Consider the following 57,034-nt stretch of genomic DNA (forward strand, 5'->3'; position numbering starts at 1 on the left):
GCGTCGGCGAGGGCGGGGTCGGGGACGGCGTGCGCGGGGGCGCCGGGGGGTCCGGGCTGGGCGGGGGCGCCGGGGGGCACCGGCTGGGCAGGGCCCGACGGGGGCGCGGGGTGAGCCGGGACGGCCTGCGCGGGCGCGCTGTGGGGCACCGGCTGGGGCGGGACGGCATGGGGGTGGTGAGGTGCGGGCTGGCCCGGCAGGGCGGCGGCCGCCGGGGTGCCGTGGGCCGGCGTGGCCGCCGGGTGCTGGACCGGCGGGGCGGGCGCCCAGGGACCGGGCTCACCGTACGGCGGAGTGCTGTAGGGGTCGGGGTCGTGGAGGGGACGCGGGCTCGCGTCCTGAGCCGGGGCGGGGGCCGGGGCGGGAGCGGCGGCCAGGGCGGGAGCGGGAGCAGCGTCCCGGGCCGGGGCGGGAGCGGCGGCCGGGGCCTCGACCGGGGCGGAGGTCTCGGCTGCTGGGGCCTGTGCGGCCCCGGCTCCCGCTCCGTGCTCGGCATGCCCGTCCGTGGAGCCGGCGGGGGCCTCCTGACCCGGCTCCATGCCCGCGCCGGCGTTCCGCTCCGGGGCATCCGGCGTCACCGCGCCCAGGGGACGGGGTCCGCCCTCCTGAGCCGGGGCCGAGGCGGCAGGGGCCGCCGGCGTGCTGCCCGGAGCCGCTTCCGCCTCCGCCTCCGGAGCGCGCGGCTGCGGTACCGGTGGCCGCTGAGGCTCCGCCAGTTCGAAGTCGCCGTCAGAAGTGGCCCGTGCGGGCGGGAGCGGGAAGTCGTCGTCCGGGGCCGGGGTGGCCGTCGGCCGTGCGGGGCCCGCCAGTTCGAAGTCGCCGTCGGCGGACTCCCCGGCAGGGGTCACCCCCGGAGGGGCCTCCTGCGGACGGGGGCGGTTCCACCACTTCGCCCGCGTGGGCTTCCCCTCGTTCATGCTCTGCTTCCTACTCAGTTCGGCCACCCGTCCGGCGGGCACGCGGACGCGCGGCCCACCCCGGATTCAACCAGGTTCGTGGGCCGCTGCGCAGAGGACCGGAGTCAGGGGCCGGAGTCAGGGACCGGTGGCCGGAGAGGCGGTCGGTGAGGAGGTCGTGGCGGGGACGGGTGCGGCGAGGAGGCCCGGGGTCGCGGTGGTCCCGGAGTCCTTGGACCAGGAGGACAGGCTGAGCGGCGGGGTGGCGCTCAGCGGACGTATCAGCGGGGACATGGCGGCGGCGCCCGCCACCACGGGTGCCGTCAGCGTCCGCACGTCCTCGGCCGCCGGCGCGGCCGGCACCCCGGGGAGCAGCGGAGCGGGGGTCTTCGTCGGGGCGACCGGCGTCTGGGGAGCCCCGGACGCCTGCCCCTGCGCGAGCAGCGGGCCGGCGCCCCGACGGCGCTGGTTCTCCGGAGCCGTACTGGCGCCGGTGCCCTGCGAGCGGGCCGGGGTCACATTGCTGCCGCCGGAGCCGCCGCGCGCGTCGGTGTCGGCCGGCACGCTGCCGGTGACGCCGCCGAGCGCGATGGCGGCGAGCGACACGGCGCCGGCCGCGACGAACGCGAACCGCATCCGGGAGGACGCGGAGCGGTCGGTGTCCTGACGCCCGGTCACCGGGTGGGTGCGGAAGCCCCGGTCGGCCCCGGCGAACGCGGCGTGCGCGCCCGAGGGGACGTAACCGAACTCGAAGGCGTCGTCGCGCTTCACGCCGAAGACGCCCGCGGTGCCGGGTCGTCCGGCCAGCCCGAAGCCACCCCCGCCGAGCGGCGATCCGCCGTCCGGGTCACCTCCCCCGGGGAGGCCCTGGAGCCGGGCCAGGAAGCTCTCGGAGGGCGGCGGGGGTGCCGCCTCCGCGAAGACGTTCTTCAGTCGGCGCTGTGCGTCGACCTCGGCCTTGCACCGGGCGCAGGTCGCCAGGTGGGCCAGGACGCGCTCACGCGTCTCATGACCGAGCTCTCCGTCCACGAGGGCGGAGAGTCGGTCGCCAAGGTGCTGCTCGGCGAAGAGCCGTTCGATGGGGTCGGGTCGAAGGCCGCTCACGCGCTCGCGCCCCCTCCCCCCAGAGCGGCCACGCGCGGCACGAAGGAGCGGCGTTCGGCACGCGCCTCCGGCGAGCGGTGGGCGAGGGCCTTGCGCAGCTGCGAGCGGCCGCGGTGGATCCGCGAGCGGACGGTGCCGAGCTTGACGCCTAGGGTGGCGGCGATCTCCTCGTAGGACAGGCCCTCGATGTCGCACAGGACGACCGCGGCGCGGAACTCCGGTGCGAGGGTGTCGAGGGCCTGCTGGACGTCCGCGTCGAAGTGGGCGTCGTTGAAGACCTGCTGGGGCGAGGGCTCCTTGCTGGGCAGCCGCTCGGCGGCGTCCTCGCCCAGCGCGTCGAACCGGATGCGCTGCTTGCGGCGGACCATGTCCAGGAACAGGTTCGTCGTGATGCGGTGCAGCCAGCCCTCGAAGGTGCCCGGCGTGTACGTCGACAGGGAGCGGAAGACACGGACGAAGACCTCCTGGGTGAGGTCCTCGGCGTCGTGCTGGTTGCCCGTGAGGCGGTAGGCGAGCCGGTACACACGGCCGCTGTGCGTGCTGACGATCTCCTCCCAGGTGGGCGGAGTCCACGCCTGCCCGTCCGCGTCGGTGGAGAAGGTCGCGGTCTGGGCGGAGTCGCCGGCGTGGCTGTGGTCAGCGGTGTCGTTCACGGATTTCGGCCTGCCCGCCGATCCGAGGAGGCGCCGCAGCACCCCTGCCCGATCCGCAGGCGCAGCCGCACCTCCCCTATCGGCTCTGGTGGTGTCCAGTGGAGCCCCTACCATAGCCACCTCGCCCGTTAGCTCCGGATAAGCGGTTTTACGAGAGTTTGAACTGGGCTGACACGGCTGGTGCGCCTGCGTCAGCACTTGCTCGCGACCCTGCTCGTCATCGTGATCCAACTGTGTCCCCCCGCTCGTCTTCCCACCCTTCCAAACGCGCGGTCCCATCTGCGGGTTCCCGAGCGCAACGGATACAGTCACGCCCAGGCAACCACGGGGACAGGAGAGGGTCATTACCGGCAACCGGCAGACGAGCTGGGCGTTCGCCGACGCCTACGTCGCCGAGGACGACGTCCTGCGCTGGGCCCGGGACCGGGCCCGCGAGGCGGGGCTGCGCTCGGTGTCGCCCGGCACGGGCGCCGCGCTGGGGTTGCTCGCCGCCACCGTGGACGCGAAGGCGGTCGCGGAGATCGGCACCGGCACCGGCGTGTCGGGCATCCACCTCCTGCACGGCATGCGCCCGGACGGCGTCCTGACCACGGTCGACTCGGAGCCGGAGCATCAGCAGTTCGCCCGTCAGGCCTTCCGCGCCGCGGGGTTCGCGAGCAACCGCGCCCGGTTCATCCCGGGCAGCGCGCTGGACGTCCTGCCGCGTCTCGCGGACGCCGGCTACGACCTGGTGTTCTGCGACGGCGACCGGCTGGAGTTCCTCGACTACCTCGCCGAATCGTTGCGTCTGCTGCGTCCGGGGGGCCTCGTGGCGTTCGAGGGCGTCTTCGCCAGCGGCCGTACCGTCGACTCGGGGCCCCAGCCCACCGAGGTGATACGCGTCCGTGAGCTGCTGCGGGCGGTGCGGGAGAGCCAGGAGCTCGTCCCGTCGCTGCTGCCGGTGGGCGACGGCCTGCTGTGCGCGGTCAAGCGCTGAGGGACGCTGCAGGGGCCGTACGCCCCGGGGAAAACAGCGACCCCGGCATCCGCGGAGTGCCGGGGTCACCGAAAGGGTAGGGTCGCGTCCGCGTCAGCCGACGACCTTCTTGAGGGCGTCGCCGAGCGCGTCGGCCTCGTCAGGGGTCAGCTCGACGACGAGCCGACCGCCGCCTTCGAGCGGAACGCGCATGACGATGCCCCGCCCCTCCTTGGTCACCTCGAGCGGGCCATCGCCCGTCCGCGGCTTCATGGCCGCCATGCTCGTTCCCCTTCCTGAAACCAGCTCATCGTCAAAGCCGACGGCCCCATGGAGGGCACGCGTCTCGGGAGTGAGACACGCGACACCGGCATCGAACACATTGCTTCCCAGCCATTATCCCGCATCGCAGGACCCGATGACCAACATCGGTCGGCATCGCTTGGGCAACGCGCGCGAGCAAAACCACTCAATTCGGCGATGTGGCTGCGATACTGCGCCACCCCGCACACTTCGAGCGCACGCGCCCGTGCGGGCATTCTTTGACGCAGGTCACACGTCCGGTCGCCGTGGCGGGCCGTGATCTCCGCCATGCTGTCCCTCAGACAGGGGCGTACCGACGAGTACGCCCGAGCCGCCACACCGGAGGGGACACACCATGGCCGACACCGTGCTCTACGAGGTGAGCGACGGGCTGGCGACGATCACGCTGAACCGCCCCGAAGCGATGAACGCGCTGAACATCGCCGCCAAGGTCGCCCTGCGGGACGCGGTCGAGGCCGCCGCCGGCGACGACGCCGTACGGGCCGTGCTGCTGACGGCGGCCGGGGAGCGGTCGTTCTGCGTCGGGCAGGACCTGAAGGAGCACATCGGGCTGCTGGCCTCCGACCGGGAGACCGGGTCGCGGCTGACCATGACCACGGTCAAGGAGCACTACAACCCGATCGTCCGGGCGCTGGCCGGGATGCGGAAGCCGGTCGTGGCCGCGGTGAACGGCGTCGCCGCCGGGGCGGGCCTCGGCTTCGCGCTGGCCGCGGACTACCGGGTGGTGGCGGAGACCGCCGCGTTCAACACGTCGTTCGCGGGGGTCGCGCTGACCGCCGACTCCGGGATCTCCTGGACGCTGCCGCGGGTCGTCGGCCCGAGCCGCGCCACCGACCTGTTGCTCTTCCCGCGCAACATCGGCGCGCAGGAGGCGTACGACCTCGGGATCGCGAACCGTCTGGTGCCGGCGGCGGAGCTGCGCGCGGAGGCGGAGCGCGTGGCGCGCTCGCTCGCCGAGGGCCCGACGGTGGCGTACGCGGCGATCAAGGAGGCCGTGGCGTTCGGGCTGGCGCACTCCCTGGAGGAGACCCTGGACAAGGAGGACGAGCTGCAGACCCGCGCGGGCTCCTCCGAGGACCACGCGATCGCCGTGCAGGCGTTCGTGAACAAGGAGAAGCCCCGCTACCTGGGCCGCTGAGCACCTGAGCCGCGGGGCGCCGGCCGGCCGTCAGGCGGCGCCCCGCGCCACGCATCCGTCGAGATGGTCGTCGACCAGGCCGCACGCCTGCATCAGGGCATACGCCGTCGTCGGGCCGACGAACCGCAGGCCGCGCTTCTTCAGGGCCTTGGACAGGGCCGTCGACTCCGGGGTGATCGCGGGGACGTCCGCCAGGGTCTTCGGGACCGGCCGTCCGGCCGGGTCGGGGGCGTGGGACCAGATCAGCGCGTCGAGCTCGCCCGGGGCCCAGCCCGCCAGCGCCTTCGCGTTGGCCACGGTCGCCGCGATCTTCAGGCGGTTGCGGATGATGCCCGGGTCGGCGAGGAGACGCTCCTCGTCGGCCTCGGTGAACTCGGCGACCCGGGCGATCTCGAACCCGGCGAAGGCCGCCCGGAAGCCCTCGCGGCGGCGCAGGATCGTGATCCAGGACAGGCCGGACTGGAACGCCTCCAGGCAGAGCCGTTCGTACAGGGCGTCGTCGCCGTGGACGGGGCGGCCCCACTCCTCGTCGTGGTAGGCCACGTAGTCCGGGGTCGAGAGGGCCCAGGGGCAGCGGAGGGCGCCGTCCGGGCCCGGGAGGGCGGTGCCGTCGCTCACCGCTGGTCCTCCTGGTCGGGCTTCTCCATGGACACCTGGTCGCGCGGCGCCCGCGCCCCGGCCAGCGCGGACTCCAGGTCGGCGATACGGGCGTCGCGCTCGGCGAGCTCGGCGCCGAGGCGGCTGAGGGCGTCGTCGACGTCGGCCATGCGGTAGCCGCGGGCGGCCAGCGGGAAGCGCAGGCCCTCGACGTCCGCGCGGCCGACCGGGCGGTCCGGCGGCAGCGGGTCGCGGAGCCTTTCGGGCGCGGCCTCCGGCAGCGGTCCGTCGCCCTCGCCGCCGCCCACCACGGCGAGCGTCACCGCTGCGACCACGACGGCCAGCGCGACGACCAGGAACAAGAACATGAGCATCGCTGTGGCCCCCACGGTCCGTGATGCGAGCGGTCGGGTGTGTCAGGGTCCGATCGTGCCATGCGACGCTGACGGTTAGGGTCGCAGGCGGCCCGAAGGCCGCACGCAGCGGGAATGTCGAGGGAAGGTCACAGGGGATGCTCAGGCTGGGCAGTCGTGAGTTCGGTGCGCACGAGCCGGTGATCATGGCGATCGTGAACCGGACCCCGGACTCCTTCTACGACCAGGGGGCGACGTTCCAGGACGAGCCGGCCCTCGCGCGCGTGGAGCAGGCCGTGGCCGAGGGCGCGGCCATCATCGACATCGGCGGCGTCAAGGCGGGCCCCGGCGAGGAGGTGTCCGCCGAGGAGGAGGCGCGGCGCACGGTCGGGTTCGTCGCGGAGGTGCGGCGGCGCTTCCCGGACGTGGTGATCAGCGTGGACACCTGGCGGGCCGACGTCGGCGCCGCGGTGTGCGAGGCGGGCGCCGATCTGCTGAACGACGCCTGGGGCGGTGTGGACCCCGGCCTGGCGGAGGTCGCGGCCCGCTACAAGGTGGGGCTGGTGTGCACGCACGCCGGGGGCTCCCGGCCCCGGACCCGGCCGCACCGGGTGACGTACGACGACGTCATGGCGGACATCCTGCGGGTGACCGTGGGCCTGGCGGAGCGGGCGCTCGCGCTGGGGGTCCCCCGCGAGTCGATCCTGATCGACCCGGGGCACGACTTCGGGAAGAACACCCGGCACAGCCTGGAGGCGACCCGGCGGCTCGGGGAGATGGTGGAGACGGGCTGGCCGGTGCTGGTCTCCCTGTCCAACAAGGACTTCGTCGGGGAGACCCTGGACCGGCCGGTGAAGGAGCGGGTGGTCGGCACGCTCGCGACGACCGCGGTGTCGGCGTGGCTGGGCGCCCAGGTCTACCGGGTGCACGAGGTGGCGGAGACCCGGCAGGTGCTGGACATGGTGGCGACGATCGCGGGGCACCGGCCGCCGGCCGTGGCGCGGCGGGGACTGGCCTGAGCCCCGCCACGCCGTCTCACAGGGGCCGGGTCAGCGGCCCGCCTCCTTGGACACCAGGGCCACCGCCTCGTCCACGTCGTCGGTGACGTGGAACAGCAGGAGGTCCTTCTCGGACGCCTTGCCCTGGGCCACCAGGGTGTGGGTCAGCCAGTCCACCAGACCGCCCCAGTAGTCGGTGCCGAACAGCACGATCGGGAACCGGGTGACCTTCTGGGTCTGGACGAGGGTGAGGGCCTCGAAGAGCTCGTCGAGGGTGCCGAGGCCGCCCGGGAGGACCACGAACCCCTGGGCGTACTTGACGAACATCATCTTGCGGACGAAGAAGTACCGGAAGTTCAGGCCGATGTCGACGTAGGGGTTGAGGCCCTGTTCGAAGGGCAGCTCGATGCCCAGGCCGACCGAGGTGCCGTCCGCTTCGAGGGCGCCCTTGTTGGCCGCCTCCATCGCGCCGGGGCCGCCGCCGGTGATGACGGCGAAGCCGGCCTCGACCAGGCCCCGGCCCAGCCGCACGCCGGCCTCGTACTCCGGGGAGTCCACCGGGGTGCGGGCGGAGCCGAAGACACTGATCGCGGGCGGCAGCTCCGCGAGCGTGCCGAAGCCCTCGATGAACTCCGACTGGATGCGCAGGACCCGCCAGGGGTCGGTGTGGACCCAGTCGGTGGGAGCGCGCTCGTCCAGCAGACGCTGATCGGTGGTGCCCGCCTGCACCTGGTGGCGCCGCCGCAGCACCGGCCCCAGCCGCTGCTCGTCGGGTGGCTGCTTTTTCCCCTCGGGGTTACCGGTAGCCATATGCGCTCCCTCCATGTGCCAGGACGTTCCGCCTCAGCGTAGATCGACGCGGGTTACCCGCGAGGGACGTCAGCATGTCCGCGCTGAGACGTTCCAAACCCGCCGGCGCCCCGATCGGCTCACGCGGTGAGCCAGGCCCGCAGCCGCTCCTCGCCCGCGAGGATCTTCGCCGTCTCGACCCGCTCGTCCCGCTTGTGGGCGAGATGCGGGTTGCCGGGGCCGTAGTTCACGGCGGGGACGCCGAGTGCGGAGAAACGGGAGACGTCCGTCCAGCCGTACTTGGGCCGCGCGATGCCGCCGACCGCCTCCATGAAGGCCGCGGCGGCCGGGTGGGACAGACCGGGCAGGGCACCGCCGCTGTGGTCGTCCACGACGAACTCCTCGACACCGCAGTCGGCGAACACCTCGCGGACGTGCGCGACGGCCTCCTCCTCGGTGCGGTCCGGGGCGTACCGGAAGTTCACGGTGACGACGCACTCGTCGGGGATGACGTTGCCCGCGACGCCGCCGGAGATGCCGACCGCGTTCAGGCCCTCCCGGTACTCCAGGCCGTCGATCACGGGGTAGCGCGGCTCGTACGAGGCGAGGCGGGCCAGGATCGGGGCGGCCGCGTGGATGGCGTTGGAGCCCATCCAGGAGCGCGCGGAGTGCGCCCGCTCGCCCGTGGTCTTGAGCAGGACGCGCAGGGTGCCCTGGCAGCCGCCCTCGACCTCGCCGTCCGAGGGCTCCAGCAGCACCGCGAAGTCGCCCTCGAGCCACTGCGGGCGGTTCTCGGCGATGTGCTTGAGGCCGTTGAGGTCGGCGGTGACCTCCTCGTTGTCGTAGAAGACGAACGTCAGGTCGCGGTTGGGTTCCGGGACGGTGGCCGCGATGCGCAGCTGGACGGCGACACCGGACTTCATGTCGCAGGTGCCGCAGCCCCACAGCACGCCGTCGTCGTCGAGGCGCGAGGGGACGTTGTCCGCGATCGGCACGGTGTCGATGTGCCCGGCGAGGATGACCCGCTCCGGCCGGCCGAGGTCGGTGCGGGCCAGGACGTTGTTGCCGTACCGCTCGACCGTCAGATGGGGCAGGGCGCGCAGCGCGTCCTCGATGGCGTCCGCGAGGGGCTTCTCGGAGCCGCTCTCGGAGGGGAAGTCGACCAGCCGGGCGGTGAGCAGGGCGGCGTCGAGGCTGAGGTCAAGGGAGGTGTCGGCCATGGGGCCGACCCTAACGCCCGGCCCCGCGTCCCCTCCCCCGTCCCGCTTTTCCCGCCACTCCCCTACCACTCAGTAGCCTCGGCTACCTTGTACGCGTGCCGAAGACGTCGCCCACCACACGCCGTGGCCGCCTCCTCCGCCGGGGGGCGGCCCTCCTGGTCCTGCTCGCCGTCGCGGGGTACCTCGCCGTGCAGTACGTCACCGGGGGCGCGCACACCCCGGGCTGCGCGGTCGTCTCCGGCTCGGGGGACGGCGCGCGGTACGAGTTCACGCCGGAGCAGGCGGTGAACGCGGCGACGATCGCCGCGGTGGGCACCGGGCGCGGGCTGCCGGAGCGGGCGGTGACGATCGCGCTCGCGACCGCGCTGCAGGAGTCGGCGCTGCGCAACATCGATCACGGCGACCGGGACTCCTTGGGCCTGTTCCAGCAGCGGCCGTCGCAGGGCTGGGGCACCCAGAAGCAGATCATGGACCCGACCTACGCGGCCGGCGCCTTCTACGAGCACCTGGTCAAGGTCCCCGACTACACCCGTCTCCCGCTGACGGAGGCCGCGCAGCGCGTCCAGCGCAGCGGTTTCCCGGAGGCGTACGCCAAGCACGAGCCGGACGCCGCCCTGCTGGCCGCCGCGCTCACCGGGCGCTCGGCGGCCACCCTGACCTGTGAGGGCCGTCCGGACACGACGCCCACCGAGGGCACGGACCGGGTCCGGGCGGCGCTGGTGCGGGACTTCGGGCGCGACGCGCTCCAGTCGGCCGCCGCCGAGGTGGGCACCGGCAAGGCGTCCCCGACGCCGTCCGCCGAGCCGGGCGCCGACGGGGATGGACGGACCGTCGTACTGCCGGTGACCGGGGACGGGCGGTCCGGGGACGGGCGGTCCGGGGACGGGCGCGAGGCCGGGGAGCGCGGCTGGCAGCTGGCGCACTGGGCGGTGGCCAACGCGTCCCGGCTGCACATCCAGCAGGTGGTGTACGCGGGGCGGGAGTGGACCGCGGGGAACACCGACAGCCGGTGGCGGACGAGCGGGGCCGCGGGCGCCCCGGAGAGCGGGACGGGCCGGGACGCGGTCCGGATCACGACGACGCGGTAGTACGCGCAGACGTTCAAGGGCTCACTCCGCCGGGTTACCGCGGGTGTCGCGGGACCGTGCGGCGGGCAGGCTTGCGCGCGGCGGGCCTCATGCGGTTAACGCCCTTGCGAACAAAGGGATGTAGGGGTTCCGCACAGATTTCGACGCGATGCGCTTTGCCCGGTTTTGTCCGCAGGCGATTATGCGACGCATTGCCAACTCTTTACATTGTCGCGCCGCAACCTTCCCGGCCTTCGAGCGGTAGTCACTGCGCCGAGCCCGGAGATCAACAGCCTGTCGGTCAACTGCCGGGCCTGGTCGGACACTTCATCTTTCTCATCCGACTTACCCGTCGAAGGAGCATCATGACCCTCCCCCTGACCCGCCGGATCGCCCGTGCCGCGCTGATCGTCGCTGCGGGAGCGGCTGCCGGGGTCGGTGCGGCCGGCTCCGCCAGCGCGGCCCCCGAACTGCCCGACGCGTCCAAGGTCGGCGGGCTCTCCGCGCTGGACAGCGCGAGCGTCGTCGACGGCGCCGCCCAGAACGCCACCGGGATCGCGAGCGGTGCCGTCGACTCCGCCGTCGACCAGGCGCTGCCGACGGCCACGAAGACCGGCGACAAGGTCACCAAGAAGGGCACCAAGGCCGCCAAGAAGGCCGGTGGCAAGGTGACGAAGACCGGCGGCAAGGTGACGAAGAAGGCCGCGCCGGCCGCCCAGCAGACCGCGGGCGGCGTGGCCGGGTCGGTCGGCACCGTCCTCGGCGACACCGCGGGGGCCGCCACGCAGGGCGGGCTGCCCGCCACCGGCTCGCTGCCGGTGCAGGGCCTCCCGATCGGCTGACACGGCCGCAGACGGACGAGAGCGGCGGGGTCCGGGACGCTTCCCGGACCCCGCCGCTCCTTCGTGTCTCAGGCCAGCCGCTGGACCGCGGCCCGCACCCGCTCGTCGGTGGCCGTGAACGCCACCCGCACATGCCGGGCGCCGGCCTCGCCGTAGAAGTCGCCCGGCGCCACCAGGACGCCGCGCTCGGCGAGGTGCGCCACCGTCGACCAGCAGGACTCGTCCCGCGTGGCCCACAGGTACAGGCTCGCCTCGCTGTGCTCGATCCGGAAGCCGTGGCCCTCCAGGGCTGTGCGCAGGGCCGCGCGGCGGGCCGCGTAGCGCTCGCGCTGGACACGGACGTGCTCGTCGTCGCCCAGGGCCGCGACCACGGCCGCCTGGGTCGGCGCCGACGTCATCATGCCGCCGTGCTTGCGGATCTCCAGGAGCGGGCCCAGCACGGCCGGGTCGCCGGCCAGGAAGGCGGCGCGGTACCCGGCGAGGTTCGAGCGCTTGGACAGCGAGTGCACGGCGACCAGACCGTCATACGAACCGCCGTTGACGTCCGGGTGCAGCACCGAGACCGGCTCGGCCTCCCAGCCCAGCTCCAGATAGCACTCGTCGGAGAACACCAGCACGCCGTGCTCGCGGGCCCAGGCGACGATCCGGGTCAGCTCCCCCTTCGACAGGACCCCGCCGGTCGGGTTGGACGGCGAGTTCAGCCAGAGCAGCTTCAGGCCCGTCGGGTCCAGCTCGGTCGGGTCGTCGTAGACCTCGTGGTCCGCGCGGGCCAGCCGCGCGCCCACCTCGTACGTCGGATAGGCCAGGCGCGGGTACGCCACCCGGTCGCCGGGGCCGAGGCCCAGCTGGGTGGGGAGCCAGGCGACCAGTTCCTTCGAGCCGACGATCGGCAGGACGTGCCGGTGCGTGACCTCGCGGGCGCCGAGCCGGCGCTCCACCCAGCCCGTGATCGCGTCCCGCAGCGCCGGGGTGCCCCACACCGTGGGATAGCCCGGGGAGTCCGCCGCGTCGATCAGCGCCTTCTGGACCAGCTCGGGGACCGGGTCGACCGGGGTGCCGACGGAGAGGTCGACGATGCCGTCCGGGTGCGCGGCGGCCGTCTTCTTGTACGGCTCCAGCTTGTCCCAGGGAAAGGTCGGAAGTCGGTCGGAGACTGCGGACACGGGATGTCGCTCACTTTCTGGTACGGCCGGACACGCCGAAGCCCCGGTCCCGTACGGCGGTCGAGGCCGTGCGGGACCGAGGCGGCACGCTGTGCGGGTCGCCGACGGGTGTTACCCGTTCTGCGGCGGCAGCGCGGCGATGAAGGGGTGGTCCCGCTCGATCAGACCGAGCTTGCTGGCGCCGCCGGGAGAGCCGAGCTCGTCGAAGAACTCGACGTTCGCCTTGTAGTAGTCCTTCCACTCCTCCGGAGTGTCGTCCTCGTAGAAGATGGCCTCGACCGGGCAGACCGGTTCACAGGCACCGCAGTCGACGCATTCGTCCGGGTGGATGTACAAGGACCGCTGGCCCTCGTAGATGCAGTCGACCGGGCACTCCTCGATGCACGCCTTGTCCTTGACGTCGACACAAGGCTGCGCGATGACGTAGGTCACGCTGTCGTTCCTCCTCGATTGGGCGCTGGCGGGCCTCCTCAGGCTCCGCCGCCTGGCGCGCGGGAGCGCGGCGTCGTCGATGCCCGCCCCTAGTATCTCCGTTCTTGGGCATGATCCGAACAGGAGGGGTGAACTGACCTGTGGAAATCTCTGCGACGGGGCGCCTTGAGGTCCGTATCACCGCTGCTGACGTGGGCAAACGGGTCTCCGTACGCCGCCTGGCCGATGCCGCTGGTTCGGGTGAGAAGTTCACCGACACGGTGGGCGTGCTCGCATCGTGGGACGACGGTGTGCTGCTGATCACACGGAAGAGTGGTGAGACCGTCCGCATTCCGGAAGCCTCGCTGGTCGCCGGCAAGGTGGTGCCCGCCGCTCCGGCCCGCCGCCGCGGTCCCGCCGCGACCTACGAGGAGCTCGCGCGTGTCGCCGCGCGCGCGTGGCGGCCCGTGGAGAGCGAACGGCTCGGCGGCTGGGAGCTGCGCGCCGCCGCCGGCTTCACCCGCCGCGCCAACTCCGTCCTGCCGCTGGGCGATCCCGGGCTGCCGCTGGACGCCGCCCTCGACGCGGTGCGCCGCTGGTACGCCGCCCGCGGCCTGCTCGCGTACGTCCAGACCGCGACCGGCGCCGAGGGCACGCAGGAGCTGCTGTGCGCGGAGCTGGAGGAGCGCGGCTGGGAGCGCGAGGTGACCGCCGAGCTGTGGATCGGGGCGCTGGCGCCGGTCGCCGACCGGCACGAGGGCTCCGGAGTGGTGCTGAGCCGGGAAGCGGACGAGGCTTGGCTTGCGCGGTATCAGCGCAAGGGAGTGAGCGACGTGGCCCTGAAGGTGCTGGGCAGCGGCCCCTTGGTGTGGTTCGCGAGCATCCCCGCGGAGGACGGCGGGGCGCCCGCCGCGATCGGGCGCTGCGTCGTGGACGGCCGGTGGGCCGGGTTCGCCGCCGTCGAGGTCGACCCGGCGCTGCGGCGGCGCGGGCTGGCCCGCCGGGTGATGGCCGCGCTGTCGGCGCGCGCCCTGGACGAGGGGGCGTCGGCGGCCTGGCTCCAGGTCGAGACGGACAACGTCGGCGCGCGCGGGCTGTACGCCGGGACGGGGTTCGCCGCGCATCACGCGTACCACCACTACCGCTCCGCGTGAGCGGCTGTACCGATCACCGTGGAAGGGCACGAGCCGGTTATGCGTCCCCTGTATCCCCCGACCCCCGAGCGCTCGGCCGAGCTGCGGCGGCGGTTCGCCGAGGAGGCGCGGTCCGAGCGGCCCGACCTGTCCGCCCTGTGCCTCTTGGTGGCCGCCGAGGCCGACGGGGCGCTGGACGAGGCGGGCATGGACGCCGCGCAGATGGAGCTGGACGAACTGGCGGGCCGGCTGCCGTACCGGCCGGGCGGGCCGCACGCGTGGGCGGTGGCACTGCGGGAGCTGCTGGGCGAGCGGTGCGGGTTCCGCGGCTGTGCGGCGGACTACGAGCGGCTGGAGTCGTCGCTGTTGCACCAGGTGCTGCTGCGGCGCAGGGGGCTGCCGATCCTGCTGTCGGTGGTGTGGATGGAGGTCGCCCGGCGGGCCGGGGCGCCGGTTTGCGGGGTCGCGCTGCCCGGGCACTTCGTGGTCGGGTTCGGCCCGCCCGGGGACCAGGTGCTGGCCGACCCGTTCGACGGCGGGCGGGTGCTGACCGGCTCCGACGCGGAGCTGCTGGTGGCGGGGGCCACGGGGGCGCCGCTGGAGCCGTCGATGCTGACGCCGGCCGATCCGCTGGAGGTCGTGCAGCGGATCCTCAACAACGTGCGCGCGTGGGCCGCCGCCCGGCCCGAGCGCACGGACGTGGCGCTGTGGGCGGTGGAGCTGGCCCTGCTGCTGCCGGCGCACCCGGCCCGGCTGCGGCTCGAGCGGGCGCAGCTCCTGGTCCGGCGCGGTGACTTCGTACGGGGGGCCGTGGAGCTGGAGGAGTACGCGGAGCTGATCGAGGTCGTCGACGAGGGGGCCGCGGAGCGGGTGCGGGCGGAGGCCCGGGCCGCGCGGGCCCTGCTGAACTGACGGGCCTGGTCTACAGCCAGCCCTTGTCCCGGGCGATGCGCACCGCCTCCGCCCTGTTGCGGGCCGCCAGTTTCTGGATCGCCGTCGACAGGTAGTTGCGGACCGTGCCCTGGGACAGGTGCAGGGCGGTCGCCAGCTCGGCGTTGGTCGAGCCGTCCTCCGCCGCGCGCAGCACCTCCCGTTCGCGGTCGGTCAGCGGGTTGGCGCCCTCCGCGAGGGCCGCCGCGGCGAGCGTCGGGTCGATGACCCGCTCCCCCGCCAGCACCTTCCTGATCGCCTCGGCCAGTTGGGCCGCCGGGGCGTCCTTGACGAGGAACGCGTCGGCGCCGGACTCCATCGCGCGGCGCAGATAGCCGGGGCGGCCGAAGGTCGTGAGGACGACCAGCTTCACGGCGGGCAGCTCCGTGTGCAGGACGGCCGCCGCCTCGATGCCGGTCGCGCCCGGCATCTCGATGTCGAGGAGGGCCACGTCCACGTCGGCCGCGCGGGCCGCCGCCAGCACCTCGTCGCCGCGGGCGACCTGGGCGACCACCTCGATGTCGTCCTCCAGGCCGAGCAGGGCGGCCAGGGCCTCGCGCACCATGGACTGGTCCTCGGCGAGGAGGACCTTGATCGTCGGGCTCATGCGCCGGATCCTACGTCCGCCGGGACGGCCGCCACCGGGGCCCGGGCGATCAGGAGGAAGCCGTTCCGCGCCCGGCCCGCCTCGAGCGTGCCGCCCGCCTGCGTCAGGCGTTCCGTCAGGCCGGTCAGGCCGTTGCCCGGGCCGCCGCCGGGGCCGCCTCGTGGGCCGCCTCGTGGGCCGCCGGAACCGTCGTCCTCGACGGCGAGTTCGAGGAGGAGGCCGTCCAGGGTCCGGCGGCGCAGGAGTTCCACCGTGCAGCGCCGGGCGCCGCTGTGCCGTACGACGTTCGTGACGGCTTCGCGCAGCGCCCAGGCCAGGGCTGTCTCGCTGTCCTCCGGGACGCCGTCGAGGTCCGGTTCGGCGGGGAGCTCGGCGGTGATCCCGGCAGCCGTCAACGCGACCCTGGCGCCCGCCAGTTCCTCCAGGAGCCGGGGTTTGCGGTAGCCCGCGACGGCTGCCCGTACGTCGACGAGTGCCTGACGGCTGACCTGCTCGATGTCGGCTACCTGCTGGGCCGCCTTCTCCGGGTGGCCGGGGAGCATCCGGCCCGCCAGTTCGCTCTTCAGCGTGATCAGGGACAGGGAGTGGCCCAGCAGGTCGTGCAGGTCGCGGGCGAGCCGCAGCCGTTCCTCGTTGGCGGCGAGCCGGGCGACCGTGGCACGGGCCTCCCGCAGTTCCGTCGTCGTGCGGATCAGCTCCCGTACGCCGGTCATGGAGAACCCGCCGAGCAGGGCCGGGAACAGCAGTCCGGTCAGGAAGGCCGTGCCGCCCGGCACCAGGAGCGCGGCGCCGGTGAGCAGGGCGGACACCGCCGGGATCATCCAGCGGGCGAGACGGAACGGCAGGGCCGCGCCCGAGGCGATCGCCACGTACACGTACAGCACGAGCCATTCGCGGCCCAGGGTCAGGGACAGCACCGTCGACTGGGCGGCCAGCACCGCCACCGAGCCGAGGACGACGCCGTTGCGCTCGCCGCGGCCGGCCCGGACGACGAGGGTGAAGTACCAGAAGACGAAGGCGGCCAGGCCGATCCAGCCGAGGACGACCACACCGTCGCTGTGGCCTCCGTGGAGCAGGTCGCGGACCGGCGCGCTCAGATAGGCGAGCCAGATGCCGACCCAGAGGAACTTGACGACCTGCTGTCTGCGGTTCTGCGGGCGTTGCCCCATGCCGACGCTGTTCACGCTCGCAGCGTGTCAGGCGGGTGGGATGCGGGGGTAGTGCCTGCGGGCCTGTGGGGCGGATGACAGATGTCATACGGCAGCCCAGCCCAGGGGGCACGCGGTCTGCGCCGGGTGCGCCCTGGGCTGGGCTGCCGCGTTGTCTGCTGGTTCGGGTTGGTGTCGATCAGTTCGGGGTGGTCTCGATCAGTTCGGGTTGGTGTCGATCGTGACCGTGCGCTCCGCCGGGGTCTTGCCGCGCAGTGCCTTGCGCAGGGCGGAGGCGACGTCCTGCGGCAGGACGTCCCGCTTGCCGCTGGCGCCGTTGATCTGCACCCCGTCGAACGTGGTGCCGTACGCCGCCTTGAGGGCCTTGAGGTCGTAGGTGTCGACGAGCTTGCCGTCGACGGCCTTCGCTCCGAGGATCTTCGGCAAGGACAGCGAGCCGAACTGGATGCTGTGCGCGGGGTCCGTCTGGATGGTGACCTTCTGGGCCATCGCCGGTTCGGCGAACGCCTTCATGAACCGGTCGACCTCGGCCTTGGCGATGGTCGGCTGCTGCGTGGTCGTCGCGACCCGCACCGCCGGGGAGCGTCCTGTCTCCACCTGGGTGCGGTACGCCGCCTCCACGGCGGACGTCGAGCGCGTGACGTCGATGCCGGCGCCCGGCTTGCCGTACACGGCGACCGCCTTGCCGGTCTTGAACGAGACCGTGCCCTCGGTCACCGAACCGGAGCCGCCGGAGGCGGCCCGCAGAGCGGCGTGCAGCTTCTCCTCGTCGGTGGGCATGACCGGCTCGACGACCCGCTGGTTGCCGAACAGGGAGCCGATGACGGAGACCGGGTTGTAGTCGCTGCTCGCGGCGTCGCTCACCGTCTGCTGCATGTCGAACTGGAGGCCGGCCTTGTCCGGGTCCAGCGGGACGGTCTTCCCGCCCACCGACAGCTGCAGCGGCTTGCCGATCCGGTCGTCGAACGCGTCGTTGAGCTTCTTCACGGCGTCGTCGCGCGTTCCGCCGCCGATGTCCACGCCGAGCACCGTGGTGCCCTTGGGGACGTCGGTGTGGTTCATCAGCAGACCCGCGCCGTACAGGCCGCCCGCGAGGACGACCAGGCCGCCGCCGACCAGCGCCAGCTTGCTGCGGCCCTTCTTCTTGGGCGCGCGGGCCGCCGGGGTGCTGGACGTGGCCGGCTCGGGGGTGTCCGCGCCCGGTGGGCGGGCTCCCTGCTGGCCGGGGGTCACGACCGGGATGCCGCTGGTGACCGTGTGCCCGGAGACGTTGTCCGCCACGCCGTAGTGGGGGTGGCCGGGGTCGGGGGCGTGCTTCTGGGGGGTGAGGATCGCTGTGTCGTCGCTCAGGCCACCGCCGGGGAGGGGGCCTTGGGGGGTGTGGGGGGTCGCGCCGGGGCCTGTGGGGCCGGGGCGGCCCGGGCCCGTTTGGATGCCGGGGGCGCCGGGGGCGCCGCCTGGGGCCATGGGGCCTCGGGGGCGGCTGCCGTTCGGGGCGCCGTTGCCGAGGGGAGGCACGCGCGGGCCGTCGCCGGTCACGGGGCCCGTCGTGGGGCCTGCGGGGCCCTGGTGGCCGCCGCCCGGGCCGCCTCGGCCGAAGTCGTCGATGCCGCCCGGTCCGCCGGGGCTGTCCGGGGCGTTGAAGTCGGCGGACGGGTCCACGTTGCCGGGGCCGGTGTAGCCGCCTCGGGGGGCGGTTCCGTTCGGGCCCGGGCGGCTGTTCGGGGTGCTCTGGCCGTTCGGGCCGCCCTGGGTGCCGGTGCCTTCGCCCGAGAAGTACGGGAGGTCGTCGCGGCGGGCCTCGCCGGTCGGGGGGCGCGTGCCTGCGCCGCCTCGCGGGCCGGCCGCCAGGGCCTCCGTGACGTCGAAGGAGCCCGTGCCGCCGCCGTGGCCCGGGGCGACCGGGCCGCCTGTCGCTCCGGGCAGGCCCGTGCCGGTGGCGCCGGACGTGCTGCCGCTTCCCGTGCGGGCGCCCGGTACGTTCACCGAGCCCACGCCGGGGCCGGTGGGGCCGACGCCGGGGCCGGGGCCGGTGGGCGGGGTCTTGGGGGCGGCCGAACCCGTGGGTACGGTCGGGAGGTTGCCCGTCGCGCCGTTCTGACCGCCCCTGGCGGACGGGGACTTGCGCGGGGCGAACCACTCGCTCGCCTTCTCCTCCGCCGGCGGGGCGGGGTCGGCCGCCGTCGGCTCCGCGGGGGCCGGGGGCGGGGTCGGGCCTGGAGCCTGACCCGGGCCCGCGGTGGGGGCGGCCGGCGCCTGGGGCGCCTGGGCCTCCGCGCCGGGCTTCCCGCTGTCGGAGACGGGCTTGCGCACCACGACCGGCGGGATGGGCCGTGATCCGGGGATGTTGATCCGGATACGGGTCGTCAGCGTGGTCTCGGTCTTGCGTTCCTCCGGCGCGCCCGAACGGCCCGCGCCCGCGCCGCTGTCGGAAGCCACGGGGGTCCCGTACGGCGGCGTCCCCGAAGGGTATGCGGCTCCGCCGCGCCCGTCGGGCCCGGAGGACGGAGTGTCAGTTTCACGACTCAAGGCAGGTTCTCCCGGTTGGCTCCGCCGCCCGTACCTCACTGCGTCGGGCGGCTCGGCGGCGCGCACCACCATACTGGCCACTTCTGGCGCGTATCCCACGACCGCCTGGGAAACCCACACGGGACTCGCACGTGCACGGTATGAAGAAGTGGTACGTCACTTGCCAAGTCGGACCCCGTCACCACCCGGTTGCCGTAGTGGGCCAAGGGTGGCGCAGATCACAGCCAGGGCCATGCCGCCGAGCAGGAAGAGGTAGGCCGAGGCTCCTGTGCCGAAGACGAAGTCGCCCTCCGGGCGGCTGGCCGTGAGCAGGATGACGGTGATCGCCCAGCCCGCGGCGGCGGCGACGGCTCCGCCCCGGCTGCCGGTGGCCCTTGCGGCGCCCAGGAGGAGGCCGGCCTCGCCTGCCAGGGCGAGCAGGAGGCCGCCCGGGAACCAGGCGGGCTGCAGGAGTGCGCCTGCGATGCCCACGAGGGCGCCCAGCAGCAGTAGGCCCAGGTGGGCCAGGACCCTGGGCAGGGTCGGGCTCTTGATCGGGCGGGCCAGCATCGAACTCATGACGTCTCCTCGATCCCCGCGAACAGGTCGGTCTCGGGGGCGCCGACGGGCTGCCCCTGGACCAGCTCGTAGTACTCGGTGGTCAGCAGGGGCTGGGCCAGCTCGTTGGACAGCGCGAAGTACCGGCCGGCCACCTCGATCTGGGTGGCGTGTGCCCGCATCGCGGCGGCCTTGGCGGCGGTGTGCTCGGTGCCGTCGATGACGGTGGTGATCCGCTCGTCCTCGACGACGCCGGGTACGTCGGCCGCCGTGGCGGACTTGGTGAACGGCAGGCTCGGCAGATCCGCCTGGAGCCGGGCGAACGCCTCGTCCACGGCGGTGCGCGGGACGCGGTTCCAGTAGATCTTGGGGATGCGCCGGCCGGACTCTGCGGCCAGCTCGGCGCCGCGCATCGCGATGCGGTGGGCCTGGATGTGGTCGGGGTGGCCGTAGCCGCCGTCGGGGTCGTAGGTGACCAGGACCTGGGGGCGGACCTCGAGGATGACGTCCACGAGGGCACGGGCCGCCTCGTCCACGTCCGCCTGCCACAGGCAAGCGGGGTCGTCGTTGTCGGCGGTGTCCATCATCCCGGAGTCCTCGAAGCGGCCGGGGCCGCCGAGCTGACGGAAGTCCTCGACGCCCAGCTCGCGCATCGCGGCGGTGAGCTCGCCCAGGCGGTGTTCGCCGAGGGCGGTGCCGGTGAGGTGGCGCAGTTCGGCGGGGATGACCTCGCCGTGTTCACCGAGGGTGCAGGTGACCAGGGTGACGTGCGCTCCCTCGGCCGCGTACTTGGCCATGGTGGCGCCGTTGTTGATCGACTCGTCGTCCGGGTGCGCGTGCACGAGGAGGAGGCGCCGGGCAGGCAGTTCCGTCATGCCGGACAGCCTACGAGGGGTTCTGGGTGGGCGCCGATGGGTGGGGGCTGCGGTGTGATGCCTGCGGCGCATCCTCGGGTTCGTGGGGGTTCGCCTCGCGCCTGCGGTGCGTCTTGAGGCGGGGACGGGGTGGGGGGTGTCCGTCCTCGGTCCGGCGGCTCGGTTGGATGACCTGTGCTGCCCTTTGACGCCGGACGCTGCGGGCGGGCACCCCCCACCCCGTCCCCTCACCGCCGTACGCGGGTGCGGGCCCCGGGTTGGGAGGCGCCTGGCTCAGAACTTGATGCTGCCGATCATGCCCGCGATGTTCGTCGTCAGCTCACTGATCGTGGGTGCGACGGTCGAGGACGCCAGATAGAAGCCGAGCAGCATGCAGACGATCGCATGGCCCGCCTTCAGACCTGACTTCTTGATCAACAGGAAGACGATGATCGCCAGCAGCACCACCGCCGAAATCGAGAGTGCCACGGCGGCTCACCTCCAAGAATCCCAAGCGGAAGTCGGTCTATGGGGGCAGATAAATCCATGCAGCAAGCCAGCAGGTTCATACCCACTATGCGACAGTGATCATAACTATCCGTACGTGCGCATCGGTCGGCGCACAGCCGCACAAGGGGGCGCACTGGCCAATATGGTCAGGGCATGACGACCGAGCCGATCTCCTTCCCCAGGCGGCACGCCCGCACCCAGAGGTTCACCTTGGGAGCGCCCCGCGCGTTCACGGTGGCGCCCGACGGTTCCCGTGCTGTTTTCCTGCGCTCCTCCTCCGGTACCGACCCGGCGAGTTCGCTGTGGGTGTTCGACACGGCGGACGGCGGGGAGCGCGTCGCCGCCGATCCACGCGCCCTGCTGGGCGGGGCCTCGGAGAAGCTGTCGGCCGAGGAGCGCGCGCGACGTGAACGCTCCCGTGAGGGCGGCGCCGGCGTCGTCTCCTACGCCACCGACTCGGCCGTCGAGTTGGCCTCGTTCGCCCTGTCGGGGCGGCTTTTCGCGGCGGAGCTGCGGGTCGGGACGGCTCGTGAACTGCCTGTTCGGGGGCCTGTGATCGATCCGCGTCCCTCGCCGGACGGACGGCACATCGCGTATGTCGCTCGGGGTGCGCTGCGAGTGGTCGGTGCGGAGGGGGACGATGATCGGGCGCTCGCCGAGCCGGAGGCGGAGGGCGTTGCCTATGGGCTCGCCGAGTTCATCGCCGCCGAGGAGATGGGGCGTCATCGGGGGTTCTGGTGGAGTCCGGAGTCGGATCGGCTGCTGGTGGCACGGGCCGATGACGGGGCGGTGAAGCGGTGGTGGATTTCTGATCCCGCCCATCCTGAGCGGGCGCCTCGGCAGGTGGCCTATCCGGCGGCCGGGACGCCCAATGCGGAGGTCCGGCTCTTTGTGGTCGGGTTGGACGGGGCCCGGGTCGAGGTCTCCTGGGATCGGGTGCGGTATCCGTATCTGGCGCGAGTGCACTGGTCAGCGGCGGGGGCGCCGCTGTTGCTCGTACAGGCGCGCGACCAGCGCAGCCAGCTGTTCCTGGCCGTGGACCCGGCTACGGGGACCACGCGGATGGTGCACGCCGACGAAGATCCACAATGGCTGGAACTTTTCCCTGGAGTACCGTGCTGGAGTCCGTCCGGTCATCTCGTGCGGATCGCGGACGAGGGTGGGGCGCGGGTGCTGGCGGTGGGAGAACGGCCGCTGACCGGGCCGCAGTTGCATGTGCGTGCCGTTCTGGATGTGTCCGATGACGATGTGCTTGTCTCGGCTTCTGCCGGGGCCTCGGCGAGTGAATCCGAGATCGGTGAAGTGCATGTCTACCGGGTGAACGAGCTCGGTGTGGAGCGTGTGTCGCAGGAGCCCGGCGTGCATACGGCGGTGCGGGCCGGGGGTGTGACCGTGCTCGTCTCGCATACTCCGGAGTGGCCCGGGGCCCGGGTCCAGGTGCTGCGCGACGGCAAGCTGATTGGCTTGGTCCGGTCGTATGCCGAGGATCCCGGAGTGACTCCGCGGCTCACGCTGACCGAAGGGGGCGCACGGCGCATCCCGTGCGCCGTGCTTATGCCTCGGGACTACGCCGGTGACACCCCTCTCCCGGTTTTGCTCGACCCCTACGGGGGACCGCACGGCCAGCGAGTGGTCGCCGCGCACAACCCGCATCTGACCTCCCAGTGGTTCGCCGACCAGGGCTTCGCCGTGATCGTCGCCGACGGGCGGGGCACCCCGGGCCGTTCGCCGGCCTGGGAGAAGGCCGTCAAGGACGACATCGCTGCGGTCGTGGTGCAGGATCAGGTCGACGCTCTGGAGAGCCTCGCCGAGCGGTTTCCGCTCGATCTTGGGCGGGTCGCCATCCGGGGCTGGTCCTTCGGCGGCTATCTCGCGGGGCTTGCCGTTCTGCGGCGTCCGGATGTCTTTCACGCTGCTGTCGTCGGTGCTCCTGTCACCGATCTGCGTCTCTATGACACGCATTACCAGGAGCGCTATGTCGGGCACCCCGACGAGCAGCCGGAGGTGTACCGGCGCAACTCGCTGATCGACGACGCCGGTCTGGTCGACGCGGCCGAGCCGCACCGGCCGATGATGATCGTGCACGGTTTGGTGGACGACAACGTGGTCGTCGCCCACTCGCTGCGGCTGTCCTCGGCGCTGCTCGCCGCCGGGCGCCCGCACGAGGTGCTGCCGCTGTCCGGGGTGACCCATATGACCCCGCAGGAGGAGGTCGCCGAGAATCTGCTGTTGCTCCAGCTGGACTTCCTGAAGCGGTCGCTCGGGTTGGTCTGACGGCAACGGACCGGGGTGCCCATGGGCACCCCGGTCCGTCTACGGCACCCGCACGGCCGTACGGTGTTCAGCCTGGCGCGTCCGTATATCGGAACCGGGTCGGTCAAGTTGCCTGCGTGTTAACGCGGTTCGGTGGTCTTTGTGGGGATACGGACGACTTGCTTCTCCTCGGCGAAGTGGCACGCCGAGGGGTGGGCCGCCGGGCCACGGAGGCTTTGCGGTACCGCGAGCACCGGGATCTCGGCCGCGCAGCGGTCCCTTGCCTTGAAGCAGCGGGTACGGAAGCGGCAGCCGGACGGCACCTGGGTCGGGGACGGGACGTCTCCGGTGAGGATGATCCGTTCGCGGCGGGCCTGTGGGTCGGGGACCGGGACCGCTGAGAGCAGGGCCTGGGTGTAGGGGTGGGTCGGGTGGTCGTAGATGGCGGTGTCTCCGCCGGTTTCCACGATGCGTCCCAGGTACATCACGCTGACGCGGTCCGAGATGTGGCGGACGATCGACAGGTCGTGCGCGATGAAGACGTAGGAGAGGCCGAACTCCCGTTGCAGGCGGGCCATCAGGTTGATCACCTGTGCCTGGACGGAGACGTCGAGTGCGGAGACCGGTTCGTCGGCCACGATGATCTCCGGGCGCAGGGCCAGGCCGCGCGCGATGCCGATGCGCTGGCGCTGGCCGCCGGAGAACTGGTGCGGGTAGCGGTTGATGTGTTCCGGGTTGAGGCCGACCACGTCCAGGAGTTCGCGCACCCGGCGGCGGCGGTCGCCCTTCGGGGCCACCTCGGGGTGGATGTCGTAGGGCTCGCCGACGATGTCGCCCACCGTCATCCGGGGGTTGAGCGAGGTGTACGGGTCCTGGAAGACCATCTGGATGTTGCGGCGCACCGCCTTCAGGGCGCGGCCGGAGAGTCTGGTGATGTCCTCGCCCTTGTAGCGGATGGTGCCGGCCGTGGGGCGTTCCAGGTTCACCAGCATGCGGGCCACCGTGGATTTGCCGCAGCCTGACTCCCCTACGACGCCCAGGGTTTCGCCACGGTGGAGGGTGAGGTCGATGCCGTCGACCGCCTTCACGGAGCCGATCTGTTTGCGGAGCAGGACGCCGCGGGTGAGGGGGTAGTGCTTGACCAGTTCCTCGACTTCGAGGATCGCCTCAGGCATGCAGGCACTCCGTCCGGAAGTGGCAGGCGCTGCCGCGAGTCTCGGAGACCGGGTACAGCGGGGGCTCGTCGGTGCGGCAGACGTCGCGGGCCATCGGGCAGCGGGGGTGGAAGGCGCAGCCGGGCGGGATGCGGGTGAGGTTGGGGGGCAGGCCGCTGATGGCGGTCAGTTCGCGGCCCTTGAGGTCCAGGCGCGGGACGGACTCCAGCAGGCCCCTGGTGTACGGGTGGGCGGGCGCCTTGTAGATGTCCTGGACCGGTGCCGATTCCACGATCCGGCCCGCGTACATCACGGCGATCCGGTCGGCCACGTCGGCGACCACGCCGAGGTCGTGGGTGATCAGGACGAGGGCCATCTTGTACTCGCGGCGTAGTTCGGCCAGCAGGTCCATGACCTGGGCCTGCACGGTGACGTCCAGGGCTGTCGTGGGTTCGTCGGCGATGATCAGGGCGGGTTCCAGGGCGATCGCCATGGCGATCATGATGCGTTGGCGCATGCCGCCGGAGAACTGGTGCGGGTACTGCTTCACTCGCTCCCTGGCGCCGGGGATGCGGACTTGGTCCATCAGCTCCACGGCCTTGGCGCGGGCGTCCTTGCGGGACATGCCCCGGTGCACGACGAACATCTCGCCGAGCTGGTCGCCGACGGGGAGGACGGGGTTGAGGGACGACAGCGCGTCCTGGAAGATCATCGCCATCTCGGCGCCGCGTACGCGCCGTCGTTCGTCCTCGTTCAGCCGCAGCAGGTCGCGGCCTTGGAAGAGGACCTTTCCGGCGGTGATCCGGCCCGGTGGGGAGTCCAGGATGCCCATCACCGCTTGTGCCGTCACGGACTTGCCGGAGCCTGATTCGCCGAGCACCGCGAGTGTCTCGCCCGCGTCGACGCCGAAGCTGACGCCGTTGACGGCGCGGGCGATGCCGTCCCGGGTCCGGAACTCCACCTTCAGGTCGTGTACGTCGAGCAGCACGGCGTCCTCACCTCAGCTTCGGGTCGAGGGCGTCGCGCAGTGCGTCGCCCAGCATGATGAAGGCCAGGACGGTGATCGCCAGCGCCCCCGAGGGCCACAGCAGGGCGTGCGGGGCGGTGCGGACGTACGGGGAGGCGGCCGAGATGTCGATGCCCCAGGAGACGCTCGGCGGCTTCAGGCCCACGCCGAGGTAGGAGAGGGTGGCCTCCAGGGCGATGTATGTGCCCAGCGCGATGGTCGCGACGACGATGACGGGGGCGACCGCGTTCGGTGCGATGTGGCGCAGGAGGATTCGTGCCGGGGAGGCGCCCAGGGCTCGGGCGGCCTGGACGTAGTCGTTCTGCTGGACGGTGATGACCGAGCCGCGGGCGATCCGGGAGATCTGCGGCCAGCCGAGCAGCACGATGAAGCCGACCACCGGCCAGACCGAGTTGGCGGTCACGACCGAGAGCAGGACCAGGCCGCCCAGGACGACCGGGATGGCGAAGAAGACGTCGGTGATGCGGGACAGCACGGCGTCCCACCAGCCGCCGAAGAATCCGGCGAGCGCGCCGAGGAGCGAGCCGAGGACGGCCACCCCGAGCGTGGCGCAGACGCCGACGACGACGGACGTACGGGCGCCGTGGACGGTGCGGGTGTAGACGTCGCAGCCCTGGCCGTCGAAGCCGAAGGGGTGGCCGGGTGCGGAGCCCTGCTGGGCGCGGGCCAGGTCGCACTTCAGGGGGCTGCCGGAGGCAATCAGGGACGGCCACAGGGAGATGACGATCAGGAAGAGGATCACCAGGGCGGAGAGGAGGAAGACGGGATTGCGGCGGAGGTCGCGCCAGGCGTCGGACCAGAGGCTGCGGGGCCGGTCGGTGGCTTCGGGCCGGGCGGCCGCGGGCGGGGCGGGTTCGCCGGTTCCGTCGGGGGGCCGTACCGTCCCCGTCTCGGTCGGGGTCAGGTCCATCGCGCCGCCGGCGATCACCCCCTCGGGCGGGAACGGCTGTTCAGGCATAGCGGATCCTCGGGTCGAGTACGGCGTACAGGAGGTCGACGACCAGGTTGCAGAGCAGGAAGACGAGGACGAGGACCGTCACGAAGCCGACGACCGTCTGGGTGTTCTGGCGGACGATGCCCTGGTAGAGCTGGTAGCCGACGCCGTGGATGTTGAAGATCCGCTCGGTGACGATCGCGCCGCCCATGAGGAAGCCGATGTCGGCGCCGAGGAACGTGACGACCGGGATGAGGGAGTTGCGCAGAAGGTGGCGGGTGACGACGCGGTGGCGGGGCAGGCCCTTGGCGACCGCGGTGCGGACGTAGTCGGAGCGGCGGTTCTCGGCGATGGACGTCCGGGTCAGGCGGGTGACGTAGGCCAGGGAGACCGAGGCCAGGACGAGGCCGGGCAGCAGGAGTTCGCCGAAGGGGGCCGCCGGGGAGACCGAGGGTCTGATCCAGCCCCATTCGACGCCGAGCAGCAGCTGGAGCAGGAGGCCGGTGACGAAGGTGGGGACGGAGATGACGACGAGGGTGAGCAGCAGTACGCCGGTGTCGACGGGGCGGCCGCGGCGCAGCCCGGTGAGGACGCCGAGGGTGACGCCGATGAGGATCTCGAAGCAGAGCGCCACGATGGTCAGCCGGAGGGTGACGGGGAAGGCCGTGGACATCAGCTCGGTGACCTCCTGCCCGTTGAAGGCGGTCCCGAAGTCCCCGGTGAACACGTTCCCCATGTAGGTCAGGTACTGCCGCCACACGGGCTGGTCGAGGCCGAACTCCTGGCGCAGCCGGGTGGCCGTCGCCGGGTCGCACCGGCGGTCGCCGCACAGGCCCGCGACGGGGTCGCCCATCACGTTCACCATGAGGAAGATCAGCAGGGTGGACCCGATGAACACCGGGACCATCTGCACCAGGCGCCGGACGACGTACCGTCCCATGGCGGGCTCAGCCGACCTTGATCTGTTCGTAGACGGGGACGCTGAACGGGTTGAGGGTCACGTCGGACAGGCGCTCGGACCAGCCGGCGCTGCCGTTCTGGTACCAGAGCGGGATGGCCGCCATCTCGTCGCGGACGACCTCCTCCGCCTGCTGGAACAGCTTCACGGCCTTCGCGGGGTCCGTCTCGGCGTTCGCCCGGTCGACGAGCCGGTCGAACTCCTTGTTGGACCACTTGCCGTCGTTGGAGGAGGCGTTGGTGTAGTAGAGCGGCTGGAGGAAGTTCTGGGTGAGCGGGTAGTCCATCTGCCAGCCCGCCCGGAACGGCCCGGCGATCTTCTGGGTGGTGGACTTGCTGCGGAAGTCGGCGAAGGTGCCCATCGGGTTGCCGACGCAGGCCTTGTCGTCGTTCAGGGCGTTGTTGATGGAGTTGCAGACGGCGTCCACCCACAGCTTGTGGGACCCGGTGTCCGCGTTGTACGTGATCTTGACCTGGCCGCCGGGCAGCCCGCCGCCCTCCTCGATGAGCTTGCGGGCCGCGGCGGCGTCGTACGCGCACCACTCGCCGCACAGCCCGGCCTTGTAGCCGCCCTCGGCGCCGAGCACGGGGGACGTCCAGTCGGTGGCGGGGGTGCGGGTTCCCTGGAAGATCGTCCGGGTGATCTGCTCGCGGTCGATGGCCCGGGACAGGCCCTTGCGGACCTTGTCGGCGCCGGGCCCGGTCCAGCGCTTGTCGTAGTGCGGGAAGGACAGGGTCTGGATGATGCCGGCCGGGGTGTTGAGGTAGCGGCCGTCGAGGTCGGCGCGGACGTTCTTCAGCTGCTGGGCGGGGACGTCGTCGACCAGGTCGAGGTTGCCGGCCATCAGGTCGGTGTAGGCCGTGTTGTTGTCGGTGTAGACCTTCAGGGTGACGCCGTCGTTGCGGGCCGCGTCGGGTCCGGCGTAGGCGTCCCACCGCACCAGCCGCATCTCCGAGCCCCTGGTGTACGACTGCACGGTGTACGGGCCGTTGCCGACGGGCTTGGCGAGCCAGCCCGCGTGGTCCTCGTAGAACGACCGGGGCAGCGGGACGAACGCGTTGTAGCCGAGGGTGTCCGGGAAGCCGGAGAACTTCTGGCTGAGCGTGACCGTGAAGGTCCGCTCGTCGATGACCTTCAGGCCGGACATGGTCTTCGCGCGCTGCTTCCCCTGCTCGGGGTGGACCTGGTCGTAGCCCTCGATGTAGCTGAAGAAGTAGGCGTTCTTCTGGTTGTTCTCCAGGCTCGCGCCATAGTTCCAGGCGTCGACGAACGACTTCGCGGTGACCTTCTCGCCGTCGCTGAACGTCCAGCCGTCCTTCAGGGTGACGGTGAAGTGCTGCGAGTCGGACGTCTCGATGCGCTCGGCGACCATGTTCTTCGCCTCGCCGGTCTTCGGGTCGTACTGCTTCAGCCCCCGGAAGATCATGGACAGCACCTTGCCGCCCTGCACCTCGTTGGTGTTGGCCGGCTCCAGCGGGTTCTGCGGGTCCGTCCAGGAGGAGCTGAGCACCGCCCCGCCCTCCCCGGCGTCGGCGCCGCCTCCGCAGGCGGTCGTCGCGAGCGCAACGACCATCGCGGCCGCGGCCCATCGGGCGTGCCTGGCTGCGCGCATCGAGTGCCTCCTCGTGACCGCGGCGCCCTGGTCGACGCCATGCTCTGGCAGCCACTATCGGCAGCCGCGCGGCGGCGGCGCATGCGCACGGACGCCATCCGGGGGCGCGGTTGGCCCGTTCGGCGGCACGGTCCCGCCAGGGCGTCACGCCGCGACCAGGGCCGCTTCAGCGGTCTGGACCACTGGCTGTCTCAATCTCATCACTTCGTTGTTTCCGCAGGCCACATGGGGTTTCATGCGCCGTTGGCGTGCGCATGAACGCGCTGACAGTCCAACAGGCCGTCCCTCTGCAAGCGATGACGCGAGGTCACCACCATGAGTACTTCTGAGCAGCACGGCAGAGCACGGCGGCGCCTGGTCGCCGCCACCGGAGCCGCCGCCCTGACCCTGGCGGCCGGACTGGTGCCGCAGCAGGCGGCGGCCGCGGACGGCGACAAGGTCCTCACCGTCGCAGTCGCACAGAGCGTCGACTCACTGAGCCCGTTCCTCGCCCAGCGGCTCCTGAGCACCAGCATCCACCGGCTGACGTACGAGTACCTCACCAACTACGACGCGAAGGACGCCCGGGCGATCCCCGCCCTGGCCACCAAGTGGACGTCGTCGCCGGACAAGCTGACCTGGACCTACACGATCCGCTCCGACTCCTCGTGGTCGGACGGGAAGCGGGCCACGGCCGAGGACGCGGCGTGGACGTTCAACACGATGATGACCGACCCGGACGCGGCGACCGCCAACGGCAGTTTCGTCGCCAACTTCCGCAAGGTGACCGCCCCGAGCCCCACCAAGCTGGTCATCGAGCTGAAGAAGCCGCAGGCCACGATGACGGCCCTGGACGTGCCGATCGTGCCGAAGCACGTCTGGGAGAAGGTCGACGACTACTCCGAGTTCAACAACGACAAGAAGTTCCCCATCGTCGGAAACGGGCCATTCATCCTCACCGACTACAAGCCCGACAGCTATGTGCGGCTGAAGGCCAACAAGGACTTCTGGCGCGGGGCGCCCAAGTTCGACGAGCTGGTCTTCCGCTACTACAAGGACCAGGACGCGGCCGTCGCCGCCCTGCGCAAGGGCGAGGTCTCCTTCGTCTCCGGATCGCCGGCCCTCACGCCCGCCCAGGCGTCCTCGCTCGAGGGCGAGAAGAACATCAAGGTGAACGACGCCCCCGGCCGCCGCTTCTACGCGCTGGCCGTCAACCCCGGCGCCCGGGCGAAGAACGGCGACACGTTCGGCGACGGCGACACGTCCCTGAAGGACGAGCGGGTGCGGCACGCGCTGTTCATGGCCGTCGACCGCAAGACCGTCGTCGACAAGGTGTTCCAGGGGTACGCCGTGCAGGGCGAGGGCTACATACCGCCGCGCTTCGGCTCGTACTTCTGGAAGCCGTCGGACGGGCAGGAGCTCGCCTACGACCCGGCGAAGGCGGCCCGGCTCCTCGACGAGGCCGGGTACAAGAAGAACGCTGACGGCAAGCGCGTCGGCAAGGACGGCAAGCCGCTCGACTACCGCGTGCTCTGCCACGCCACCGACCCCAACGACAAGGCCATCGGGCAGTACCTCCAGGAGTGGTGGGGCGACCTCGGCATCGGCGTCTCCCTGAACTGCGTGGACAACGTCACCGACCCCTGGCTGGCCGGCCAGTACGACCTCGCCTTCGACGGCTGGTCCGTCAACCCCGATCCCGACTTCGTGATGTCGATCCACACCTGCGGGGCGCTGCCCGCCACCCCGAAGGACACCGGCGCCACCGACAACTTCATCTGCGACAAGCAGTACGACGAGCTGTACGCGAAGCAGCTCGCCGAGTACGACCCGGCCAAGCGGGCCGACCTCGTCAAGCAGATGCAGTCCCGGCTGTACGACCTCGGGTACATGAACGTCATGGCCTACCCGAACGCCGTCGAGGCCTACCGCACGGACCAGATCGCCTCGATCACGACGATGCCCGAGAAGGCGGGCAACATCTACGGGCAGGACGGCTACTGGAGCTGGTGGTCGGCCACCCCGGCGGACGGCGGGGACTCCGGCGGCTCGAGTTCGACGGGTGTCGTCGTCGGCATCGTCGCCGGTGTCGTGGTCCTCGCGGGCGCGGGCGTCCTCTTCGCGCTGCGCCGCCGGTCCACCGCCGAGGACCGCGAGTAGCGCATGACCGACGCACCCCTCACCGCGGCCGTGAAGGCCGCCGCGCCCGCGGTCCCCGGACCGCGGGCGCGCACCACCACGCGCTATCTGCGCTACGGCGCGGGCAAGGTGGGCGGCGCCGCCGTCTCCCTGTTCGCCGTGCTCGTCACCGGGTTCTTCCTGTTCCGGCTGATCCCCGGCGACCCGGTCAAGACCATGACCGGCGGCCGGCCGGTCTCGGCCGAGCAGATGGCCGCCTACCGCGAGGAGTTCGGGCTCGACCTGCCGCTGTGGCAGCAGTTCACCGAGTACTGCGGCAAGGCGCTCACCGGCGATCTCGGGACGTCGTACCAGTTCCACGCGCCCGTCACCGACAAGATCGCGGAGGCGCTGCCCAACACGCTGCTCCTCACCGGCACCGCCTTCGTCCTGTTCACCCTGCTCGGCATCGTGCTGGGCACCCGCTCGGCCTGGCGGCACGGCGGGCTCGGCGACCGGCTGAACACCGGGCTGGCGCTGACCCTGTACTCCGTGCCGTCGTTCTGGCTGGGCCTGCTGCTCATCATCGTGTTCGCCGTCGGCATCGGCCCGGTCCCCGGGCTGTTCCCGACCGGCGGCATGGAGTCCGGCGGCGAGGAGGGATTCGCCCAGGTCCTCGACGTCGCCCACCATCTGGTCCTGCCCGTCGTCACGCTGGTCGCGGTCGAGTACGGCCAGACCCTGCTGGTGGCCCGGTCCGCGCTGCTGGACGAGATGGGCGGCGACTACCTGACGACGGCCCGCGCCAAGGGGCTCCGCGACGACCAGGTGCGCCGCCGGCACGCCGTGCCGAACGCGCTGCTGCCGACCGTGACCCTCGTCTTCGTCAACCTCGGCCGGACCGTCGCCGGCGTCATCCTGGTCGAGACGGTGTTCTCCTGGCCGGGGCTCGGCGGGCTGTTCTACCAGGGGCTGAGCGTGCCCGACCTGCCGCTGGTGCAGGGCCTGTTCCTCTTCTTCGCCGGGACGGTGATCGTCATGAACACCCTGGCCGACCTCGTGTACCCGCTGCTCGACCCGCGGGTGGGCCGATGACGGCCGGGACCGGGGAGCCGGTGACCGACCGGGGTGCCGGACCGAAGGCGCCGAGCGCGCGGACGCTCGCCCGACGCCGGCGCCGTGCGTCCGCCGCGCGCTTCTGGCGGGAGTACCGCACCCACCGGGCCGGACTGGTGGGGCTGGCCGCGCTGGCCCTGTTCGCGCTGGCCGCGCTGACCGCGCCGTTCACCGTCGGCTCCGACGTGTCCAGCGTGACGGGGGCGCCCGGGCAGCCGTTGGAGACCCCGAGCGGCGCGTTCTGGCTGGGCACCGACCGGTTCGGGCGGGACCTGCTCGGCCTGGTGGTGTGGGGGTCCCGGGTGTCGCTGCTCGTGGGGCTGCTCGCGGCCGCGCTGTCGGTGGCGATCGGCACCCTGGTCGGGATCACCGCGGGCCATTTCAAGGGCGCGTACGCCACCGTGGTCATGCGGATCACCGACTGGTTCCTGGTGATGCCGACGCTGGTCCTCGCGATCGCGCTGGCCACCGTGATGTCCCGCTCGCTGGCCACGGTCGTGCTGGCGATCGGTGTGACGTCCTGGCCGACCACGGCCCGGCTGGTGCGGGCGCAGACCCTCGCCGTGGAGGCCCGGCCGTACATCGAGCGGGCCCGGGCGCTGGGCGGCGGGCACCGGCACATCATGGTCCGGCACGTCCTGCCCAATGTGATGCCGCTGGTCCTCGCCCAGACCACGCTGATGATCTCCTCCTCCATCCTCGCCGAGGCGACGCTCGCCTTCCTGGGGCTGGGCGACCCGACCGTCGTGTCCTGGGGCGGGCTGCTCCAGGACGCCCGGGAGGCCGGCTCGGTCAGCTCCGGGAACTGGTCGTACCTGGTGCCGCCCGGCCTCGCGATCGCGGGCGTCGCGCTGGCGTTCACGCTGTGCGGGCGCGCGGTGGAGTCCGTCCTCAACCCCAGGCTGGGGGTGACCCGTTGACACTCCTCGAGGTCCGGAACCTGGAGGTGACCTACCCGGGCGGCGCGGCCGCCGTCCGCGGGGTCGACCTGAGTCTGGAGGCCGGGCAGAAGCTCGGCATCGCCGGGGAGTCGGGGTGCGGCAAGTCCACGCTCGCCCTCGCCCTGCTGCGGCTGCTGCCGCCCGGCACCCGGGTGGGCGGCGAGGTCCTGCTGGACGGCGAGGACGTGCTCGCCATGCGGTGGGGCCGGGTGCGCGCGGTGCGCTGGGCCGGGGCGTCGATCGTCTTCCAGGGCGCGATGCACTCGCTGAACGCCGTGCACCGCGTCGGGGACCAGATCGCCGAGCCGATCCTGCTGCACCGCCGGGCGACCCCGGCCACCGCCCGCCGGCGCACCGGGGAACTCCTGGAGCAGGTCGGGCTCCCGGCGGCGCGGGCCTCGGCGTATCCGCACGAGCTGTCCGGCGGGCAGCGCCAGCGTGTCATGATCGCGATGGCGCTGGCCTGCGACCCCCGCCTGGTCGTCGCCGACGAGCCGACGACCGCGCTGGACGTGATGATCCAGGCGCAGATCCTGCGGCTCATCGAGGGGCTGGTCGCCGAGCAGGAGCTCGGGCTCGTCGCGATCAGCCACGACCTCGCCGTCCTCGCCGAGACCTGCGACCGGATGGCGGTGATGTACGCGGGCCGGGTGGTCGAGGAGGGACCGGCGCGCACGGTGTACGAGGACGCCGGGCACCCGTACGCACGGGCGCTGTCGGAGGCGTTCCCGAGGATCGGCGACCCGGCGTCCCGGTTCGCCCCGCGCGGCCTGCCCGGCGACCCGCCGGACCCGTCGGACCTGCCCTCCGGGTGCGCCTTCCACCCCCGCTGCCCGGTCGCGCTGGACTCCTGCGCGGTCGACGACCCGGCCCTGCGGGTCTCGGGCACGGGACGGCGGGCGGCGTGTGTGCACGTGGGCGCCGCCCAGGACGTGAGGAGCGCAACATGACCCTGCTGAGCGCACGGGACCTGCACGTCACCTTCCCGGGCCGGCACGGGGCTCCGCCCGCCCACGCGCATGACTCCGGCGCGGTCGACAATCCGGCGCTCCGGGTCTCGGGCACGGGACGGCGGGCGGCGTGTGTGCACGTGGGCGCCGCCCAGGACGCGAGGAGCGGAACATGACCCTGCTGAGCGCACGGGACCTGCACGTCACCTTCCCGGGCCGGCACGGGGCTCCGCCCGCCCACGCGGTGGACGGGGTCGAACTGGACATCGGTGCCGGGGAGATCGTCGCCCTGGTCGGTGAGTCCGGCTGTGGCAAGACGACCCTGGCCCGCGCCCTGCTCGGGCTGGTCCGGCCGACCAGCGGGCGGGTCGTCTTCGACGGGGAGGAGGTACGGCCCGACGCGCGCGCCCTCAAGGCGTACCGGCGGCGCGTCCAGCTCGTACTCCAGGACCCGACGGGGTCTCTGAACCCCCGGCACACCGTGTACGAGGCGGTGGCGGAGGGGCTGCGCATCCACGGGTACACCGGCGACGAGCGCGCGGCGGTGGCCGAGGCGCTGTCCCGGGCGGGGCTGCGGCCGCCCGAGCGGTTCTTCCTGCGCTATCCGCACGAGCTGTCGGGCGGGCAGCGCCAGCGCGTGGTCATCGCGGGCGCGCTGGTCCTCGCGCCCGAACTCCTCGTCGCGGACGAGCCGGTGGCCTCCCTGGACGCCTCCGTACGCGGCGAGATCCTGGCCCTGCTGCTGCGCCTGCGCACCGAACTCGGGCTGTCCGCGCTGGTGGTGACGCACGATCTGGGGCTGGCGTGGAACATCGCGGACCGGGTGGCGGTGATGTACCTGGGCCGGATCGTGGAGACCGGGGACGTCGAGCAGGTCCTGACGGCACCGCGACACCCGTACACACGCGCGCTGTTGTCGGTCCTGCCGGAGGCGCCCGGTGATCCGGTGATCCTCAGCGGTGAGCCGCCGGACCCGTCACGGGTGCCGCCCGGCTGCCGCTTCCACGCCCGCTGCCCGGTGCTGGCGAGCGGGGAGGCGGAGCAAGCGGGGGTGGCGGACGCCTGCCGCACCGAGGACCCGGAGATCCTCGACGGGGGCCCGCACGCCCAGGTGGCCTGCCACTGGGCGCGGGCGACGGCACCGGCCTGACCACGCACGAGGACCGGGGTCAGCTCTTGGAGACCGGCCCGTCGTGGTCGGAGACACCCTCCAGGGCCTTCAGGCCGGCGTCCAGGACGACGTCCTCGCCCCGGTCCTCGATGGTGGGCTCCTCCGGGTAGTGGCACGCGGTCAGGTGACCGGGCTTGCTGCCCTCGATGCGCAGCAGCGGCGGCTCCTCCGTCGCGCACTTCTCCGTCGCCTTCCAGCAGCGGGTGCGGAAGCGGCAGCCGGACGGCGGCATGATCGGCGAGGGCACGTCACCGGCGAGCCGGATGCGCTCCCGCTTGGTCGCGTCGATGTCGGCGTCCGGAACGGCGGACAGCAGCGCGTGCGTGTACGGGTGCCGCGGGCCGTTGTAGATCGAGTCACGGTCGGCGATCTCGACGATCTTGCCGAGGTACATGACCGCGACGCGCTGCGAGAAGTGCCGGACGATCGCCAGGTCGTGGGCGATGAAGACGAACGCGATGCCCATCTCCCGCTGCACTTCCTGGAGCAGGTTCACCACCTGCGCCTGGATCGACACGTCGAGGGCCGAGACCGGCTCGTCGGCGACGATCAGCTTCGGCTCCAGCGCGATGGCGCGCGCGACGCCGATGCGCTGGCGCTGGCCGCCGGAGAACTCGTGCGGGAAGCGGTTGTAGTGCTCCGGGTTGAGACCGACGATCTCCAGGAGCTCACGGACGCGCTTCTCGCGGCCGCCGGGAGGGTTGATCCCGTTGATCTCCATCGGGCCGGAGATGATCGTGCCGACCGTCTGCCGCGGGTTCAGCGACGCGTACGGGTCCTGGAAGATCATCTGGATCTCGGACCGGATCGGCGCCAGCTTGCGGCGGTCGGCCCGGCTGATGTCCTGGCCCTTGTACTCGATGGTGCCCGCGGTCGGCTCGTAGAGCCGGGTCAGCAGCCGGCCGGTGGTCGACTTGCCGCAGCCGGACTCACCGACGAGGCCGAGGCTCTCGCCCGGGTAGACCTCGAAGTCCACGCCGTCGACGGCCTTGACGTGGCCGACGGTGCGCCGGATCGGGAAGCCGCCCTTGATCGGGAAGTGCTTGGTCAGTCCGCTGACCTTCATCAGCGGTGCCTCGTCGCTGCCCCGCTGCTGCGGGACGGCGTCGGCGACCGCCGTGGTCGTGTTGTTCTTGTCGCTCATGGTGATGCCCCAGTCGCCGGTTTCCGCTCAGCCCAGCCGGGGCTGAATCGTGTCGATGAAGACCTGCTGCCGCTGCTCCCCCGTCAGGTGGCAGGCGGCGGCACGCCCGGCGGCGAGCGCCGGCCGCTCCCCCGCGCACAGCCCGCCCTGCACCTTGTCGGTGTGCGCGCACCGCGGGTGGAACGGGCAGCCCGACGGCGGGTTCAGCAGGGACGGCGGCGAGCCGGGGATCGGCAGCAGCGGCTCGTCGACGCTCGAGGACAGCCGCGGCATCGAGCCGAGCAGGCCCCAGGTGTACGGGTGCTGAGGCGCCTTCAGCACCTCGCGCACCGTGCCGCGCTCCACGGCCCGGCCGGCGTACATCACGAGGATGTCGTCCGCCATGTTGGCGACCACGCCGAGGTCGTGGGTGATCATGATGATCGCGGAGCCGAACTCCTGCTGCAGATCCTTGAGCAGGTCGAGGATCTGCGCCTGCACGGTCACGTCGAGCGCGGTGGTCGGCTCGTCCGCGATGAGCAGGTCCGGGTCGCAGGCCAGCGCCATGGCGATCATGGCGCGCTGGCGCATACCGCCGGAGAACTGGTGCGGGTAGTCGTCCACGCGCTGCTGCGGGTGCGGGATGCCGACCTTCTCCAGCAGATCGATGGCGCGCACCCGGGCGTCCCGCTTGGAGGCCCCGGTGTGCTTCATGAACGGCTCGGCGATCTGCCGGCCCACCGTGTAGTAGGGCGACAGGGCGGTCAGCGCGTCCTGGAAGATCATCGCCATCTTCTTGCCGCGCAGCGTCTCCAGCTGCTTCTCGCCGGCGTCGGTCAGCTCCTGGCCGTCCAGCGTGATGGAGCCGTCGATCGTCGTCGTCTTGCGGTTGTGCAGACCGAGGACGGCGAGGTTGGTCACGGACTTGCCGGAACCGGACTCGCCCACGATCCCGAGGGTCTTGCCGCGCTCGAGGTCGAAGGAGAGCCCGTCCACCGCCTTGACGATGCCGTCCTCGGTGGAGAAGTGGACCTTGAGGTCGCGCACCGAGAGAAAGGCGTCCCCCGAGGCGGGAGCAGCGGCCTCTTCAGGCTTGGTCTGAGTGGTCACGGTGGTTCTCCTAGGACAGGCGCACGCGCGGGTCGATGACGGCGTACAGGGCGTCCACGATCAGGTTGAAGACGATGATGAGCGCGGCGCTGACCAGCATGACGCCCATCAGCATCGGCAGGTCCTTGTTGGTCACGGACTCGAGAGCGAGCCGACCGAGCCCCGCCAGGCCGAAGGTCAGTTCGGTCACCATGCCGCCCGAGAGCAGGGAGGACAGGTCGATGCCGAGGATGGTGACGATCGGGATGAGGGAGCCGCGCCACGCGTAGCGGAAGAAGGTGTAGTTGGCCGACATGCCCTTGGCACGCGCGGCTCTGACGTGTTCCTCCTGGAGCTGCTCGATCATCGAGGAGCGGCTCATACGCGTGTAGTTGGCGGTGAAGATGGTCGCCATGACGACCCAGGGGATCAGCAGGCCCATGAACCAGCCGCCGAGATCCTCGGAGAAGGGCACGTACTTCGGCTTCTCGAGCCAGCCGGTGCTGTAGACGAGCGCGAGCAGGACCAGCGGGCCGAGGAAGTAGATCTGCAGGGAGCTGACGACCAGCGAGCCGGAGCTGAACAGCTTGTCGATCCAGGTGCCGCGGTTCTTGGCGGCCAGCAGACCGGCGCCGAGGCCGAGGAAGAGGAAGACCAGGAGGCTTCCGACGGTCAGCGAGAGCGTCAGCGGGAAGCGGTCGACGATCGTGTCCCAGACGTTCTGGTTGTTGGCGAAGGAGACGCCGAAGCAGGGGGCGGCGCAGTGGCCGACGGCGAAGTCACGGCCGGCGAAGATGCCGACGAGGAACGTCCAGTACTGGACGGTGACCGGCTTGTCGAGGCCGAGGTTCTTGTGAATGATCGCCAGCGCGTCCGGAGTGCAGTTCTTTCCACAGGCCAGAGTGGCCGGGTCCTGCGGGATGGCGAAGAACATGAAGAACGTGAACGCACTGATCAACAGCAGAATCAGCGCCGCGCCGAATGTCCGGCGGATGAGGAATTGAAGCATGGCAGGCAGCTGCTCTCAGGACGGCGGCAATCGGAGGGGGTCTGGCAGGGGGGGTGGGGACGGGTGGTGGGCGCTCCGCCGCGCGCCCACCACCGTCGCCCCGACCTGGCGGGTTACTTCTTCAGGAAGACGCGGGTGACGTCCACGTAGCTCGAGTCCGAGCTGTAGCGGATGCCGCCGATGTTCGAACCGAAGATCTGGAAGACCTTGGTGTAGTAGATCGGCGCGGCCGGGTTGACTTCCTTGGAGATGTACTCGTTCAGCTCGGCCCACGCCTTGGTGGCCTCGGCCGTGTCGGTGATCTTCGCGATGCGCTCGATCTCCGAGTTGACCTTCGGGTCGTTGATGTGCGAGTAGTTCGACGCACCGTCCTGGATCTGCTTGCCGTCGTACAGCGGCGGGAAGACGGTGGACGCCGACGGCCAGTCCTGACCCCAACCGGTCATGTACAGGTCGTAGCCGTTCTTGACCTTGCCGACCTGCTCGTACCAGGTGGCGGAGTCGATCTCCTTCTTCTGGATGTCGAGACCGATCTTCTCCAGGGCGGTGGCGATCAGCACGGCCTGCTGCTGGCGGACCGGGGTGTTGCCGTAGGCGTAGACGAGCTTCTTGCCTTCGAAGCCGCCCTCCTTGATGAGCTTCTTGGCGGCCTCGATGTCACCGTTCGGCTTGCCCTTGCGGTTGAACGGGTCGAACGCCTCGTCGTAGCCCGGGGTGGTGGGCGACATCAGGGAGTTGGCGACCTCACCGCCGTAGGCGCCACCGTCGGCCTTGAAGACCGAGGCGGAGGGCAGCGCGAGGGTGATGGCGTCGCGCAGCTTCTTGTCCTTGACGCGGTCCAGGTTGAAGTTGAGCTGCCACACGTACGGCGCGTAGCCCTGGATGGTGCGCTTCATCGCGGCCTTGTTGCCCACGACCTGCTGCAGCTGCGTGGTGGCGACCTGGCCGGTGAACATCATGGCGTTCTTGGCCGAACCCTGGTCCGCGAGGAGCGTCTTGGTCTGGTCCTCGTCATCGTGGTTCATCTCGATGTCGAAGCCGTCGACGTACTGGTGACGCACCGAGTCCGACTTGGCGTCCCACTGGTCGTTCTTGACCAGCTTCATGGACTTGCCGGGCTTGAAGTCGGCGATCTTGTACGGGCCCAGGGCGACCGGGGCGTTGTCGTACTTCTCCTTGGTGTCCGTCTCCTCGGGCACGACGCTGTAACCGGGCATGGTCAGCATCTGCGGGAGGTCGACCTGGGCCTCCTTGAAGTGGAAGACGATCGTCTTGTCGTCCGGGGTGTCCAGGACGGTCTTCGGCAGGTGCTTGCCCTTGTCCGGACCCGGGTAGGCCTTGCGGTAGGTGGTGCCGGCACCCGACAGCGCCTGCTGCAGGTAGGTCGGGCCGTCCGTGATGTAGGACGCGTACAGGCGCTCGACCGTGTGGCGGATGTCCGCCGAGTTGATCGGGTTGCCGTTCGCGTCCTTCAGGTTGTCCTTGAGGGTGTAGGTCCAGGTCTTGCCGCCGTCCGAGACCTTGCCCGCGTCGGTGGCGAGGTCGCCCACGACGGTCAGGTTGCCCTGGTCGTCCTCGTCGTACTGGGTCAGGCCGCGGAAGATCAGACGGCTGAGCAGCTTGCCGTCGGAGACGTAGATCTGGCCCGGGTCCAGGTGGGAGAAGTCGGCCTCCTGGTACACCGTCGCGACGCCGCCGGGCTTGGCGCCCGGGACCTCGGGAGCCGGACCGGTCGACGCCTTCGCGTCACCGATCTTCACCGGCTTGGACTGCGCCTTGGCATCGTCCTTGGTCTTGCTGTTGTCCTTGCTGGAGCCACCGCCGCCCCCGCCGCAGGCGGTGAGGGTCAGGGCGCCCGCGGCGACCGCGACTATGGCGGCCGAAGCGGCGCGGTTACGGAAGATGCTCATGGAGACGATCCACCTGCCTGTGAGTAGTGAGCACTGCTGGTACTGGGCCGGACGGTGCCGTACGGCACCGGGGCCGGCCGAGCGGGAGTGTGGGGGGAGGGTGGGAGATGGCCCGGGGGCGGGTCAGCGTCCCGTCTTGGGGTCGAAGGCGTCCCGTACGGAGTCGCCCAGGAGGTTGAACGCCACGACGAAGATCACCATGGCGATGCCGGGGAAGAGCATGTAGTACGGGTCCTGCTCGACGATGTTGGCGCCGATGGCGAACATCCGGCCCCAGTCCGGGGTGGGTTCGACATATCCGACGCCCACGAAGGACAGGAACGCGATGCTGAGGATGGTGCTGGGAAGCGTCAGGGTGGCCTGCACCAGCGTGGGGGTGACGATGTTGGGCAGAAGCTCCTTGCGGATGATCCGCCAGGGCGAGGCACCGGAGATCCGGGCGGCCTCGATGAACTCGCGGTCGCGCAGCGACAGCGTGGCGCCGCGGACGATACGCGCCATGCTCATCCAGCCCAGGAAGGACAGGACGATGATGATCGCGCAGGTCCGCACGTAGGTGGGCGTCTCCTCGTCGGGGGCCACGAACACCGTGGTGATGACCGGCATCGCCGCCACGAAGAACAGCTGGCTGGGCAGCGCCATGAAGAAGTCGGTCATCCGGCCGAGCCAGTAGTCGATACGGCCGCCGAAGTAGCCGCCGGCGAGGCCGATCAGCACACCCAGGACAGTCATGATGACCGTCGCGGCGAGGGCGGTGGCCAGCGAGGTCCGGATGCCGTAGATCAGCTGCGTGAGGACGTCACGGCCGAGGCCCGGCTCGATGCCGAACCAGAACTCGCCGTCGATGCCTCCGGCGGGCTTCGCGGGCATGGTGAACATGTCCAGAAGCTCGGGCCTGTCCTGGCCGTACAGCGTGTACGGGTCCTTGCCGTAGACCTTCGCGATCAGCGGCGCGGCGGCGGCGATCAAGAAGAAGAACAGGACGACGAAAGCGGACACCACGCCGGTCCGGTCGCGCTTGAACCGCGCCCACATCAACTGGCTGGGGCTGCGCCCCGCGAGCTTCTTCGGCTCCTCGGCCTTGCTCGGTGACGCGCTCTCTTTGTCCAAGGCGGAGGAGGTGTCAACACCCTCAAGCTCGATTGGACTCGTCATGATTCGTCCATTTCACAGGTTGGAGGTCACCGGGGAGGAACACTGGCCCGGCGGCCTTCGCACGGCGTACGTATCCGCAGCGCGCGAGGGGGAACAACGACGGAGGGGCGTCGGCCGCCCCTGGGGGAACCCTGGCTCGCGACCGGCTGGGGGCCGGCCAACGGAACGAGTCGTCAAGGAAGTTCGCGACGCCGCGTCGCGAACGCAACCACCGTGACGGCACTGAGCGCACCCGCGGGGCCTACACCTGCCATCGGGGACGACGCGACCCATATGGCGCTTGTGGCACCTCGCATGGGTTCCTCCTCATGAATCCGCTGGTTCACCGCAAAGAGAGGCACACGACACCTTTCGGTCCCGTTCCGGTGCCGAAAGTCGTCAGGTGCCCCCCGCGCTCGAGAGTCGGCGCAGTCAGCGCGTGACCCGTTCAGACGAGCTCTACGCGCCTAACTATCTGCCATCGGCCACACGACGAACCACAGTCTCGAGGTCTCGGTTCGATCACAGATAGGGGCCAGGCCTTCCAAAATCCGGACAAAGGGTTTGGCGAGAGATCACTACGAAACGGACTTGTTACACATCTATCGGAGCTGGCCGTCCGTATAGCGGACGCCCGTCTCGAAAATGGGTTGCCGCTCACCCGCCGAAAAGGGAGGGTGCCCGCGGGGTGCTGTGCCACCCGCCACACGCCGGCCACGAGGACCGGCACGGTGCGTCACCGGACCCGCGGTTACCGGCAGTCGCACCGCCTCTGCTTGCGGGCAGGATAGTGCGACCTGTCCCGTTCTCCGGCATCTCACAAGGGATTCAAGGGTTTTCCCTATGCCGTTCACGTACGCCTCTCACCGGCCCCGGACGCACGACGGCGCCGGACACCCCCGGCAGGGGGCGTCCGGCGCCGTCGGGACGTACGTCAGCCGTGCTTGGCGCGGCTCGCGGCGCGGGCGCGCTCGCGGGCGTCCAGGTTCACCTTGCGGATGCGGACGGCCTCCGGGGTCACCTCGACGCACTCGTCGTCGCGGCAGAACTCCAGGGACTGCTCCAGCGACAGCTTGCGCGGCGGGACGATCGACTCGGCCACATCGGCCGTGGACGACCGCATGTTGGTGAGCTTCTTCTCCTTGGTGATGTTGACGTCCATGTCGTCGGCGCGGGAGTTCTCGCCGACGATCATGCCCTCGTACACCTCGGTGCCGGGCTCGACGAACAGCACGCCGCGCTCCTGGAGGTTCGTCATCGCGAACGCGGTGACGGCACCGGAGCGGTCGGCGACCAGGGAGCCGTTGTTACGGGTCGTCAGCGTCCCGAACCAGGGCTCGTGGCCCTCGTGGATCGAGTGCGCGATACCCGTGCCGCGGGTCTGGGTCAGGAACTCGGTACGGAAGCCGATCAGACCGCGGGAGGGCACGACGAACTCCAGGCGCACCCAGCCGGAGCCGTGGTTGGACATGTTGTCCATCCGGCCCTTGCGGACGCCCATGAGCTGCGTGACGGCGCCCATGTGCTCCTCGGGCACGTCGATGGTCATGCGCTCGACGGGCTCGTACGTCTTGCCCTCGACCTCCTTGGTGACCACCTGCGGCTTGCCGATGGTCAGCTCGAAGCCCTCACGGCGCATCTGCTCCACCAGGATGGCCAGCGCCAGCTCGCCGCGGCCCTGCACCTCCCAGGCGTCGGGGCGCTCGGTGTCCAGGACGCGGAGCGAGACGTTGCCGATCAGCTCGCGGTCGAGGCGGTCCTTGACCTGGCGGGCGGTGACCTTGCGGTCCTTGACGGCCGCCTTCGCGTCGGCGCCCTTGCCGGTGCCGCCGCGGCCGACCAGCGGGGAGGTGTTGGTGCCGATGACCATGGAGATCGCGGGCTCGTCGACCGTGATGAGCGGCAGCGGGACCGGGTTCTCCGGGTCCGCCAGCGTCTCGCCGATCATGATGTCCGTGATACCGGCGACCGCGCAGATGTCACCCGGGCCCGCCTTCTCGGCCGGCTTGCGGGTGAGCGCCTCGGTCATCATCAGCTCGGAGATGCGCACGTTGCTGACGGAGCCGTCGCGCTTCATCCACGCGACGGTCTGCCCCTTCTTCAGCTCGCCCTGGTGGACGCGCAGCAGCGCGATACGGCCGAGGAAGTTGTCGGCGTCCAGGTTGGTGACGTGGGCCTGGAGCGGGGCGTCCTCGTCGTAGGTCGGCGCCGGGATGTGCTGGAGGATCGTCGAGAAGAACGGCTCCAGGCTGGTGGAGTCCTCCGGGACGGTGCCGTCGGCCGGCTTGGTCAGCGAGGCGATGCCGTCGCGGCCGCAGGCGTAGACGATCGGGAACTCGATCTGCTCCTCGTCGGCGTCCAGGTCGAGGAAGAGGTCGTAGGTCTCGTTGACGACCTCGTCGATCCGGGCGTCCGGACGGTCCGTCTTGTTGATGCAGAGGATGATCGGCAGGCGGGCCTGGAGGGCCTTGCGCAGCACGAACCGGGTCTGCGGCAGCGGGCCCTCGGAGGCGTCGACGAGCAGCACCACGCCGTCGACCATCGACAGACCGCGCTCGACCTCGCCACCGAAGTCGGCGTGGCCGGGGGTGTCGATGATGTTGATCGTGATCGGGTCCCCGCCGTCCTTGGGGTGGTACTTCACCGCCGTGTTCTTGGCGAGGATCGTGATGCCCTTCTCACGCTCCAGGTCGTTCGAGTCCATCATGCGGTCGTCGACGCCCTCGAGCTGGTGGGCGGCGAAGGCACCGGCCTGCTTCAGCATGCCGTCGACGATGGTGGTCTTACCGTGGTCGACGTGGGCGACGATGGCGACGTTGCGGATGTCGTGGCGCGTGGCCATATTGCGGCGTACTCCCGGAGTGTGAGGACGGCCCTGCTGCGTACGTCTGTGTTACGCGGGCCCTGCCGGGCGGAACATGCCACGGCCTCACCCCATGGTACGGGGCTTGCGGGGCGGGGGCTTGGCGGGATGTGACGACGCAGGTCAGCCGCCCTTTGGAGCACGCGAAGGGCGCCGCGGGGACCCTTTCGGCCCGCGCGGCGCCCGTGAGCGGCATCCGACTGTGATCGGCTACGACCGGCTGTGCCGGGTTACGAGGCCGTGGGGGCCGGCTGGCCCGCGGCGCCCTTCTTCAGGAAGCCCATGTCCTCGAAGACCGGGGTGCCGAACCCGAAGGCGCCGGCGTTGGCGAGGTTGGTGCGCGCGGCCGTCAGCTGGGGGCGCTGGTAGAGGGGGATCGAGCCGGCCGCGGCCCAGATACGGGAGTCCGCCTTGCGGATCAGGGAGCGGGACTCGGACTCGTCGAGCGTGCTGACCGCCTGCTCGAAGAGCTGGTCGACCTGGTCGGTGCCGACGCGGGTGTAGTTCTGCTCGACGTTCAGGGAGCCGTCGGCGGCCGGGACCGGCTTGGCGTAGATGGGCCGGGCGTCGGTCGCGGGGAAGGCGGAGGCGGGCCAGGAGTAGAGGGCGAGGTCGTACTGGCCGGACGCGATGTGGTCCTTGAAGTAGCTCTCGTCCGAGACCTTGGTGATCTCGGTGCGGATGCCGACCCGCTTCAGCATGTGGCCGATCCGGTCCGCCACCGTGCGCAGGGTCCCCGACCCCTCGCCGTCCGGCACGACGAACCGCAGCGTCAGCGCCTTGCCGTCCTTGGCGAGCTGCCGGGTCGCGGCGGCGGGGGCGGCCGTGCCCTGCGGGGCGTACGCGCCGGGCGCACCGCCGGACAGCTGCTTGCCGCCGTACTGCTTGCCGTCCTGGGCGAGCGGCCGGCTGTCCTGCTCGTCGGCGCCCTTGTTGTCCTCGCCGACGATGTAGGTGCCGTCGTCGGACTTCTTGTCCGTCTTCGCCTCGGAGCCCTTCTCCTTCTCCTTCTCCTTCTCCTCCCCTTCCTCCTTCTTGCCGGTCTTGTCGGCCTCGCTGCCGGCGGCCTTCTCCCCCTTCTTCTTCTCCTTCACGGGTCCGCCCGGCACCCAGCCGGCGTCCGCGAGGAGGGCCTGTGCCTCGGCGGTGTCCTGGCCGCCGACCGCCCCGCTGTTGTCGGCGTACGCGGCCTGTCCGGACAGGGCGAGGTGGCTGCCGACCGGCTCGGTGGGCAGTCCGAGCGGCCGCAGGACCGTTTCGGCGATCTTCTCCCGGTCCAGGGCGCGGGCCACGGCCCGGCGCACCCGCTCGTCGGCGAGCGGGCCGTCGCCGCCGCCGTTGAGGGCGAGCTGGGTGTAGGCGGGCTCGAGGGACTTGCGGACCTCGAAGCCGTGGAACCGCTCCTTGTCCTTGCGCTGCACGGGGGTCAGCTTGCGCAGGTCGGGGCCCATCAGCGGGGTGCGGGAGGGGCTCGCCGAGGGGTTCTTGGGGCGCGGGGCGGCGATCGCGATGCGCCGGGCGGCGGCCGGGTCGACGTCGGCGAGGTCGAGGCGTCCGGCGGCCAGTTCGGCGGCCCGCTCGTCGCGGGGGACGGCGCGCAGCACGATCTCGTTCAGCTTGGCGGGCTCGCCCCACCAGCGGGGGTTGCGGGTGAGCCGGATCTCGTCGCCCTTGCGGTCGATCTTGCGCACGGTGAACGGCCCGGCGCTGACCTTGAGCTTGCGCCGCGCCCCGTCGTTGAAGGAGTCCGGCGTGCCCATGACCTCCTTCGGGTACAGCGGCGAGAACAGCGACTGCCAGTCGGCGTAGGAACGGGCGAAGGTGACCCGCACCTCCAGGTCGTTGTCGCCGCGTTCGATCTTCTGGATGCGGTCGTAGCCGGCGTTGCGGGCGGTCCAGTAGGCGCTGTCCTTGCCGGACAGGGCCCGCCACTGGGCGGCGAAGTCGGCGGCGCCGATCTCCCGGCCGTCGCTCCAGACGGCCTGCTGGTCGAGCTTGTACAGCACGACCTGCTTGGGCTCGGTCTCGACGACCTTGGCGGACTCCAGATACGCCTCGTTGCGCTCGGGGCGTCCGCTCTCGTCGAGCCGGTACATCGAGGGCAGCGTGGCCTGGGCGATCCGGGACGTGGTGGTGTCGGCGTCCGACTGGAAGGTGTTCAGCGTCTCCGGCACGCTGTCGACCGCCCAGCGCAGGGTGCCGCCGTCGGCGATCCGCGCCCGGGCGGCCGGGGCGATGTCCTGGCCGGCCAGCGGCTTGCCCGCCGGGTCCGGGTCGCTGCAGCCGGAGAGCACCGGCAGCGCCAGCACTCCCGCGGTGAGGAAGGCGGCCGCGCGCATGACCGAGCCGCGGCCGGGCCTGGTTCCGACACCGTCATGGGACATCTGCGTACCTCCGGGGAGCGGCTCCCGCCGGTGACAATTAGTGCGTTCTGATCACGTTTGGCGGTATTTTGGTGCTGATCAGATCTACGGCACCCCACTGAAGAGGAAAGGGTTCGCCAGCCGGAGCCGACACGGCGCCGGGGGCGCTCAAGGCCACCCGTGCGGAGCACAGCGCCCCGCACACTCCTTCGATCCCCCGGCGCACACAGAGCGCGTGCGAGCGCGCGTCCATGGCGCGCAATACGCCAATCGCTGCACACGCCTTCACAGAGGCAGGTGTGACGCGCAACACTCGCAGGCGCATGAACGTTGCCACCCAGGGCCGCAGGGCCCACGGAAGTGAGGTCACGTCATGTCCGTGCACGACGATTTGATCGCCGTCCAGCGCTGTCTGGACGACCTGGCCCGGTCCGTCGGCCGCCTGGAGAAGCAGCTGGGCACGGCGGGGCTGGAGATGCGCCGCGTGCGCACCGACGCCAACCATCTGCGCGAGAGCGTCGCACTGCTGCGGGAGGCCGCGGCGAGCCCGTCCGCCCCGCGCAAGCCGGAGCTCGTCACCATCCCCGACACGCCGTACGACGACTCGCTGTGGATCGACACGGACGACGAGGGTCTCGGCGCCCGGGACCGCCGCGCCCCCTGATCCGTCCCCCCTCACCCGACCGGAGTCATGCATTGGCCACTGGTACGGAACCCCATCTGAACAGCGGCGGCGTACACACCGGTACCCGCGCCGCGATCGACGCCCCGCACCTGCGGACCGACCGCTGGTGGCTGGCCCCCGCCGCCACCGCGGCCGGTCTGCTGGCGTTCATCGTGTACTCGACCTGGCGGGCCTTCGCCAACGCGGACTACTACGCGGCGCCGTACGTGTCCCCCTTCTACTCGCCCTGCCTCGCGGAGAACTGCGAGCCGATGCGCGGCGGCCCGAACTGGGAGCTCTTCGGGAGCTGGTGGGGGATCTCGCCGGCGATCATCATCCTGATCTTCCCGCTCGGCTTCCGGCTGACCTGCTACTACTACCGCAAGGCGTACTACCGGGGCTTCTGGATGTCGCCCCCCGCCTGCGCGGTCGCGGAGCCGCACAAGAAGTACTCCGGTGAGACCCGCTTCCCGCTGATCCTGCAGAACGTCCACCGGTACTTCTTCTACGCGGCGCTGCTGGTCGCCGGCATCCTCACGTACGACACGGTGCTCGCCTTCCGCGACGAGGACTACGCCTGGGGCCACATGGGTCTCGGCACCCTCGTCTTCCTCGCCAACATCGTGCTGATCTGGGCGTACACCCTCTCCTGCCATTCCTGCCGGCACATCGTCGGCGGCAAGCTCAAGCACTTCTCCAAGCACCCCGTGCGCTACCGCATGTGGCAGTGGATCGGGCGGCTCAACGCCCGCCATATGCAGCTCGCCTGGGCGTCGCTGGTGAGCGTCGCGCTCGCCGACTTCTACGTCTATCTCGTCGCGTCCGGGGTCTTCGACGATCCGCGCTTCTTCTAGATTTGGTGGGGACTGAACACATGTCCGTGGTCGACCGGCAGGAGTGGGACGTCGTCGTGGTCGGTGCCGGGGGCGCCGGCCTCCGCGCGGCGATCGAGGCACGGGAGCGGGGCGCCCGTACGGCCGTGATCTGCAAGTCGCTGTTCGGCAAGGCGCACACCGTGATGGCCGAGGGCGGGATCGCGGCGGCCATGGCCAACGCCAATGAGCACGACAACTGGAAGGTGCACTTCCGCGACACCATGCGCGGCGGCAAGTTCCTCAACCAGTGGCGGATGGCCGAACTGCACGCCCAGGAGGCCCCGCAGCGGGTGTGGGAGCTGGAGACCTGGGGCGCGCTCTTCGACCGGACGAAGGACGGCCGGATCTCGCAGCGCAATTTCGGGGGGCACGAGTACCCGCGCCTCGCGCACGTCGGCGACCGCACCGGTCTGGAGCTGATCCGCACCCTCCAGCAGAAGATCGTCTCGCTCCAGCAGGAGGACAAGAAGGAGACCGGGGACTACGAGTCCCGGCTGAAGGTCTATCAGGAGTGCACGGTCACCCGGATCCTGAAGGACGGCTCCCGAGTCTCCGGCGTCTTCGCCTACGAGCGTGAGACGGGCCGCTTCTTCGTCCTGGAGGCGCCGTCCGTGGTCATCGCGACCGGCGGCATCGGCAAGTCCTTCAAGGTGACGTCGAACTCGTGGGAGTACACGGGCGACGGGCACGCGCTCGCGCTGCTCGCCGGGGCGCCGCTGCTGAACATGGAGTTCGTGCAGTTCCATCCGACGGGCATGGTCTGGCCGCCGTCGGTGAAGGGCATCCTGGTCACCGAGTCGGTGCGCGGCGACGGCGGGGTGCTGCGCAACTCCGAGGGCAAGCGGTTCATGTTCGACTACGTCCCGGACGTCTTCAAGGAGAAGTACGCCGAGTCGGAGGAGGAGGGCGACCGCTGGTACGAGGACCCGGACAACAACCGGCGCCCTCCCGAGCTGCTCCCCCGCGACGAGGTGGCCCGCGCGATCAACGCCGAGGTGAAGGCGGGCCGGGGCTCCCCGCACGGCGGGGTCTTCCTGGACGTGTCCACCCGGATGCCGGCGGAGGTCATCAAGCGCCGGCTGCCGTCGATGTACCACCAGTTCAAGGAGCTGGCGGACGTCGACATCACGGCCGAGCCGATGGAGGTCGGGCCGACCTGCCACTACGTCATGGGCGGTATCGCGGTCGACTCGGACACGGCGGCGGCCCGCGGGGTGCCGGGGCTGTTCGCGGCCGGTGAGGTGGCTGGCGGGATGCACGGCTCCAACCGGCTCGGCGGCAACTCGCTGTCCGACCTGCTGGTCTTCGGCCGCCGGGCGGGCTGGCACGCCGCCGAGCACGCGGCCGCCCAGGCCTTCGAACGCCCCGGGGTCAGCGACCCCCAGATCGACAGCGCGGCGGCGGAGGCGCTGCGGCCCTTCTCGGCGGAGGGCCCGGCCGGGTCCGTGGACGCCGGACGGCCGCCGGAGAACCCGTACACCCTGCACCAGGAGCTCCAGCAGGCCATGAACGACCTGGTCGGCATCATCCGGCGCGAGGCCGAGATGGAGCAGGCGCTGGAGAAGCTGGCCGAGCTGCGGGTACGGGCCCACCGGGCCGGGGTCGAGGGGCACCGGCAGTTCAACCCGGGCTGGCATCTCGCGCTGGACCTGCGGAACATGCTGCTGGTCAGCGAGTGCGTGGCGCGGGCGGCGCTGGAGCGGACCGAGTCCCGGGGCGGCCACACCCGTGAGGACCATCCGGAGATGGACCGCCGCTGGCGCAACGTCAACCTGTTGTGCCGGCTGGCCGACCCGACGGGCGGTCTCGCGGCCACCGACCCCGAGCGCGGCCAGATCGACCTCGTCCGGGAGACCACCGAACCCGTCCGCCAGGACCTGCTCGCCCTCTTCGAGAAGGAGGAGCTGGTCAAGTACCTCGCCGAAGAGGAGCTCTACCAGTGAGCAGCTACGAGGCCCGCTTCAAGGTGTGGCGCGGCGATGTCGGGGGCGGGGACCTTCAGGACTTCCGGGTCGAGGTGAACGACGGCGAGGTCGTCCTCGACATCATCCACCGCCTCCAGGCCACCCAGGCGCCCGATCTGGCCGTCCGCTGGAACTGCAAGGCGGGCAAGTGCGGGTCGTGCTCCGCCGAGATCAACGGGCGGCCGCGGCTGATGTGTATGACGCGGATGTCGGTGTTCGACCGCGAGGAGACGATCACGGTCACCCCGCTGCGGGCCTTCCCCGTCGTACGGGACCTGGTCACGGACGTCGGCTTCAACTACGAGAAGGCCCGGCAGGTCCCGGCCTTCGTGCCGCCGGAGGGCGTGGGGCCCGGCGAGTACCGGATGATGCAGGAGGACGTGGACCGCTCGCAGGAGTTCCGCAAGTGCATCGAGTGCTTCCTGTGCCAGGACACCTGCCATGTGGTGCGCGACCACGAGGAGAACAAACCGGCCTTCGCCGGTCCCCGCTTCCTCATGCGCGTCGCCGAGCTGGACATGCACCCGCTGGACGCGGCGGCCGAGAGCGGACTCGACCGCAAGAGGACCGCGCAGGACGAGCACGGGCTCGGGTACTGCAACATCACCAAGTGCTGCACCGAGGTCTGCCCCGAGGGCATCAAGATCACGGACAACGCGCTGATCCCGCTGAAGGAACGGGCCGTGGACCGCAAGTACGACCCGCTGGTCTGGCTGGGGTCGAAGATCAGAAGACGGACATCGTAGCGGGGGCGGGCCCGCACCTCCCCTGACGCACCCCGGTCGCGCGGGCGCATTCCTGCTCATACGCTCCGAAATGTGACGTCATCCTTGATCCGGGGCCGGCCGCGGCGCGCCCGTGCGCACATATCCGTGCGCGTGCTGCACGCCCTGCTGGGCGCCCTGGTCGGGGTGGCCTGGCTGGTGCTGCCCGGGACGGCGTCCGGCGGGGCGGCGTCCGGCGGACCGCACCGGCCCGTGGCGGGCGCGCTCGGACAGCGGGAGGACCACGGGACGCACACCGCCGACCTGGTGCTCCCCATGATCGCCGTGGCCGCGGCGGGAGTGCTGGCGAGCTACGGCTTCTGGCGGCGCAGACGGCGGACGACGGGGCGTACGACACCCGGCGGGACGCCGGTGACGACCGGCGAACCGCCCGACGAGGAGCTGGACGAACGGGCCCGGGACGCGCTGGTCCACGCGGACGGCTGGGTACGGGTCAGCAGCGAGGAGCTCGCCTTCGCCGAGGCACGGTTCGAGGCCGAGACGCAGGACGGGACGGAGGCCGGGGCGCCGGAGGAGTTCGAGGACGTCCGGCGGGCGGTGCGGGAGGCCCGGGACCGAGCTGGCGGCGGCGTTCCATATCCGCTGGCAGTACGAGCACGGCGTGCCCGAGGAGGGCGCGTCCCGCCGGCACGCGCTGGCGGGGATCGTCGGGCGGTGCGAGGAGACCGGGCGGCTGCTGGACGTACGGGCCGCCGCCCTCGACACGCTGCGGGGCCTCGAGGAGGGGCCGGGCGGAGGGCTGGGGGCCGCCCTGGCGGTCGCGGAGGGCCGGTTCCGGGGGCTGACCGCGCGGACCGGGGGCGCCGACGCGGCCCTCGCCGAACTCGCCGAGCGCTACGCCCCCACGGCGTCCGCCCCGGTGGTGGGGAACGTCGAACAGGCCAAGGACCGCCTGGTGTTCGCGACGACCCGGCTGAATCTGGCCAGGCAGGCCGCCGACGCCGGTGACGTCGGCCGGGCGGCGAGCCGGCTGCGGGCCGCCGAGGGCGCCATCGCCCAGGCCGGGGTGCTCATCGACGGCGTGGAACGCCTCCGCGAGGACCTGGCAGCGGCGGCGGAGCTGGTCCCGGCCGCCCTCACCGGCGCGGAGACGGAGATCGCCGGCGCCCGCAGTGCCCTGGAGGGACAGCCCAGCGCCCACCCGGACATCACACCGGGCGAGCTGCGGGCCCGCACCGGCCACGCCGACGTCGTCCTGGCGGGCGTACGGCAGGAGCTGGCCTCGGGACGGCCGTACGACCCGCTCGGCCTGCTGCGCCGGATCGTCCGGGCGGTGGCACCCGTGGCCGCCGGGCGGGCCGGTGTGCTCCCTGCCGCCGCCGCGCTCTGCGTCCGGGCCGCCGTCGCCGGAGCGGACGACGTCGTCGCGACGCACCGGGCGGTGGTGGGATGCGGGGCCCGCACCCGGCTGGCGGAGGCGCGGCGCCGGGCCGGCACGCAGAACCTGGACGACATGGTGGCGGCCGACGAACTCGCCGAGGAGGCCCGGGATCTGGCCGACCAGGACATCCGCCTGCACGGCCACCCGCCCGAGCCCACCCCCGATCAGACGTCGGCCTTCCTGGGCGGCCTGCTCCCCCACCCGCCGAGCTACGGCGGCCCCCGGACCTCCGACCGTCGCCGCGAGGTGGACGAGCCACGGTGACCGGGGCGTGGCTCGGGACCGCACCGCCGCCGGGCCACGCCCCCGGGCAGCGCGACACGCCGTCGCGAGACGGACCAGCGCGGGTGACGTCCCCGCGCGGGACGGCCGGGCGCCGGCACCCCGGCGCCCCGAGACGGGTGTGCCGGAGTGGGGGTGGCCGGGAAGTCAGAACAGGCTCAGCAGGGCCTCCGCCGGGTCGGTCAGGGTCGTTTCGCCGTCGGGGAGCGGGAGTTCGAACCAGACCGTCTTGCCGCGCGGGGTGCGGCGGGAGCCCCAGGCCGCGCTGAGCAGACCGACCAGCTGGAGGCCGCGACCGCCCTCGTCCGTGTCACGGGCGCGGCGCCGGCGCGGCTGCACCAGGCCGGAGTCCCAGACCTCGCACACCAGTGTGCGGTCCAGCAGCAGCCGGAGTCTGATCTCACCCTCGCCGTAGCGCAGGGCGTTGGTGACCAGTTCGCTGACGAGGAGTTCGGTGGTGTCGACCAGCGCCTCCAGGTCCCACGACTGAAGCCGGGCGCGCGCGAACTCGCGGGCGCGGCCCACGCTGCGCGGCTCGCGCGGCAGGGTCCAGTCGCCGACCGAGTCGGCGGGCAGCCCCTGCACCCGGGCCATCAGCAGCGCGATGTCGTCCTCGCCGTGATGGGTGTCGAGAGTGGTGAGGACGTGATCGCAGACGTCCTCCAGGGGCCGCGTGGGGTCGGTGAGCGCGCCGACGAAGGCCTGCAGGCCCTCGTCCAGGGGGTGGTCGCGGGACTCGACCAGTCCGTCCGTGTAGAGCGCGAGCAGCGCACCCTCGGGAAGTTCGACCTCCACCTCCTCGAACGGCTCGCCGCCGACGCCGAGCGGCATCCCCGGCGGCACGTCCAGCATCAGCGCGTCCTCGCCGGGCTCGACGAGGACCGGCGGAAGATGACCGGCGTTGGCGAAGGTGCAGCGCCGGGTCACGGAGTCGTACACGGCGTACACGCAGGTGGCGAGGTACACCTCGGAGAGGTCCGCCTCCCGGGGGCGGCGGGCCGCGCGGGTGGCCTGCTGGACACCGCCGGGGGCGCCGAGGCCGCGCGCGATCTCGTCCAGCGCGGAGAGCACCTCGGCCGGTTCGAGGTCCAGCAGCGCCAGCGTGCGTACGGCGGAGCGCAGTTCGCCCATCGCGACGGCGGCGCGCAGCCCGCGCCCCATGACGTCGCCCACGACCAGCGCGGTGCGGTGCCCGGGGAGTTCGATGACGTCGAACCAGTCGCCGCCCACCTCGCTGTGCCGGTCGGCGGAGGAGTTGCCGGGCAGATAGCGGCAGGCGATGTCGAGTCCGGCGGCGACCGGGTCCCCCGGCGGCAGCAGCGACCGCTGCAGTATCAGGGCGCGTTCGTGTTCGCGGCGGTAGAGGCGGGCGTTGTCGATGCAGACGGCCGCGCGGGCCGCGAGTTCCACGGCGAGTTCGCGGTCGCGGTCGCCGAACGGCTCGCTGCCCTTCGTCCGGGCGAACTGGGCGAGTCCGACGACGGTGTCGTGGGCGACCATCGGCACGGCGAGCGTGGACTGCACCAGGCCGCCGTCCTCGCCGGGCACATGCTGCACCCGGGCGGTGCGCAGGGCGTCCGCGCAGGGCGAGTTGAACGGGTAGTGGTGCACGGCGCCGACGGCGACCTCGGCGCCGCCGCCGACGAAGGGCGCGTCGGAGACGGCGCTGGAGAAGGCGACGCGGCGCAGTTCGGCGCTGCCGTCGGCGAGCCCGGGCGGGGTCTCGTCCCCGGCCAGCAGCCCCTGGTACAGGTCGACGGTGGCGAGGTCGCAGAAGCCGGGCACGACGACGTCGAGGAGTTCGCGGGCCGTGGTCTCCAGGTCCAGGGAGTTGCCGATGCGCGCGCCGGCGTCGTTCAGCAGGGCGAGGTTGCGCCGGGCGGCGGCGGCCTCGCGGGCGGCGGCGCGCCGGGCGGTGATGTCGATGCCCAGCCAGGCGATACCGATGGGACGGCCGCTTCCGCTGTGCACCCGGTAGAGGTTGACGGACCAGTGGCGGCGCTCGTCGGACCCGGGCAGGAAGCCGGTGACGTGCATGTCGGTGATGGAGTCGCCGCTCTCCAGGACGCGCCGCAGGGTGGCCGCGACCCGTTCCGCCTCGGGCCGGGCGAGATAGTCGTGGACGCCCCGTCCGCGGTGGTCGTCGGGGGTGCCGCCGAACAGGGACGCGAACCGCTGGTTGGCGCGGCGTACCCGCAGATCGGTGTCGATCAGCAGGAAGCCGAAGGGAGATTGACCGAAAATTGCCTGCGAGGCGGCGAGGTCGGTCTCCATCCGGCGCAGGGTGCGGACGTCGACGACGATACAGACGGCGGCCTTCTCCCCCTCCTCGGTGCGCGTCGGCATGACGTACACCTCGGCGAGGCCGTCCTTGCCCCGGCCGCCCTCGTCGGAGTCGTCCGGCACCCGGAAGGGGACCACACCGGTCCACTCGCGTCCGTCCAGGATCTCGGCCATCTTGCGCTGGCCCTGTGCGCGCAGGTCGGGGTCGATGAACGCCTCGATGGGGTCCATGCCGACCGCGCGTGCGGCGGGGATGCCGAAGACCTGCTCGGCGCGCAGACTCCACTGGTCGACCAGGCCGTCGGGGCCGATGGAGAAGGACGCGACCTTGATGTAGTCGTAGATCGAGCCGGGCGGCTTGCTCTGCCACAGCGGCTCGCCGGGGCGCGGCTCCTCGGAGCCGAAGCCGGTCGCGTCGGGGTCCCGCGGGTCGCGGGCCGAGCGGGCGTCTCGGGCGTCTCGGGCAGCGCGGGCGTCTCGGGCAGCGCGGTCGTCGCGAGCGTCGCGGTCGTCTCGGGCGTCCGCCGCGGCGGACCGGGCGGGCACCGGCGAGGCGGATGTGCCGTCGGAGGCGGGTGTGCCGTGAGAGGCGCGAGCGTCGGAGAGATCTCCGGCGGCCCTCGCCCTACCACTGTTCGACGGGTCCTCGGACTCCGTCGCCTTCGCTGGTATCTCGCTCACGCGAACCGTCCCCTCCAGCTCACCGCGTCCGGCACCGGTCACCGGCGGCGGCTGCCCGCAGTATCCAGCACTACGGCCCACCACAACACGGTGTTCACGATCACAGCACGGTCCCGATGGTTTTCGGTCCCCGCCGCGGAAACACTTCCAGTCTTCTAACCAGCGGACACGTCCTCGAATCACGACTTGGGTCACCCGTCACCGGCCGGAACCGGCCGCCCGTGGTCCGGGCGTGGACGGAGGGCGTCCGGCGCGTCGGCTGACGGACCGTGGGGAACGGAGTGTCAGCGCGGGACCGCGAGTTCGAACCACACCGTCTTGCCGCTGCCGCGTCCCGGCCGGGTCCCCCAGCGCCGGGAGGTGCGCGCGACGAGCTGGAGTCCCCGGCCGCCCTCGTCGTCGGTGTCGGCTCCGCGGGGGCGCGGTGGATCGGGCAGCGGGTCGGAGACTTCCACGAGCAGGACGCCGCCGTCTCCCTCGGGGCGCACCAGGCGTACGCCGATGGGACCGGTGGCGTGCCGCAGGGAGTTGGTCACCAGCTCGCTGACGAGCAGGGCCGCGAGGTCGGCGAGTCCGCCCAGCCCCCAGGCGTACAGCCGGTCGCGCACGGCTTCCCGGGCCGCGCGGACGGCGCCGGCCTCCGCGGGGAAGGTCCATTCGGCGCAGTCGCCATCGGTGTCGAGCACGCCGATCACTTCCCAGCCAGCGAAGCCACTCCATGTCCGGTTTCATGGGGTTAATGGGCACATACCCGATATTCGGGTGTGAGTACCGCGCCGGCCGGGTCAAGGGCGGGGGTGCGTCAGGGCGTCAGCCGCCGGGCCACCTCGCGGACGGCGGGGACGTCCTGGTCCAGCCAGTCGACGTCCCACAGCTCGCCGGCGTCGAGCCAGCGCAGGTCGTCGTGGTCCTGCAGGGGGTGCGGCGCCGGGCTGCCGGGCCGCAGGCGGGCGGTCCACACATGGAGGACGAAGGGGGTCCGCAGGGGCCAGACGCCGGGGACGCGCTCCATCACCTCGGCGTCCACGCCGAGTTCCTCGCGCAGTTCGCGGGCGAGGGCCGCCTCGGGCTTCTCGCCCGGTTCCACCTTGCCGCCGGGCAGTTCCCAGCGCCCGGCCAGGTCCGCGGGCGCGCTCCGGCGTGCGGCGAGCAGACGGCCCGCCTCCAGCAGCGCGGCGCCGACCACGATCCGTTGCGTCATGCGCCGGAGCCTACGGGAGCGCGGTGTCAGCGGTCGGCGCCGCTGCCGTTCGGCGTGATGCGCTCGACCCAGTACAGCTGCTTGTGTCCGCGGCCGTCGAGGCTGTCCGCGATCTTCTGGGCCTCGGCCCGGGTCGCATACCGGCCCACGCGATAGCGGTTGCCGTTGTCGTCCTGCCGGACGACGAGCCAGGGAAGAGTGATCGTGCTGTCGTTCATCGCGCCCCACTTCTCCTTCCCGCCCACGGCCGCCCGGCTGATGCTCGCGGCCTGTGCCGTGCCCCGCCCGCTGAGGAAACCGCAATCCGCATATGCCCGAGCCTACGCCTAACCTTCACGCAGCGAATACGGCTTTTCACAAAGAGGTACGCAATGAGCCAAGCCGAAGGGGGCGCACGACGCTGAACGCGCCGTGCGCCGGAGGCAATGCATCCGT

General features: G+C 71.7%; 50 protein-coding genes and 1 pseudogene. 19 read left to right on the plus strand and 32 right to left on the minus strand.

Going from position 1 to position 57,034, the window contains the following annotated elements:
* The 3 genes and pseudogenes from KBY32_RS30560 to sigE all read right to left on the minus strand — a co-directional run.
* Positions 1-917 (minus strand): annotated as a pseudogene (locus tag KBY32_RS30560) (protease); the annotation flags it as partial.
* 117 nt (positions 918-1,034) lie between these two features.
* Positions 1,035-2,000, minus strand: coding sequence for an anti-sigma factor (locus KBY32_RS30565; protein WP_115507462.1), 966 nt, complete (start codon positions 1,998-2,000; stop codon positions 1,035-1,037).
* Complete coding sequence (sigE, locus tag KBY32_RS30570) at positions 1,997-2,695, minus strand: RNA polymerase sigma factor SigE (protein WP_079033625.1); 699 nt, start codon at positions 2,693-2,695, stop codon at positions 1,997-1,999. Before sigE ends, KBY32_RS30565 begins: the two co-directional genes overlap by 4 nt.
* A gap of 235 nt (positions 2,696-2,930) precedes the next feature.
* On the opposite strand from sigE, the gene KBY32_RS30575 reads away from it, so the two are divergent.
* Positions 2,931-3,629, plus strand: coding sequence for an O-methyltransferase (locus KBY32_RS30575; RefSeq protein WP_308293812.1), 699 nt, complete (start codon positions 2,931-2,933; stop codon positions 3,627-3,629).
* A 93-nt stretch (positions 3,630-3,722) separates the two neighbouring features.
* Here KBY32_RS30575 and KBY32_RS30580 read toward each other — a convergent pair whose 3' ends face one another.
* Positions 3,723-3,890 carry a DUF3117 domain-containing protein gene (locus tag KBY32_RS30580; protein ID WP_003966491.1) on the minus strand — a complete coding sequence of 56 codons (168 nt, stop codon included), beginning with the start codon at positions 3,888-3,890 and terminating at the stop codon, positions 3,723-3,725.
* Positions 3,891-4,266: 376 nt separating this feature from the next.
* Between KBY32_RS30580 and KBY32_RS30585 the strand changes: the two genes are divergently transcribed.
* Positions 4,267-5,070, plus strand: coding sequence for an enoyl-CoA hydratase/isomerase family protein (locus tag KBY32_RS30585; protein WP_108708546.1), 804 nt, complete (start codon positions 4,267-4,269; stop codon positions 5,068-5,070).
* 30 nt (positions 5,071-5,100) lie between these two features.
* Here KBY32_RS30585 and KBY32_RS30590 read toward each other — a convergent pair whose 3' ends face one another.
* Positions 5,101-5,688: a DNA-3-methyladenine glycosylase I gene (locus KBY32_RS30590; RefSeq protein ID WP_115507459.1), complete on the minus strand. Its 588-nt coding sequence runs from the start codon at positions 5,686-5,688 to the stop codon at positions 5,101-5,103.
* On the minus strand, positions 5,685-6,041 hold the full coding sequence (locus KBY32_RS30595) for a DivIVA domain-containing protein (protein ID WP_210982376.1): 357 nt from the start codon (positions 6,039-6,041) through the stop codon (positions 5,685-5,687). Before KBY32_RS30595 ends, KBY32_RS30590 begins: the two co-directional genes overlap by 4 nt.
* A gap of 137 nt (positions 6,042-6,178) precedes the next feature.
* On the opposite strand from KBY32_RS30595, the gene folP reads away from it, so the two are divergent.
* Positions 6,179-7,039, plus strand: coding sequence for a dihydropteroate synthase (gene folP, locus KBY32_RS30600; protein ID WP_115507458.1), 861 nt, complete (start codon positions 6,179-6,181; stop codon positions 7,037-7,039).
* A 30-nt stretch (positions 7,040-7,069) separates the two neighbouring features.
* Here the strand turns inward: folP and KBY32_RS30605 are convergent, their stop codons facing one another.
* Positions 7,070-7,828 carry a TIGR00730 family Rossman fold protein gene (locus KBY32_RS30605; RefSeq protein WP_055621864.1) on the minus strand — a complete coding sequence of 253 codons (759 nt, stop codon included), beginning with the start codon at positions 7,826-7,828 and terminating at the stop codon, positions 7,070-7,072.
* Between the two features lie 119 nt (positions 7,829-7,947).
* Positions 7,948-9,027, minus strand: coding sequence for a succinyl-diaminopimelate desuccinylase (dapE, locus tag KBY32_RS30610; protein WP_210982377.1), 1,080 nt, complete (start codon positions 9,025-9,027; stop codon positions 7,948-7,950).
* A gap of 95 nt (positions 9,028-9,122) precedes the next feature.
* On the opposite strand from dapE, the gene KBY32_RS30615 reads away from it, so the two are divergent.
* Together KBY32_RS30615 and KBY32_RS30620 are read left to right on the plus strand one after the other, a co-directional pair.
* Positions 9,123-10,115 carry a heavy metal transporter gene (locus tag KBY32_RS30615; protein ID WP_210982378.1) on the plus strand — a complete coding sequence of 331 codons (993 nt, stop codon included), beginning with the start codon at positions 9,123-9,125 and terminating at the stop codon, positions 10,113-10,115.
* A 344-nt stretch (positions 10,116-10,459) separates the two neighbouring features.
* Complete coding sequence (locus tag KBY32_RS30620; RefSeq protein ID WP_055621861.1) at positions 10,460-10,936, plus strand: hypothetical protein; 477 nt, start codon at positions 10,460-10,462, stop codon at positions 10,934-10,936.
* Positions 10,937-11,004: 68 nt separating this feature from the next.
* On the opposite strand, the gene KBY32_RS30625 is transcribed toward KBY32_RS30620, so the two are convergent.
* Positions 11,005-12,099, minus strand: coding sequence for a bifunctional succinyldiaminopimelate transaminase/glutamate-prephenate aminotransferase (locus tag KBY32_RS30625; protein ID WP_210982379.1), 1,095 nt, complete (start codon positions 12,097-12,099; stop codon positions 11,005-11,007).
* 111 nt (positions 12,100-12,210) lie between these two features.
* Positions 12,211-12,531, minus strand: a complete 321-nt coding sequence (gene fdxA / locus KBY32_RS30630) for a ferredoxin (protein ID WP_010474859.1) — start codon at positions 12,529-12,531, stop codon at positions 12,211-12,213.
* 140 nt (positions 12,532-12,671) lie between these two features.
* Here fdxA and KBY32_RS30635 point away from each other — a divergent pair, with 140 nt between their 5' ends.
* On the plus strand, positions 12,672-13,664 hold the full coding sequence (locus tag KBY32_RS30635; protein WP_210982380.1) for a GNAT family N-acetyltransferase: 993 nt from the start codon (positions 12,672-12,674) through the stop codon (positions 13,662-13,664).
* A 39-nt stretch (positions 13,665-13,703) separates the two neighbouring features.
* On the plus strand, positions 13,704-14,555 hold the full coding sequence (locus tag KBY32_RS30640; RefSeq protein WP_210982381.1) for a transglutaminase-like domain-containing protein: 852 nt from the start codon (positions 13,704-13,706) through the stop codon (positions 14,553-14,555).
* A gap of 10 nt (positions 14,556-14,565) precedes the next feature.
* On the opposite strand, the gene KBY32_RS30645 is transcribed toward KBY32_RS30640, so the two are convergent.
* The 6 genes from KBY32_RS30645 to KBY32_RS30670 all read right to left on the minus strand — a co-directional run bounded on the left by KBY32_RS30645 (position 14,566) and on the right by KBY32_RS30670 (position 20,758).
* Positions 14,566-15,180, minus strand: a complete 615-nt coding sequence (locus tag KBY32_RS30645; RefSeq protein WP_210982382.1) for a DNA-binding response regulator — start codon at positions 15,178-15,180, stop codon at positions 14,566-14,568.
* Complete coding sequence (locus KBY32_RS30650) at positions 15,177-16,364, minus strand: histidine kinase (RefSeq protein WP_210982383.1); 1,188 nt, start codon at positions 16,362-16,364, stop codon at positions 15,177-15,179. Before KBY32_RS30650 ends, KBY32_RS30645 begins: the two co-directional genes overlap by 4 nt.
* A gap of 183 nt (positions 16,365-16,547) precedes the next feature.
* Complete coding sequence (locus KBY32_RS30655; protein ID WP_210982384.1) at positions 16,548-18,878, minus strand: hypothetical protein; 2,331 nt, start codon at positions 18,876-18,878, stop codon at positions 16,548-16,550.
* A 156-nt stretch (positions 18,879-19,034) separates the two neighbouring features.
* Positions 19,035-19,436, minus strand: coding sequence for a DUF6113 family protein (locus KBY32_RS30660; protein ID WP_055621854.1), 402 nt, complete (start codon positions 19,434-19,436; stop codon positions 19,035-19,037).
* The gene (gene mshB / locus KBY32_RS30665) at positions 19,433-20,290 is read right to left on the minus strand and encodes an N-acetyl-1-D-myo-inositol-2-amino-2-deoxy-alpha-D-glucopyranoside deacetylase (protein ID WP_210982385.1); all 858 of its coding nucleotides are present in this window, start codon (positions 20,288-20,290) and stop codon (positions 19,433-19,435) included. Before mshB ends, KBY32_RS30660 begins: the two co-directional genes overlap by 4 nt.
* Positions 20,291-20,563: 273 nt before the next feature.
* Positions 20,564-20,758, minus strand: coding sequence for a hypothetical protein (locus tag KBY32_RS30670; RefSeq protein WP_003992731.1), 195 nt, complete (start codon positions 20,756-20,758; stop codon positions 20,564-20,566).
* Between the two features lie 174 nt (positions 20,759-20,932).
* Between KBY32_RS30670 and KBY32_RS30675 the strand changes: the two genes are divergently transcribed.
* Positions 20,933-23,053, plus strand: a complete 2,121-nt coding sequence (locus KBY32_RS30675; RefSeq protein WP_210982386.1) for a prolyl oligopeptidase family serine peptidase — start codon at positions 20,933-20,935, stop codon at positions 23,051-23,053.
* A 119-nt stretch (positions 23,054-23,172) separates the two neighbouring features.
* On the opposite strand, the gene KBY32_RS30680 is transcribed toward KBY32_RS30675, so the two are convergent.
* The 5 genes from KBY32_RS30680 to KBY32_RS30700 are packed head-to-tail and all read right to left on the minus strand — an operon-like array spanning position 23,173 to position 28,717.
* Positions 23,173-24,207 (minus strand): ABC transporter ATP-binding protein, encoded by a 1,035-nt coding sequence (locus KBY32_RS30680; RefSeq protein WP_210982387.1) that lies wholly within the window; start codon positions 24,205-24,207, stop codon positions 23,173-23,175.
* Positions 24,200-25,174 (minus strand): ABC transporter ATP-binding protein, encoded by a 975-nt coding sequence (locus tag KBY32_RS30685; protein WP_210982388.1) that lies wholly within the window; start codon positions 25,172-25,174, stop codon positions 24,200-24,202. Before KBY32_RS30685 ends, KBY32_RS30680 begins: the two co-directional genes overlap by 8 nt.
* 7 nt (positions 25,175-25,181) lie before the next feature.
* Complete coding sequence (locus KBY32_RS30690) at positions 25,182-26,171, minus strand: ABC transporter permease (RefSeq protein ID WP_210982389.1); 990 nt, start codon at positions 26,169-26,171, stop codon at positions 25,182-25,184.
* Positions 26,164-27,087: an ABC transporter permease gene (locus KBY32_RS30695; RefSeq protein WP_055621848.1), complete on the minus strand. Its 924-nt coding sequence runs from the start codon at positions 27,085-27,087 to the stop codon at positions 26,164-26,166. Before KBY32_RS30695 ends, KBY32_RS30690 begins: the two co-directional genes overlap by 8 nt.
* 7 nt (positions 27,088-27,094) lie before the next feature.
* Positions 27,095-28,717 carry an ABC transporter substrate-binding protein gene (locus KBY32_RS30700; protein ID WP_210982390.1) on the minus strand — a complete coding sequence of 541 codons (1,623 nt, stop codon included), beginning with the start codon at positions 28,715-28,717 and terminating at the stop codon, positions 27,095-27,097.
* A 315-nt stretch (positions 28,718-29,032) separates the two neighbouring features.
* Between KBY32_RS30700 and KBY32_RS30705 the strand changes: the two genes are divergently transcribed.
* The 6 genes from KBY32_RS30705 to KBY32_RS30730 are packed head-to-tail and all read left to right on the plus strand — an operon-like array spanning position 29,033 to position 34,971.
* The gene (locus KBY32_RS30705) at positions 29,033-30,856 is read left to right on the plus strand and encodes an ABC transporter substrate-binding protein (RefSeq protein ID WP_210982391.1); all 1,824 of its coding nucleotides are present in this window, start codon (positions 29,033-29,035) and stop codon (positions 30,854-30,856) included.
* Between the two features lie 3 nt (positions 30,857-30,859).
* Positions 30,860-31,909, plus strand: coding sequence for an ABC transporter permease (locus KBY32_RS30710; protein ID WP_210982392.1), 1,050 nt, complete (start codon positions 30,860-30,862; stop codon positions 31,907-31,909).
* On the plus strand, positions 31,906-32,850 hold the full coding sequence (locus KBY32_RS30715; protein ID WP_210982393.1) for an ABC transporter permease: 945 nt from the start codon (positions 31,906-31,908) through the stop codon (positions 32,848-32,850). The genes KBY32_RS30710 and KBY32_RS30715 overlap by 4 nt, the downstream gene beginning before the upstream one ends.
* Positions 32,847-33,821 carry an ABC transporter ATP-binding protein gene (locus tag KBY32_RS30720; RefSeq protein WP_210982394.1) on the plus strand — a complete coding sequence of 325 codons (975 nt, stop codon included), beginning with the start codon at positions 32,847-32,849 and terminating at the stop codon, positions 33,819-33,821. The genes KBY32_RS30715 and KBY32_RS30720 overlap by 4 nt, the downstream gene beginning before the upstream one ends.
* Positions 33,818-33,997, plus strand: coding sequence for a hypothetical protein (locus KBY32_RS30725; protein ID WP_210982395.1), 180 nt, complete (start codon positions 33,818-33,820; stop codon positions 33,995-33,997). The genes KBY32_RS30720 and KBY32_RS30725 overlap by 4 nt, the downstream gene beginning before the upstream one ends.
* The gene (locus tag KBY32_RS30730) at positions 33,994-34,971 is read left to right on the plus strand and encodes an ABC transporter ATP-binding protein (protein WP_210982396.1); all 978 of its coding nucleotides are present in this window, start codon (positions 33,994-33,996) and stop codon (positions 34,969-34,971) included. Before KBY32_RS30725 ends, KBY32_RS30730 begins: the two co-directional genes overlap by 4 nt.
* 19 nt (positions 34,972-34,990) lie before the next feature.
* Here KBY32_RS30730 and KBY32_RS30735 read toward each other — a convergent pair whose 3' ends face one another.
* The 7 genes from KBY32_RS30735 to KBY32_RS30765 all read right to left on the minus strand — a co-directional run bounded on the left by KBY32_RS30735 (position 34,991) and on the right by KBY32_RS30765 (position 46,504).
* The gene (locus KBY32_RS30735; RefSeq protein ID WP_055621841.1) at positions 34,991-36,136 is read right to left on the minus strand and encodes an ABC transporter ATP-binding protein; all 1,146 of its coding nucleotides are present in this window, start codon (positions 36,134-36,136) and stop codon (positions 34,991-34,993) included.
* 27 nt (positions 36,137-36,163) lie between these two features.
* Positions 36,164-37,225, minus strand: a complete 1,062-nt coding sequence (locus KBY32_RS30740; RefSeq protein ID WP_055621840.1) for an ABC transporter ATP-binding protein — start codon at positions 37,223-37,225, stop codon at positions 36,164-36,166.
* Between the two features lie 10 nt (positions 37,226-37,235).
* Entirely contained in the window at positions 37,236-38,213 is a 978-nt protein-coding gene (locus tag KBY32_RS30745; protein WP_055621839.1) for an ABC transporter permease, read from the minus strand.
* Positions 38,214-38,326: 113 nt separating this feature from the next.
* Positions 38,327-40,123, minus strand: a complete 1,797-nt coding sequence (locus KBY32_RS30750; RefSeq protein ID WP_210982397.1) for an ABC transporter substrate-binding protein — start codon at positions 40,121-40,123, stop codon at positions 38,327-38,329.
* A 123-nt stretch (positions 40,124-40,246) separates the two neighbouring features.
* Positions 40,247-41,278, minus strand: coding sequence for an ABC transporter permease (locus KBY32_RS30755; protein ID WP_055621837.1), 1,032 nt, complete (start codon positions 41,276-41,278; stop codon positions 40,247-40,249).
* 913 nt (positions 41,279-42,191) lie between these two features.
* Entirely contained in the window at positions 42,192-44,099 is a 1,908-nt protein-coding gene (gene typA / locus KBY32_RS30760; protein WP_055621836.1) for a translational GTPase TypA, read from the minus strand.
* Between the two features lie 251 nt (positions 44,100-44,350).
* Entirely contained in the window at positions 44,351-46,504 is a 2,154-nt protein-coding gene (locus KBY32_RS30765) for an ABC transporter family substrate-binding protein (protein ID WP_210982398.1), read from the minus strand.
* A gap of 352 nt (positions 46,505-46,856) precedes the next feature.
* Here KBY32_RS30765 and KBY32_RS30770 point away from each other — a divergent pair, with 352 nt between their 5' ends.
* The 5 genes from KBY32_RS30770 to KBY32_RS30790 all read left to right on the plus strand — a co-directional run bounded on the left by KBY32_RS30770 (position 46,857) and on the right by KBY32_RS30790 (position 52,416).
* On the plus strand, positions 46,857-47,147 hold the full coding sequence (locus KBY32_RS30770) for a hypothetical protein (protein WP_055621834.1): 291 nt from the start codon (positions 46,857-46,859) through the stop codon (positions 47,145-47,147).
* Positions 47,148-47,179: 32 nt separating this feature from the next.
* Positions 47,180-48,001 carry a hypothetical protein gene (locus KBY32_RS30775; protein ID WP_055621833.1) on the plus strand — a complete coding sequence of 274 codons (822 nt, stop codon included), beginning with the start codon at positions 47,180-47,182 and terminating at the stop codon, positions 47,999-48,001.
* A gap of 20 nt (positions 48,002-48,021) precedes the next feature.
* Positions 48,022-49,965 (plus strand): fumarate reductase/succinate dehydrogenase flavoprotein subunit, encoded by a 1,944-nt coding sequence (locus KBY32_RS30780; protein ID WP_210982399.1) that lies wholly within the window; start codon positions 48,022-48,024, stop codon positions 49,963-49,965.
* Positions 49,962-50,732 carry a succinate dehydrogenase/fumarate reductase iron-sulfur subunit gene (locus tag KBY32_RS30785; protein WP_210982400.1) on the plus strand — a complete coding sequence of 257 codons (771 nt, stop codon included), beginning with the start codon at positions 49,962-49,964 and terminating at the stop codon, positions 50,730-50,732. Before KBY32_RS30780 ends, KBY32_RS30785 begins: the two co-directional genes overlap by 4 nt.
* A gap of 640 nt (positions 50,733-51,372) precedes the next feature.
* The gene (locus tag KBY32_RS30790) at positions 51,373-52,416 is read left to right on the plus strand and encodes a hypothetical protein (RefSeq protein ID WP_247690234.1); all 1,044 of its coding nucleotides are present in this window, start codon (positions 51,373-51,375) and stop codon (positions 52,414-52,416) included.
* A 165-nt stretch (positions 52,417-52,581) separates the two neighbouring features.
* Here KBY32_RS30790 and KBY32_RS30795 read toward each other — a convergent pair whose 3' ends face one another.
* From KBY32_RS30795 to KBY32_RS30810, 4 genes are all read right to left on the minus strand, one after another.
* Positions 52,582-55,398: a SpoIIE family protein phosphatase gene (locus KBY32_RS30795; protein ID WP_210982401.1), complete on the minus strand. Its 2,817-nt coding sequence runs from the start codon at positions 55,396-55,398 to the stop codon at positions 52,582-52,584.
* A 284-nt stretch (positions 55,399-55,682) separates the two neighbouring features.
* Entirely contained in the window at positions 55,683-56,093 is a 411-nt protein-coding gene (locus tag KBY32_RS30800; protein ID WP_115507424.1) for an ATP-binding protein, read from the minus strand.
* 107 nt (positions 56,094-56,200) lie between these two features.
* Positions 56,201-56,599 (minus strand): (deoxy)nucleoside triphosphate pyrophosphohydrolase, encoded by a 399-nt coding sequence (locus KBY32_RS30805; RefSeq protein ID WP_210982402.1) that lies wholly within the window; start codon positions 56,597-56,599, stop codon positions 56,201-56,203.
* A gap of 26 nt (positions 56,600-56,625) precedes the next feature.
* Positions 56,626-56,817: an SPOR domain-containing protein gene (locus KBY32_RS30810; RefSeq protein WP_210982403.1), complete on the minus strand. Its 192-nt coding sequence runs from the start codon at positions 56,815-56,817 to the stop codon at positions 56,626-56,628.
* Between the last annotated feature and the right edge of the window lie 217 nt (positions 56,818-57,034).

This window comes from Streptomyces sp. RK62 (assembly GCF_018070255.1).
Lineage (GTDB): Bacteria > Actinomycetota > Actinomycetes > Streptomycetales > Streptomycetaceae > Streptomyces > Streptomyces nigra.

Excerpts from the sequence above, each read along its gene's own strand:
- KBY32_RS30735 (WP_055621841.1), bottom strand. The coding sequence starts at position 36,136 with ATGAGCGACAAGAACAACACGACCACGGCGGTCGCCGACGCCGTCCCG.
- KBY32_RS30745 (WP_055621839.1), bottom strand. The coding sequence starts at position 38,213 with ATGCTTCAATTCCTCATCCGCCGGACATTCGGCGCGGCGCTGATTCTG.
- KBY32_RS30730 (WP_210982396.1), top strand. The coding sequence starts at position 33,994 with ATGACCCTGCTGAGCGCACGGGACCTGCACGTCACCTTCCCGGGCCGG.
- KBY32_RS30605 (WP_055621864.1), bottom strand. The coding sequence starts at position 7,828 with ATGGCTACCGGTAACCCCGAGGGGAAAAAGCAGCCACCCGACGAGCAG.
- KBY32_RS30580 (WP_003966491.1), bottom strand. The coding sequence starts at position 3,890 with ATGGCGGCCATGAAGCCGCGGACGGGCGATGGCCCGCTCGAGGTGACC.
- folP (WP_115507458.1), top strand. The coding sequence starts at position 6,179 with ATGCTCAGGCTGGGCAGTCGTGAGTTCGGTGCGCACGAGCCGGTGATC.
- KBY32_RS30620 (WP_055621861.1), top strand. The coding sequence starts at position 10,460 with ATGACCCTCCCCCTGACCCGCCGGATCGCCCGTGCCGCGCTGATCGTC.
- KBY32_RS30675 (WP_210982386.1), top strand. The coding sequence starts at position 20,933 with ATGACGACCGAGCCGATCTCCTTCCCCAGGCGGCACGCCCGCACCCAG.
- KBY32_RS30585 (WP_108708546.1), top strand. The coding sequence starts at position 4,267 with ATGGCCGACACCGTGCTCTACGAGGTGAGCGACGGGCTGGCGACGATC.
- KBY32_RS30700 (WP_210982390.1), bottom strand. The coding sequence starts at position 28,717 with ATGCGCGCAGCCAGGCACGCCCGATGGGCCGCGGCCGCGATGGTCGTT.
- KBY32_RS30640 (WP_210982381.1), top strand. The coding sequence starts at position 13,704 with ATGCGTCCCCTGTATCCCCCGACCCCCGAGCGCTCGGCCGAGCTGCGG.
- KBY32_RS30715 (WP_210982393.1), top strand. The coding sequence starts at position 31,906 with ATGACGGCCGGGACCGGGGAGCCGGTGACCGACCGGGGTGCCGGACCG.
- KBY32_RS30695 (WP_055621848.1), bottom strand. The coding sequence starts at position 27,087 with ATGGGACGGTACGTCGTCCGGCGCCTGGTGCAGATGGTCCCGGTGTTC.
- KBY32_RS30780 (WP_210982399.1), top strand. The coding sequence starts at position 48,022 with ATGTCCGTGGTCGACCGGCAGGAGTGGGACGTCGTCGTGGTCGGTGCC.
- KBY32_RS30595 (WP_210982376.1), bottom strand. The coding sequence starts at position 6,041 with ATGCTCATGTTCTTGTTCCTGGTCGTCGCGCTGGCCGTCGTGGTCGCA.
- KBY32_RS30680 (WP_210982387.1), bottom strand. The coding sequence starts at position 24,207 with ATGCCTGAGGCGATCCTCGAAGTCGAGGAACTGGTCAAGCACTACCCC.
- KBY32_RS30705 (WP_210982391.1), top strand. The coding sequence starts at position 29,033 with ATGAGTACTTCTGAGCAGCACGGCAGAGCACGGCGGCGCCTGGTCGCC.
- KBY32_RS30770 (WP_055621834.1), top strand. The coding sequence starts at position 46,857 with ATGTCCGTGCACGACGATTTGATCGCCGTCCAGCGCTGTCTGGACGAC.
- dapE (WP_210982377.1), bottom strand. The coding sequence starts at position 9,027 with ATGGCCGACACCTCCCTTGACCTCAGCCTCGACGCCGCCCTGCTCACC.
- mshB (WP_210982385.1), bottom strand. The coding sequence starts at position 20,290 with ATGACGGAACTGCCTGCCCGGCGCCTCCTCCTCGTGCACGCGCACCCG.
- KBY32_RS30710 (WP_210982392.1), top strand. The coding sequence starts at position 30,860 with ATGACCGACGCACCCCTCACCGCGGCCGTGAAGGCCGCCGCGCCCGCG.
- KBY32_RS30645 (WP_210982382.1), bottom strand. The coding sequence starts at position 15,180 with ATGAGCCCGACGATCAAGGTCCTCCTCGCCGAGGACCAGTCCATGGTG.
- KBY32_RS30755 (WP_055621837.1), bottom strand. The coding sequence starts at position 41,278 with ATGACGAGTCCAATCGAGCTTGAGGGTGTTGACACCTCCTCCGCCTTG.
- KBY32_RS30660 (WP_055621854.1), bottom strand. The coding sequence starts at position 19,436 with ATGAGTTCGATGCTGGCCCGCCCGATCAAGAGCCCGACCCTGCCCAGG.
- KBY32_RS30810 (WP_210982403.1), bottom strand. The coding sequence starts at position 56,817 with ATGAACGACAGCACGATCACTCTTCCCTGGCTCGTCGTCCGGCAGGAC.
- KBY32_RS30725 (WP_210982395.1), top strand. The coding sequence starts at position 33,818 with ATGACCCTGCTGAGCGCACGGGACCTGCACGTCACCTTCCCGGGCCGG.
- KBY32_RS30750 (WP_210982397.1), bottom strand. The coding sequence starts at position 40,123 with ATGAGCATCTTCCGTAACCGCGCCGCTTCGGCCGCCATAGTCGCGGTC.
- KBY32_RS30765 (WP_210982398.1), bottom strand. The coding sequence starts at position 46,504 with ATGTCCCATGACGGTGTCGGAACCAGGCCCGGCCGCGGCTCGGTCATG.
- KBY32_RS30805 (WP_210982402.1), bottom strand. The coding sequence starts at position 56,599 with ATGACGCAACGGATCGTGGTCGGCGCCGCGCTGCTGGAGGCGGGCCGT.
- typA (WP_055621836.1), bottom strand. The coding sequence starts at position 44,099 with ATGGCCACGCGCCACGACATCCGCAACGTCGCCATCGTCGCCCACGTC.
- KBY32_RS30690 (WP_210982389.1), bottom strand. The coding sequence starts at position 26,171 with ATGCCTGAACAGCCGTTCCCGCCCGAGGGGGTGATCGCCGGCGGCGCG.